Origin of the sequence: Nostoc sp. DedQUE12b (assembly GCF_034530835.1) — a bacterium.
Classification (GTDB): domain Bacteria; phylum Cyanobacteriota; class Cyanobacteriia; order Cyanobacteriales; family Nostocaceae; genus Nostoc.
The window spans coordinates 87,168-144,207 of sequence record NZ_JAVRCI010000003.1 but is presented as its reverse complement, the minus strand read 5'-3'; the positions used below and the strand labels follow the sequence as shown (position 1 = coordinate 144,207).

The window sequence follows — 57,040 nt, the reverse complement described above, 5'->3', positions numbered from 1 at the left end:
GGAGAATCTTTAGCCCACGGGCCTTTAGTTGGATTTGCTCAAGGACTAGCCGAAGTAGAGACAGAATGGGTGCTGTTGCTAGCTTGCGATTTGCCGAGGTTGCGGGTTGAGGTGTTGCAAGATTGGATAACTCAACTCGATCGCGTGGGGGATAATGCGATCGCAGCTTTAGCTTATCATCCCAAAGGTTGGGAACCCCTGTGTGGTTTCTATCGCCGTCGCTGTCTGCCACAACTCCTAGAGTTTATCAACCAAGGCGGGCGATCGTTTCAGCAGTGGCTTCGGCAATATCCGGTAGAAGTTTTGCCCTTAGCAGAACCCGAAATGCTATTTAACTGTAATACACCAGAGGACTTGGCTTTAAATTGAGTTAGAGAGTGGGGATTTAATCGTGAACTTAACCTGCGGAAACTTTGGTAATAAAGTCATTTTTCGGATGATCGAACACAATTCTTGCCTATTCAAAGTTTTAGCCCTAACGTGGAACTGCTAACTATATGTATAAAGGATGCGAGGAGGAATCATGGGGCAGACACAGGAGCTAGGACAGATTATCATCCTGAATGGTGTCCCGCGATCGGGGAAGTCGAGCATTGTCGCAGTGATTCAGGAGACATTTGATGGTCTGTGGATGAACTTGGGTGTTGATAGATTTATGCAAATGACTCCCGCACGATACTTGCCTGGGATCGGTTTACGACCAGGGGGAGAACGGCAGGATATCGAACCCCTTGTTCCTATTCTGTACAGCGCCATGTATGAGTCTATCGCTGCCCACAGCCGTTTGGGTTTGAATGTCGTGGTTGATGTCGGACACCATGACGCCTACGCAATGAAGCGGGGCATTCTGGCTGATAGTGCCCGACGTTTGAAGGGATTGCCGGTTTTGTTCGTAGGTGTTCACTGCCCCATCGAGATCGTTATGGAACGACGACAAAACACGGGGTGGAATGTGGGAAGTACAGCTGACTTCCCAATACCACATCCGGTTCAGTTATGGCAACGTGAAGTTCATATCCCTGGCATCTATGACCTTGAAGTGGATACCTCTTTGTTAAGCCCAGGTGCATGTGCTGAGATTATACGCCAGTACCTCGCAGATAGTCCAGCACCATCGGCATTCCAACGACTCGCTGCACACTATACTTAAGCTGAGTTATGACTGTGTTAACTATATTTGGTATGAATTTGTAAAGTGTGTGATTCTATAAGTTGAAAGGGAAATTCAATCCCTTTCCACTAATTCTGCAAGAAGTCTACTTAATTCGACAGAATTTGCGATCGCTATCATTCTGAGGATATTGCCAAGAATAGGCAAAGTGGCTAACTCCCTTCAGTTGGGGGGCAAATTGGCGGAGTGCCTGCATTTGCACCTCTAGAGATGGACGATTACTAACAGATTTTCCCCACTGACCGGCTAAAGCTGGGATTATCTGCGTACCCGGTTTTGCCATACTCAAAACCCGTTGCACTTGCGACACGATACAACTGGCATTACCGCAATTTCCATAAGCCATAGGATGCCACTCTAATGTATTGGGGAACCGATCCCAAGGTTGCAAACGGGAATCATATCCTTGTCCAACAGTTTGGTTGCCATCAGGAAAAAACACCACTCCTGTAGAAACACCTTGCTGCTTTGCTGGGTAACTAGCGATGGTGACAAAATCTAGAATTCCTTGCATAGCGTGGGCAACGGCAAGCTGCCACAAGTCCCATTGTAAAACTCTTTGTCTATCGGTTGCAGGCAGGATTGACTTTTGCGCTAGTGGGATGCGTCCTTGCCAAAGAGGTTCACCTTCTTGAGGATAAAGTTTATCAACTTCAGCTACATCTCCCCCAGTGACGAATCCCTTGCTTAAAAAGCGGCGAATTAAGTCCAGCGCTTTGTAATTCTGTGCCCGTTTAAATAAAGCTTCTTGGGTTGCGGGACTAAATAGCCATAAATCTGAAACTTTAGTGGCGATAGAATCACTTCCAGCTTGACGGGGATAACGCACGTAATCCAATAGCAAGCCATCTGGACGACGGCGCAAAACTTCTTGTACCAATTTGTAGTAGTCTCGTTTTGCTTGTGGGTTGTAGGGGTCGATAAATAGTTGAGAGCCATTATCTACCACATATAAACTTGTTTGACCTTTGCCATTACGAGCGATCGCACTTTCGCGATCTGGGCGCTGGGCGTAAGTATAGCCGAAATTTGTGGTAAACATCCAGGCATAGACCTTCAAACCACGTTGCCGACCTTTTTTAATTGCCGTAGCGAGTATATCAATATTTTCTGCCCCTGGAGTGCGAATCACAGCAGGCCAAACCGTCGGGTTAGCTCTTGCTGGTAAAAGTACCTGCCCATCGTAAAATACTTCTATATAAACTTGGTTATAGCCACGATTAACAATGCGATCCATAATCTGATCGATTATTCCTGGCTGAACGTCACAGGGATACAAGCGTAACCAAAGGGCTTGGGTTTGCGGCCAAGTTCGAGAGCGACATTGCTTTAATTTCTGTGCCTGTTCTTGTATTATGCTTTGGTAGCGCGTTTGAGCATCTTGTTTGCCTTTAAGCGCTGACAAACGTAAGTTTTCTTTTTGTTGCGCCGCCGCTGATGATAACTGACAATACTCAGTTACTTGCGCCCTTGCTGGTTCGCTTCCCAAGTTGGGTAGCAAAAAACTACTAGTAAAAACAACAGCAAATAAGCGCCGCCAAAATAATATCGATCTTGCAAAGTTCAAGGGACGGTTAGACATATCTAGCAGTAGATGGACACAATAATCATCGGCCCCAACTTAGATAATTGTGGGCAATGTGTATCAAAATTTATAGTTCAGTAACAAAGATTTTGAAACCTACTTTTTCAAGACTCCTAAACACGTATTTCTGTTGCCATATTTTTTATAAGCTGTTCCACATTGAAATTACATTAAGGAACTGACAAAAAATAAATTATCCAAAATTATTGTTACATTTCTAGGGGTTCTAGACATTGTACTCCTACGTTCGCAAAGCATCCCGCAGGGATGGGATGTTTTTTAAACTGGAAGTTGCTAACTGAGCTGGCTTTCCAGCCCACTACAAAAGTTTGAGAAAATTTAGATATGTAAAATAATAAACTCTCTGACTCAGTAACTAACTTGGATGCACCTTCAGCTTCAGCTATAACTTTAATCGATTGCCATTGACTAGGCAGAACAGTTGGCTCTGTGGCGATTGGTATAGCACCAATGCATTCACTACTAAGCTCACTGTTGATTAACCCTACCACAAACAGCGGTCTGTTATCGGGATGAATGGCTCTAGGGAGCGTGGGTTTCGCCACTTGGGGAACTCCAAATTGTGCAATCAACGCTACTTCTTCCTTCCTTGTCTTTCGGAGGCTTACGCAAAATAGCTCTCAAACTCTATATTCCCCTAGCTCCATCAAAGTTCTGAGTGAAGGAAGCTGCCACTCAGACTTCTCTGTACCTTGGAGAAGTTATTTCTCAAAAATAAGATGCAGCCGAAAGTTAACATTCAATCTCCACTCACATCAATCAATACAGTTCAGAATGAGCAAGAAAACCCAGATGTAGAGACGCAATAAATCGCGTCTTGAAAGACCAATTATCTACACCAATAACCCTTAAGCCAAGCATATTGTACTATCAATACTGCTTAGGCTAAAGCATTTTTAACTTGGAATTGAGTTTAGGTTAAAACTTTTTTATTTTTCCTTTCACTTTTTCTCAAAACCTACGCAGTTTTGAACCGCTATGTTTAGAAGTCTTAAGTATTTTGTTAAATAGAATAAACTCTGGACACAATAAATACATAATTATTTTTTTCTGATTTAATGAAATATGACATACTGTCATACTTAATACCAATGTATATTCCCCATTTAAAAACTCTGATAAATTAGTAGTTTTTTGTTGTGAAAGGAATATTAGCATTTTGCCTAAGTAGCAGCTGGAATAAAATACTTATTTTTTCTAGCTGAATCAACCAAAAAATATTTAAAAATGCGGAATATCTTAGATTATATCCGTATACTGCTGTGCTACTCAAACTCTCAATAAAATTATGAAGAAATTATTGATCGCTTTGATTTTAGCAATATTTACTACTGTCACCATCCTGCTAGGGCCAAGTAAAGCCTATGCCCAATCTTTCCAGCCAAATATCCAAGGTGTGCAGATCAAGCAGATAAAATATACTCGCAGTAGTGTTTTCTCTGAAAAAGGTAAAAAAGATTTAAACTCATTGGCAAATGCCTTGGCACAAATGCGAGCTTTGGCTTGTCAAGATTCTAAAAGTTGGTATTACCAAGGTGCAATTCATTGGACTCCAGGTTTGAGTAATTTTCCCCAGAGTAACTCACTCTGTAACAAATATACTGAAGCTGCATTCAACGATCCACAGCAGCAACAAGAGGTACAAAAACTGTTAGAGGCTTGGCAACATTGCACTCATGGAAGACGCGATCAAAATTTAAACTTACCCATCGCTCAAATTGCTGGCAAAAACTTTTTACCTTGGCATCGACTTTACCTAGTTTACTTTGAGAAAATTGTTCGTAAACTTTCTAAAGATCCTCAATTTGCAATTCCATACTGGGACTACACTAGGGCAGACAAAAGAACCATGCCACCGGAATTTATCACATCTAGCTCTCTATATACAGACTTGAGAAATAGTGTCCTCAATTTTGTCGGTGGAGCGGTTGAACAAATCGAACAACAACAGATTAAAAAGGATAAAAACAAAGCATACAAAACTAATATTTTTAATCAACCGCCTCTCAATTTTAGTAATCAAATTGAGAACTCACCTCATGGTGAAATGCATGGTTACATAGGTGGTGATGTTGGTGATGCAGCCAATCCTATCTGGAATAATCAGCCTGCTCCCGCTCAAATCGGGCTAATGGGAGATGTTGGTACTGCTGGATTCGATACTATCTTTTGGATACATCATTCTAGCATCGATCGCTATTGGGAGTCTTGGCAAAAAGCACCAACAAACCCAGAACAAAAAGAAGCTAGACAAGCGAAACCGGAGGATTTGCCCCTACCATCGAATTTAGCCCCAATCTATACCTTTGCTGATGAAGATGGTAATCTAGTGAGTCACAACACTCCCCAATCAGTCATTGATGCAGTTTATAGTGTGGACTATAAATACGATCGGCTAGATCCAGATGCAAAAGTAGCACTTGTTAAAAGCGTTGTCATAAAACCAACAGAATTGAGGGCTAGACTAGCCTCACCCGTTTCTGTTCTGGCTGATGGGCAACAACTTCATCAGAGCTTAAATAAATTGACAGATGTGACTGTGCCATTATCTACTCCTCTGCAAAAAATTCCAGTATTATTAGATGCTCAGACTGCAAACGAATCCGTGGGACAGGAACTATATTTGCTGGAAGTTAAATTGTCTTTCACAGAAAAACCAATCGGCAACTATAACGTCTATGTCAATTTGCCCCGTACCAAGTCGATCTCTAGCATAATCAGCGATATAGATCGCTACTATGTTGGTTCTGTTAACTTCTTTGATGTGCATGGCGAAGATGCAAACAGTAAAACCTTTGTTTTTGATGTCACTAAAGAAGTTAATGCACAATTATCTGAATTGAAAGAGCCTCAGACAGAAAATATAGAGGTAAAGTTTGTCTCAGATAGTACTGCTCGTTCGCAGGAAATTTACATTGAGAATATTACGCTACGCAAATTAGCGTAACTAAAATCTGACTTAATATAAGCAGTTTGAAAGACTTTGAGTGAATTCAATGCGATCGCGTTTATCTCGCTTCAATTATATGAGGTATGCGATCCCTTTCATCAATTTGTCACTAAGCTACTGAATTTGCCAACAACACCATTCTGTTATCTTTGCAGTAAAATTTAATAAACAGCAAGTAAATATTGACAAAAAACTTACATTATGCATAGGTAAATTATGACCAAGCTGATTTTTACTCTGTTTTTAATCATATTTACTATTTTGAATATACTTAATTTAAATAATACACACGTACAGGTATCTCAAAATAATATTCGCCAAATTAATTGGAAAGATGAGGTTTTAGTGAATACCCAATCATCCTTTAATCTTGCAACTCAAGAGCAGCGGCAAGCAAAGTTTATTTCCTCTCAAGAGGTTAAAACAAAGTTGACAGATAATCCATTAATACCAACGCAAGTAACTTTTCCCTTATCTACCCCTCTGGAAATTGATACGGCTAGGTCTGAGGAAGTTTATCTGCTGGAAATTCAAGTCGCTTATCAGGGTGAGCCAATAGGAAGCTACAGCGTTTATCTTAATTTACCAAGCCTCAAAGCGATCGCTGATATCGATACTTACTATATCGGTTCAGCTAATTTCTTTGATGTACCAAGTCCAAACCAAGGTATAAAAAAGTTTAATTTTTATATTACACCTGAGTTAATTAAGCAGGTGCAAAAGCGCGTAAAACCGTCAAAAATTCCAAATTTAACATTGACTTTCATTCGCGACCAAGGTCATTCAAGCACAGAGCTTGTTATTGATCGGGTTGGACTATCAAAATTATGAGTCGCTTGAGCCTGTGTGCAGCTGTGGCTACATAAACAAAATTGAAAATTTTCAACTTTGACTCAGATCAACTTAACAAAGTGGTAAAACTAATTCGTAATTCATATTTATAATCAGTGTTGGCTCTGTAGCCATTTGAATCACGAATTACGAATTACGAATTAGTAATTAAATAGTTAACCGCCACGCTTTAGCGCTGTCTCTACCTGCTGCAACTCTTTTTCTAGACGATTTTTGAGTTTTTCGGGTACAGGACGATTTGGGTAAGAACTGTAATGTCCAGCCAGAGAATTGAGGGCTGTTCGTATGGTTGTAAACGAGCCAAGACCAGAAACAGAGTTAACCCGCTGGTAGCGAGCTGAAAAGTCATTAATTTTTTGACGCGCTTCTGCTTGAATTGCTGCCTTATCTGGTGAATCTTGTGAAAGATCCAGAGCTTGTCTCATAATATTGACCACAGCTAAGGTGTCTTGACGATAATCCCCAGTCAAACTATCTGGACTGCCAGAACAACCCATTAAGCCGATAGCTACAACCAAAACCAGCGCAAGCAAACGCGACCAATAGCGCTTCATATGCATAAGTAAAACAATACGTAAATCAACGTCCATCCTATCTTGGATTGGTAACTTGGGGATCAATTGAGTGAATGGGGAATGGTGAGTGGAGCAGGGGGGCAGGGGAGCAGGGGGGTAGAGAGAAGTTGCAGTAAGTTGTTTCCCTCTGCCCCTCTACCCCTCCGCACCTCTGCCTTTTGTGTCCAATGCCCAATGCCTAACGAATAACTTTTTGATAAAGAGTATCCCGTTGTTGGTAAGGTCGTCCTAAAGAAGCGATCGCAGTTTGCAAGGTTTCCACTTCCATACATGTACCACCCAAAGCACCTGCCATTGTGGTAATATGTTCCTCCATCAATGTGCCGCCGATATCGTTGCAACCCCAAGCTAAGGATTCTGTCGCGCCTGCAAGCCCTAGTTTTACCCAACTCTGCTGATGGTTGGGAATCCAATTACCTAAGTAAATCCGCGCTACAGCCCCTAATAGCAGTGCATCACTCAAAACTGGTTGATCGCGTCCAACACGGCGACGTAAGGATTTGGGCGCTTCTTGACCTACGAAGGGTAATAAAATAAACTCTGTGATCCTGGCTGGATATCCCCGATTGATAGCGGTTTTTTGGAGCGATCGCAATTTTTCTAAATGCTCGATTTGCTGTTCGTGGGTTTCAATATGCCCAGATAACATGGTGCTAGTGGTATGCAAGCCTAATTTGTGAGCTGTGCTGACAATTTCTAGCCAAGTGGCTGTGTCAATCTTCTCTGGACACAATATCCGCCTTACTTCATCGTCCAACACTTCCGCTGCTGTTCCTGGCATTGAGCCAACACCAGCATCGCGCAAAGCAGCAATCACCTCAGCATATTCCAGTCCATCAAGTCTGGCCATAAATTGCACTTCTTGGGGAGAGAAAGCGTGTAAATGTATGTGGGGAAATTCCTGTTTAATGGTTTCTACGACTTTGAGGTAGTAGGGCAAAGATTTACCATTTATCAGTGCTTGTGGATTTAATCCCCCCTGCATACAGATTTCTGTCGCACCCCGTTTTACTGCATCTGTGGCTTTTTCCAAAATTTGCGCCGAATCTAACCAGTATGCATCGGCGTCACCATCATCTCGACGGAATGCACAAAAACTACAGTGCTGCTCACAAATATTAGTAAAGTTAATATTACGGTTAATTATGTAGGTGACAGTATCGCCTGCTTGAGTGTGGCGAAGTGTATCGGATGTACTACGTATTGCTGCGATCGCCTCTGGTTCAGTTTGTTGTAACAATACCACTCCCTCTTCGGGAGATAAGTCGTATCCCATCAAAGCACGTTCCAAAATTGTTTCAAACGCAATTTTTGTCAGCATTACTTTCTTAATTTCTCAGTAAATCTTAATTTTATGAGCTTGTAAATAATAAAATTCTACTTAATAAATAGACCAATTTAGCGACAATCCCACGCTTGAACATCAGTTTTATCTTGAAAGCTATTAAAAGAGCTTATATTGTCTCATAACACTACCTTTTATACTTTATACAACCCATTAACAACAAAATAGTTGTGGTTGAAGCACAACTATTTTAATTGATTAATCTATATCTTTGTATTAGCAGGAATCTTTAGTAAAAATATGATATTCCTAATTTGTCCTTGCTTGTGGTTTTCGTCGATGTTGTATTAGCAATCCAATCGCCATACCAATGCCGACAAAGGCTGTAAAGTAAAATAAACCAATTAATCGGATGTAGATTGGTGGTGCGATCGCTTCAACTTCAACTTCCTGTGCTACCTTTACTGGTGTAAATTGACGGCTAGATTCTGGTAGGGGAGTGGCTTCCACCTCAATTTTGTGGGGTGAACCATCAAAAAATTGTTCAAGCCATGTTAACTTCCCTTGTTCGTCGGGAATACCTTTGTAGTCAAAGACTGTTAAATTGTGTTCTGTTGCGATCGCTCTCACTTGTAATGCTACATCTGTTATGGGTTGTCCGGTTGCGGTATCTTTCACCTGTAACGCTAAATTCGCAAGTTTTCCGACAGTTGCGTTTTTATCTCCCTCAAGGTTAATTTCTAATCCCTGAGATTTTTGAGATGATGGTGCGATCGTTTCAGTACTATTTGAGTTATGTCCACTGCCATGCGCTTCCGGTACTGCTGAATAAATCAGCCTATCAGGAATAGGTATGAACCAGTTAGTTTTATCTAAATATTATTTATACATAACTAAGCGTATAAATACAGTTAAAAGCAAGAAAATATTACGAGATTTTTTAGAGTTTGATCTAAATTTAACAACTTAACTGGCAATTTATAAGCACTGAAAAATTATTGACAATAATTATTAATTCCTCTAATATTTAAAAGCAATTGCAAAATATTTGCAATTATTTTTTGGTGCTAACTGTAACTAAATGTCATGCCCAACAACTTCGCTCTAGGTAACGGAAAACCTTGGAGCCGCCGTCAATTATTGAAGCTGGGCCTAGCAGGTGCTGGAGTAACTGGTGCAGCTGGACTTTGGCAGATGCTAAATCTACAAAGTAAGCCAATCGTTAAAGTGCCACCATTCGATAGGTCAGCACCAGACGACGTTACTAACCCAATGAAGATGTTAAGAGATTTTGATTATGGGACGGTGAAGCAAGAAAATGGGCGGACTATCCGGGAATTTCAGTTAACTGCTGGTACTTCCATAATAAAACTCAATAGTGCTGTCTCTTACAACATCTGGGATTTAAACGGTCGCATACCAGGGCCAACGCTACGGGCAAAACAGGGCGATCGCATCCGGGTACTATTTCTCAACAACGCTGGACATTCTCACTCTTTACATTTTCATGGCGTTCATCCAGCAGAAATGGATGGTGTTCGTCCAATCAGCAACGGTAGCGCCACAATTTACGAATTTGATGCTGAACCCTATGGCGTTCATTTATACCATTGCCATATTGAACCAGTCACCCGGCACATTGCCAAGGGGCTGTACGGAATGTTTATTATCGATCCACCGACTCCCCGTCCCCCAGCTGATGAGATTGTATTAGTGATGGGTGGGTATGACGTGAATGATGATAGCCATAACGATTATTACGCCTTCAATGGTTTGCCCCACTATTACATGCATCATCCCATTGGCATTTACAAAGATCAGTTGATTCGGCTGTATGTCCTCAACATCATTGAATACGATCCAGCAGTGACGTTTCATCTCCACGCCAACTTTTTTGATGTCTATCGCTCTGGCATGACTATGACTCCTAGCGAGAAAACAGATGTGATTACGATGGGTGTAGCAGAAAGGCACATCTTAGAATTTGCTTTTCGCTATCCAGGTAAGTATATGTTCCATCCCCATCAGGATGCGATCGCAGAAAACGGTTGCATGGGTCAATTTGAAGTACTTGCTGAGAGCAACTCTCAAAATCCTGTTAAGAGTTCCTGACGATATTATTAGTAATTTGTAATTGATTTATTAAAGTTTCGGTAAGTAGTTGATAAAAAATCTTATTATATGCAAAAGTAAAATTTCTGACAATGTGTCAAACAAACTATTTTCTAGTAATAGTAATAGTTTGAAATGTTTCAATTAATACCTTTTTTAGTTATGCGAGGAGCAAAGATGATAAAAATTCGTTATATCTGTTTAACAGCAGCAGCAGCCTTAATAGTTACCTTGAGTTCCTGTAGCGGTACACCAACCGCAGAAAATCCATCAGCACCAGTTCCTAACACTCCCGCTACAGAGGCAGTAAGTAGTAACAATCATAGTGGTCACGGTAGCAAAGAAAAAATTAACATTAACAGCGCTATATTGTCAGAATTGGATAAGTTTGAAGCCAAGCTAGGTATTCCGGCTTTATCAAACAAAATCCAGGCAAATCGTCCCTACGGTAGCCCAGAAGATTTAGTTACTAAAAAAGTAATTACTCAAGAACAGTTCGACCAAATTAAAGACCAGGTTGGTGTTCAAGAAGTGGTACTCACAGGTGAGGCAAAAGATGTTGACTATATGTCTAAATTAGGCTTAATGAAAGGGCATCTTTTGGTAGCACAAGAACTGCTGGATCAGAATCAGCCAAAACAGGCAGAACCTCATATTGGACATCCAGTTGAAGAAATATATGTTGATGTAGAAGAACAATTAAATGAGCGCAAAGTCAAAGAATTTAAGACAACATTGGTAAGTTTGCAAGATTTAGTGAAATCTAGTCCCAAGGATAGCAAAGTTAAAACTAATTTTACTTCTTCAGTGCAAGCAGTGGATGGAGCGATCGCAGCTTTGCCAGCAGATCAACGCTCAAAACCAGGATTTACGCTACAGGTAATTAACGAACTATTAGATGCAGCTAACTCCGAATATGGTGCGGCGATCGCAGATGGTAAAGTAACCGCACCAATTGAGTATCAAGACTCCCGTGGTTTTGTAGTTTACGCCAATGAATTATACAAAGGAATTTCTAGTCAAGTAGCTCAAGCAGATCCCGAAGCACACAAAGCGATTGATACTAGTTTCGCTGAACTCATAAAAGTTTGGCCCGCTGCCATCCCACCGGCAAAAGCAGTCAAAACACCTAATGATGTTACCAAGCTGGTCAAAACCATTGAGGAAAACTCTCAAAAAGTGGTTAACAAATCCAATACCCAAGCACAGCGATAACACTTTAATTGTAAGAATTCAGCACCCAGGAGTCAGCAGCCAGAATTTATCAGGAATCTAGAATGATTGGTATATTTATTCATCAAATGTTCTCCTGATTGTTTAACTATTCTGAATTCTGAATTCTGACTCCTGAATTCTTACCTTTAATTTAATGGGAAGTATAGGTTAAGGAGTTTAAAATAGTTAGGAGTTAGGAGTTAGGAGTTATGAATTATGAGTTATGAATCCCAAAATACTAACTCTTAACTTCCCACTCCTCACTCCTAACTAATTACACTCCCTTCGTTACTTTAACTAACAACTGATGCAAGAACTTGACCATAAAAAGACTATTGACCTGCTGAACGCCATCATGGAATTTGAACTAGCAGGAGTAGTGCGCTACACACATTACTCTTTAATGGTGACTGGCCCTAACCGTATTCCAATTGTGGCTTTTTTCAAAGCACAGGCAAGTGAATCTTTACTTCATGCCGAACAAGTGGGAGAAATTCTCACCGGTTTAGATGGGCATCCCTCCCTGAAAATCGCCCCAATGGAAGAAACCTATCAGCATAAAGTCAAGGATATTTTGGAAGAAAGTTTATCTCATGAAAAAAAGGCATTGGATCTGTATAAAAAACTGCTCGAAACTGTCACCAATGCCAGCATTTACCTTGAAGAATTCGCTCGCGGTATGATTGGACAAGAAGAGATGCATAATCTCGAACTGAAAAAGATGCTACGCGATTTTGGTTAATAGTCATTAGTCATTAGTCCTTAGTCATTAGTCACTTGTACTGAGTTTCAACTGCGCGGTAATCGAGCGACTTGTACTGAGCGTAGTCGAAGTAAGTCGAGATTCAACTACCGTGTAGCCGTTGGCGTGGTAACAGAGCGTAGTTGTACCCCTCCGGGGAAGCAAGCTACGCGCACCGTCTCGTAGAGAAGTATTGCTCATTAGTCAAAAAGAAATTCAAAGCACAAAGGACAGATGACAAAGGACAAAGGACTAATGACAAAGGACAAAAGATAAAGGACAAAAGATGAATTTTAGTACTGCTCTACCTACTTTTGTAATCACACTTCGAGAAGGAGTGGAAGCTGCCCTTGTTGTTGGTATTGTGCTAGCTTTGCTAAAAAAAGCTAAACAATCTCGACTCAACTCTTGGGTATATGCTGGTGTCGGCGTTGGCATTGTCGTCAGTGCCTTAATCGGTGTGCTATTCAGTTGGATAATTCAAGTACTGGGAGCCGCGAATCCTCAATACACTACTGTAGTTGAGCCAGCGCTAGAAGGTGTGTTTAGTGTATTAGCGATCGCAATGCTTAGTTGGATGCTAATCTGGATGACTAAACAAGCCAGATTCATGAAAGCTACAGTTGAGGGAGCAGTAACAGAAGCGCTGACACAAAACTCAAATGCTGGCTGGGGTGTTTTTACTTTAATTTTAATTGCCGTTGTCCGCGAAGGCTTTGAAACTGTTCTGTTCGTTGCAGCAAATTTTCAACAGGGATTAATGCCAGCATTGGGTGCTATTGCTGGCTTGGTAACGGCATCTGCCATTGGAGTGCTGCTATTTAAATGGGGTGTAAAAATTAACATCCGCCAGTTTTTCCAGGTAATGGGCGTTTTATTGGTGTTGATTGTCGCTGGATTGGTAGTTTCAGCTTTAAAACATTTTGACGAAGCTGTGGCTAATCTTGCCCTTAGCAGTCGTGCTACAGAAAGCCTTTGTTTCTATTACGAACGTTTTACAAAAGTCCACTCCTGTATTTTGGGGCCAATGGTTTCCAATACTTCCACAATCTTGCCTGACGAACAGTTTCCTGGGATTATTCTCAAATCTTTATTTGGCTATAGAGACAATCTCTATCTTGTGCAAGCAGTGGGATATGTGGGATTTTTACTCACCATTGGAGGACTGTATTTCCGCAGTCTTGGAGGTGCTTCTCCTCAAGGTAAAAAAAATATCGCTTTTGATCAAAAACCGATTAGTTCTGCAAAAGATTAAGACGCGTAGTGTTTGAGTTACATATTGGAACTCAAACACTAAATTTATCAAACTGTTTGTGTAGCACAGAGATGTGCCAGAAAAGGAAAAATAAAAATTTGTTTTAAAGTAATTTAAATGCTATCGGGTACACGTATTTATAAGACGGTTTTGAAAACTAAGTTCTCTAGTATTAACTTGACACTTTTTTTCTCCAACTTCCTTGATGTTTTTGATAACTCCTATAAAAATTCTATCTTGTTGTAACTCAAATCGGCAAATAGCGTCATCAGAAGTGAGAAAACTTGGTTCAAAGTTCTCATAAACACTAAAAATTTTACCATTTGGACATTCTACTCGCTCAACAAGGTTAATATGATTACCTAGAGCTAATTGTACGAGAAACACAAAAAGAATGAAACAGCCAAAAAATCCTGCTACTAGAATACTAAAAAATTTTAGCAAGTTTTCTTTGAATAAAAAACTATTAATAAATAGCAATAAGGGTGTAATATAAAAATATATCCTGAAAATTTTGTTTAATATATCAAACTCAAAAATAATTTTACTTGACCAATTTAAATCCCAATTCAAAATGAGTGGTATTAGACTAATTATAATAACAACTAAGTTATCTGAAGGTCTATCAAGTCTACTAATTAAGAACAAACGAAACCATCGCCAAAATTTTTTGAGAAGTTTAGCAATCTGCATTTTTCAATACTGGTATCTATAAGTAAAGAATACTCCTTAATATAGGATTTCGGTTTGATTTTTGAAAAGATTCTGAGACTGAAAACCTAGTTTTATCAGGGTTTTATCTAAAATCACCTCCGATAAATGCATCCTTGATTGACTGCGGCGTTCTTCCATTATTAATCTAAGTGCCCTGTGGTGTAAACAACGCTTGTTTAAGCTGCTGACAAGCCTTTTCAATTGCATCTATACTACCTGGATTCACCAGACCATAATAATCAAACACATAGACTCGATTATTTTTAGTTGCTTGCAGTTGTTGCCAAAAAGCTTCCTTTTTCAAGGAATCTAAAAGCCCCGCTTCCGAATTTCCTTGTGGAGGATTAACTAAAATTATCACCTCTGGATTTGCTTCTAAAACTTTCTCAGCCGAAAGCGTCACATAGCCACCAACTGGACTTTTTCCTTGTAAATCTGCTGCTATATTTTTCGCCTGGAATTTTGCCAGCAAATCCCCTGCCCAACTGTTTTTATTTGGCGCTAAAATTGGTTGACGACTAACTAACGCCAAAGTAGAAGGACTTTGAGTTGGCTTATCTGGCAAGAAAGTTTTGTAACGGTTTAACAAAGGCTGAGGATTAGCATCTATTGACTGAGCCAGTGTTTTAGTAAGTTTCTCTAAAGATTCCCAGCTATTCACCTTAGTGAGCAGAGTTGAAATTCCTAGCTGCTGAAGTTTTTGAATTGGGATATTAGAAAAACCTTCAGCACCAATAACCAAATCTGGTTTAAGTGCTACTACTTTCTCTAAATTTGGCGGACTCTGCCCTTCGCTAACGCGGGGAATATCCTTGAATTTTGAGTCATTCTTAAATAATTTACTACCAGTGATTCCAACAATTTTTGTTTGATCGAGTCGAGAGATAATATCAGCAGAAAGAGAAGAAAGAGCAACCACTCTTTTTGCCGATCCTTTTGGTAATTGCTGAGAGTTCGCGTTAGTCGCCTCAGTGGTATTTTCCACTTGGGTTTGTGGTTGCTGAGTATTTGCAGTGGTACAAGCAACTAAAACTATACTCAACAAAATTGCTAAACCAGATAAGAGCCAACGACGATGCATATTAAAATTCCTTTCTATGAATAAGAATGGTATAACATTAGCATTCGTAATTCGTAATTACTAATGACGCTATCAGTTTAATTACGAATCACGAATTATTAATTTAATTTTTCTAATTCCCAGTTAAACTTACTTCGTCTCCATCCAATTGTCACCGACACGTGCATCTACCAGCAACGGCACACTCAACTGCACTGCATTTTCCATCACCGACTTAATTTGCACTTGTAATTCTTCCCACTCATTAGGGGGGATTTCAAACACTAATTCATCGTGAACTTGCAACAATAAACGCGCCTGATAGTTCTTCAAAACCTCATGCAATCTCACCATTGCAATTTTGATAATATCAGCGTTAGAACCTTGAATTGGTGCATTAGCCGCAGAGCGTAACAAACCCGCATCAAAAGCACCCAAATTCTTCAACTTACTCAGATCAATATCTTCTGGGTTACTGCCTTTTAATTTGCGTAAACTGTTATTAGTAAAGTCAAAATAACGACGGCGACCGAAAATAGTTTCTACATAACCAAGAGCGATCGCTTCTTTTTTCACTCGCTCCAAATATGCAAAAACTTTCGGATATCGTTCATTAAACCGCTTAATGAACTCGTTGGCAATGGTCTTATCTATCCCAGTTGAGCGCGAAAACCTGAGAGAACCCATTCCATAAATCACGCCAAAATTGATAGTTTTTGCGATCCCTCGTTCTTCTGATGTGATATTTTCTTTTTCAAAGACTAACCGCGCCGTCACAGTATGAACATCTTCATTTTGCTGATATGCTTGCACTAATATCGGCTCTTGACTTAAATGAGCCAAAATCCGTAATTCAATTTGTGAGTAATCAGCAGCCACCATTAACCAACCAGCTTCTGGCAAAAACGCCTTCCGAATTTGGCGACTAAAGGCCGTACGAATGGGGATATTTTGTAAATTCGGATTAGAAGAAGATAACCTACCAGTTGATGTTGCTGCTTGGTTAAAATCAGTATGCACTCGCTGGGTATCTGGACGCACCAATGCAGGTAATGCATCAACATAAGTAGACTTTAATTTAGATAGCGTGCGATACTCAACGATCGCTTCAACAAATCCAGTTTTATCATCTTCTTGAAGTCTTTCTAGTGTTGCTGCATCTGTAGAGAAGCCCGTTTGAATTTTACGAGAATGTTTGGTGCTTAACCCTAACTTTTCAAACAAAATTTGGCTCAACTGTTTAGGAGAACCCAAGTTAAAATTTTCCCCAGCTATTTCGGTTGCTTCTTCTTTTAACCTCGCTAACTCAGTTTCTAAATGCTGCGAAAGTTCTTGTAAATAAGCTGAATTAATCCGAACACCTGTATATTCCATTTCAGCTAAAACAGCTTCTAGTGGCTGTTCGACTTCCACAAATAGCTTAGACAAAGCTGGAAATTGCTTCAGTTCCTCGCCCAATTTTGCCACTAAACCAAAGGTAGAATAAGCATCCATCCCGCAGTAATCTGCGACGGCGGGAATATCTATATCAGCGATGTTTTTGCCTTTAGGGACTAAATCTAAGTAACTTTTAGCTATCAATCCCAAATATCGCTGCGACAAATCCATCAAGTTATTACTTGAATCGGGATTTAGAATGTAACTTGCCAACATGGGATCAAACACAACTCCTGCCAAATTAATTCCTTGACATCTGAGAACTAGGCGGTCAAATTTGGCATTTTGTAAAGCTTTGGGATAATCAGCACTTTCAAGAATTGGGCGTAATGCTTCTAACACCAAATCTTTATTTAAATTTTCTCCAGTTTTGTGCCCCACAGGAATATAGGCTACTTCATCTGGTTCCGTTCCCCAACAGCAACCAATTCCTACTAATTCAGCATCTCTTGGTTCTAAATCGGTAGTTTCAGTGTCCCAAGCAACTAGTATTTCTGGATTAGTAAATTTTTGTAAAAGTTTCACTAACTCAGTGAGTTTGGCTTCGGTATTAATGATGCGTGGTGTAATTGGAGAAGTAGATTGTTGTGGAACTACTGCTGTATCACTAGCACTAAAAAACCACAAATCATTATCTTCATCAGCGCTGAATTCTGAGTTAGTAAAATTGGTATTACTTGCCTCTGTTTTGGCTTCTTGCTTTTCTTCGGTTTTGCCCCCAAAACGTTGCTGGAGGTCGTTTATCCTGCCTAAAAAAGACTTGAATTCTAATTTCTCTAAAATTGGTGATAAGACGCTTGTATCAAAACCTTTTAATTTGCAATCTTCTAAATTAAATTCTATAGGAACATCTAAAACTATGGTTGCCAAATAGCGAGACTTTTCGGCATCTTCTTTACCTGCTGCCAGTTTTTTCTGAGTTGCGCCTTTAATTTCATCTAACGCAGCATAAACATTCTCAAGTGAACTGTATGTATTCAGCAGCTGCACTGCTGTTTTTTCGCCAATTCCCTTGACACCAGGAATATTATCTGATTTATCACCACACAGAGCTTTGAAATCAATAATTTGTGAAGGCAAAACGCCCATTTTCTCTTTGACTTGTTCTGCTTCAAATTCCGTGATGCTATTTGTAGAGCGCTTTAGGGCATCTGGACTAAAATTCAGAACAGTGATTTCTTTGTCAGAATCTATCAGTTGAAATAAATCGCGATCGCCAGTCAGAATCTTCACTCTATACCCAGCAGCAGTTACTCGTTGTGCTAAGGTTCCCAAAACATCATCTGCCTCGAAACCAGGGGCAGTAAAAATGGGTAGATTGAAGCCGTTCAGCAACTCATGCAGGTTTTCTAAGTCGGGAATGAAGTCTTCCGGCGTTTTCGGGCGATCAGCTTTATAAGTCTCGTCAGCTTCGTGACGAAAAGTTGCCTCAGCCAAATCAAAAGCGATCGCCATTGCTTGGGGCTGTTGTGTTGCCATTACCTCTAGCAGGCACTTCACAAAACCAAAACATATACTGGTGGGAATCCCTGTTTTGGTACGCAGTCCTCCATCTCGCCCTTTGGCGAAGGCAAAGTATGAACGATAAGCTAGCGAGTGTCCATCTACGAGGATGAACGTGGGGCGTGTTGCAGTTACAGAAGTGATTTCAGACATAGCCCTATTTTAGCCAGAAGCTTTGTCACATAGTTAGCAATTTCAGATGCTTGTTCTGCTTGGCTTTGCTAAAAATAGTCCAGTTTTTGCGTACGAAATAACTTTTTGTATAATCTTAGACGAATTTTTATCTACGCATTTGCAGTTTTAGTACGGAAGGCAAGTAAAACCAACTTTTGGCAGAGATATCAGCCCAATTAAGTACGTGAGTATAAGCATAGTAACCAGATAGTAACTAGATCCCCAAATTATCACCAGAAGTTGGGGATCTATACTCCTAAGCCTTTTATGTTTAATTAGGTTGACCCAGCTTACTTCTCAGGAACCAACAAAAACTAGCTTAATATTTCGACATAATATTACCATGAACAAAACCTCTTGCCTTAATAAAACTTTATATATACCAATCAAAAAGTCTATTTATCGAAGAAATTTGAACATAATAACTTTACATAAAGTTACGTGTATTTATCAAGACTACAAGCAAAGTTTCAGAGTTACAAATAGGTTAGTAATCCCGTAATGATTCGTTTCAGAAAAGCATCTTTTATCCATGACAACAAAACTATTCAACACTCTAGCTGCTGCTACAACTTTGGCAGGAATTGTTGCAACTTCTGGAGCAGCTAATGCAGCTTCTCTATCTTACACTAGTTCCACTAATTACGATTTCACAAATATCATTGATGCACCTTTAAGCGTCCAAAAATTTGACTCATCTCTGGGTACACTCAAGGGTGTAACGGTAAGTTTTACTGGCGACATCCTTGGAAATGCAGGTTTTGAGAACAGGAGTCCAACCGCGACTCAGGTAACAGTAAATCTTTCTAGTCAACTCAGTTTAAAACTAAATAATCAGTCTCTGTTTGCGCTCAATCCACAAGATATATCGAGTTATCAAGCTGCTAAGTATGACGGTATCACTGATTATAGTGGCACTTCTGGAAAGACTATTTCTAACTTAACTGCCACACAATCTGCTACTCAGTCTTTCACCAATACTCAATTCTTACAGTCTTTCATTGGTAATGGCAACATAGACTTTTTGTTCTCAGCTTTAGCCAATTCAGTAGTTACGGGTTCGGGCAACATGAGATCCTATATTGATACTTATGCTAAGGCAGGTATCAAAGTAACTTATGACTACGATGAGGTGAAATCAGTACCTGAATCCTCTGCCACACTTGGAATTGGTTTAATTGCTGGGCTTTGTCTATTGTCACAACGCAAAAAAAGCTGGATCAAGGTCTCCAATTCATAGACTTTCTTGAATAGGTAGGTTTTCCCATCCTATCTATCGATCAGGCTATCTAATTTAAATAAAAAAACCCGATTCTCAGAAAAATCGGGTTTTTTATTGCGCCTATTAGCCATAATTTTTAAGACTTTTTAAATAAATCCAAAATCCTCAAAGCGAGTGTATTGCTCCCTGGGGTAAATCTAAAATCTAAAATTGTGTAAGTTAACATCCTCATGGTAAGGAAATTGGATTAACTAGAGATGCCAATTTTTTCTACTACTCCCCACTGGTCGCTGGAGCCTGTTAACCTCTTACTGGAACTTAAAATCTAGGAAATTATGCAGAAAGCATCTACTGACAATCAGGCTGCTGCAAAAGACATTAAGCTACTAGTTTTGGATATAGATGGCACGATCGCTGGGCACTCTAACACTATCAGCGAACCTGTAAAGCAAGCAATCTTTGCGGCGCAAGCACGAGGAATTCAAGTGGCGATCGCCACAGGTAGAATGTATCGTTCAGCCTTGCGCTTCCACCAAGATATCGGCTCTACGCTACCATTAATGGCCTATCAAGGAGCCTGGATTCAAGACCCAATCACCCAAAAAATTCATCGCCATTGGGTTGTTTCCAGAGAAATCGCCCACCAGTTACTCGACTATTTTGAAAAGCCTGAGTTGCGATCGCTTCTATCTGTTCACTTTTACATCAACGATCAACTATACGTTCGTGAGTTAACCAGAGAAACCAAAATTTATGCAGAACGTTCTGGTATTATTGCGATTCCTGTGGGTGATTTGCGTCAAGCCTTAACGAATGAACCGACAAAAATTCTTGCTTTATCTGATGACACTGACGTAATCGATAAGTTATTAGGAAATTTGCGCCGCCAATACACACCCGCTGAACTTTATCTGACAACCTCCGTTGCTACCTTTTTTGAAGCAACTAACGCCTCTGTAAACAAGGGGACTGCTATACGTTACCTAGCCGAAGAATTCCTGGGATTACAGTTAGCCAACGTTATGGCGATTGGCGATAACTTTAATGATGTGGAAATGCTGGAGTATGCCGGACTTGGTGTAGCTATGGGCAACGCACCAGCAGGAGTGCAGGCGATCGCTAAGTGGGTAGCTCCTAGCGTAGAAGAAGATGGGGCAGCAGTAGCTATTGAAAAGTTTTTGCTGTAGTCAGGGCACTTTTTAAAATCTAACCCATATAAATCAGAAAGGACACCGACGACTGGCCGTGTTTCGTCTCGGTGCCCCTGCTGGTTCGCTCCTCACACACCTGCTAATGTATCCGAGGTGGTGCATCGAGTCAATAGCTATATAAAAAGTTTTTATTTTTGCCTAAGCGACATTACCGATTTATAACTCCAAAGGCGCAAAAACCCCCAGATTTTCCTCTAAGACAAATTTTAATACTGACTGAGTAGCCATGAGCAATCCGAGTCTAGCTTGGGCTAGCTCTGGTGATGTAATTTTCACCTCACCCCAAATCCGGCAATTAGACCAAAACTTTTCAAAAGCTTGGCTCAAATTCAGCGCTACTTTTTCCCATTTCACAGAACCGCTAACATCAGGGCACTCTATGTTGTCTACCACTTGTATTAATTCGCCAATTAAACGACGCTCATCTGGGTGATTGAGTTGTAGTGTTCCGTCGCAATTAAGCCAAGGTAGTGGGTTAGGAGAGATAACATCCCAAAAACCTGGACTAGTATTTGGAACTGGTTCTTTAAGTTTAATCAATCCCTCTCGATGAGCCAGAAGCACTAGCGAACAGCAACGTGCATGAGCATATTCAACAGCAAACAATGAATTGGGCACTGGGGATTGGGCACCAATTGTCTCCTCTGCTCCTTTGCTCCCCCGGTTACTGAGCGTAGTCGTTGGCGCAGCCTCTGGTAGAGAAGTATGCTCCCCTGCTTTCCCTGAACTACCGACTACGAGACTTTGTAACCAAGCCGCTAAGGTTGAGTGAGTTAATTCAAAATTTATCCAACCTGGGGGAACTATTTGAATGCTAAAAACGTCCTCACAAATCCCTGATAAATCTGAAGCGATCGCACTAGCAAGCTCCATCGCTTTTCGATTCTGAGATTTTGATAGTCGCAGAGACACACTTGAGGTATAGAGAACTCTATTGTCATCTCTACCTTTATATAGAGGAATTTTTTCCCTTTTTATGCATATATTTTTTGCATTATAAGTATCAATGCTTAGTGATTTTATTAAATAACTATATAATAGCTGTTTGATTGACGTATATTTGCTAACTGGTATTTTAGAATGCACGTAATATTATTTAAATAGTCATGTAAGATATATTTGTTACATTTCTGTCATCTGCCTTGCGGTATAAATTTAATTTAGATGAAGAAAAATGAGAAGAGGATAAAATTTGATGAATAATCGATGAATAGTAAGTAAACTTTACTACCACCATTGTACAGTAGGAAGTATAACAAAAGAGTAGAGAGTAATTTGCTTTCTATTCTTTGGATTGGCTGGCGCTGTTAGGCGTTAAGCCTGCCTCGTCAACACAAAGACACTCCTTGCACCCTTTTATTTACGTCTTTGTCTTCAGCCGAACGCTCTTTGTTACCTATGCAATCTCCATCCTCCTTTTCTGAGGCATCACGGCCTTTTTTGACTTGGCAACGCATTCTTGACTGGGCTCAAGAACACTATCGCTGCCGCACCTTTAGCAAAGATGAGCGCATTCCAGCCCGGCCTGGATTGCTGTATTTGGTGCAAAGGGGTGCGATCCGTATGGTAGGAACCGCCCAAGTTAGTGCGACTGCCAGTCAGCTAACGTCTCGACGAATCAACAGAACTCCAGAAGAAGCGTTCTTGGGTTTTGTGGGAGCGGGACAGCCATTTGAAATTGTTGCTCAGTCACCATTCACACTCCAGGCTTACGCCCATGTCGATCAAACTGCGGTGCTGTGGATGTACTGGCATGATTTAGACAATTGGCCTCACTTCCGTCGCGAAGTTATGGATGCCTTTAGGTATCAGCACCAGCGTAAGCTGCTGTGGCTGAGTGCCTTGGGACAACGCCGCACAATTGACCGACTCTTAGGATTTCTCACATTGTTAATTGAGGAATATGGAGAGCCAGCAATGAGCGACACTGATCCTGATGTGATTCGCGGTTATTGTCTGCCTTTTCCCCTCACTCATGCCCAAATAGGTAGCGCGATTGGTTCCACTCGTGTCACCGTCACCCGCTTGATGGGTAAGCTGCGTCAACGTGGTTTAATCCTGACTCAAGGGGATAATCTCATTTGCTTGCCAGCAGAGTCGATTAATAGAGCTGGTTAAGGTACAGTTCAGAGCGGCGATTTCCGCCACTCTGTCTTGAGTGCGATTCGCTCTTGTCAGCGAATTTTGACAAATCCCGCTTGGGTAATCAGTTGCTGTCCCTGCTCAGTCAGCAGTAAGTTGGCGTAAGCGACACCTGCTTGCTGCTCAGTCTGACCATTCTGTTTGACCACCACAAACAGATTGCGGGTAATCGGGTATTTTCCTGATTGGAATGCCTCAATGTTCAACTTGTTCCGTTTACCAGGACATTCAGACGGGAGGACAGAAGGTTCTTGGTATGGAGCAATGTATTGCCCTTGCGTGCGCCCCAACGGCAAGGACTTAATTGAGCATTGAGGAATCACCTCTGGGGCAGAAGCGTAGTAGATGCTACCAGGACTATCAGCCAATTTTTGCAAGGCTTGGGTGGTTGTGGAGATAAATTCTACATTGGAGCTGAAAGCTTGACCACCCAAGATGTCTTGGACAAAAAGTTCGACAGTACCGCCATCAGTAACGCGGCGAGAATAGGGCTTGATCGGGATATTGGGGCCGCCCACCTGGCTCCAATTATTGATTTTGCCTGTGTAAATTGACTTTAACTGTTCTACTGTTAGTCCTGGAATATTCAGGTTGGGGTTAACTGCAACTGCTAAACCATCAATTGCCACAGGAATTTGTTTCAAACTGAACCCACGCTGCTGGGCACGGCTTAATTCTTGATCTAGAACTGGTCGGGAGGACTGGGCAAAAGCTAGTTGATCGTCTATCAAGGACTGAATTCCAGTACCAGAACCAGGCGATGCATTGCTGGGTTCTACATAGCGCAGCCGTAACTCTGGCCGCGCGGCTTGAATTGCTGGATCAACTCCTAGTCGAATCGGTGCCCAAGATGTACTACCTCCGTAATTGAATAATCCTGTAGGAACATCCTTTACTGAAGTGAAAGTATTGCCACTAGGCTGTTCTGAGCCTGTTTGGGGCGTTTTGGTACTACCAGAATTAATTGTATTTAGCTCGACACCAGATTTTCTAGTAAACCACCAAAAACCGCCAGCTATTAGCCCGACGGTGATTAGGATGGATAATACAAGAATAGTTGTTTCATTTTTTTGGGACATAGTATAATTACCCGCGCATCCATTCAATATAAGTGCTTGACTTGACAAGTGCTTGCTACTTGAGATTGTATTTGGAGGACGGGTGTTTTACTAAAAATGCAGATAAATCCTCACTTCTGACTACTTTATAAATCAAGGTATAATAAATTTCCCCTGGATTATTCGTCTTTTTTCTCAAGACTTGGGTGTTAGTGAGGATAAGTTATTAGTTGATACTAAGATTTTTCCCCATAAAGCTCAATTTCTCATCTTGAGGGTTTTACCAGGTTAACAATTGGTTAATTTTTAATTTTTAATTGCTGATTAACGCACTGGTTCAAAGTCATAACCAGTGCGAGAGCGAGAACCAGGAACAATTTTTACAAGTTGCACTGAGGCATTGCGATCGCCTGATCCTAAAAAGCGAATTGTACCAGAAGCCCCAGTGGCAGAAAAGTCAGATGACAAGAGTGCTTGCTGAACTCCAGCTCGCGTAGGATTACGTTCTAATGCCGCAATTAGAGCTACAGTGGCATCATAGCTGAGGGCACTTCGCCAACTCACATCACCGCCCCATAACTGCCGCGATTTCTGGGGAAAATCTGACTTAGGATCGCTATCAATATGCCAGGGAACTGCCACTACCATCCCCACAGCTTGTTCTCTGCCAATTTCCAAAGTTTTAGCGGTGTAAACATCATCTCCCCCCAACAGAGTTAACCGTTTCTGGTTAATCTGAACTACTTGCAGTGCTTTATCGAGAGTTTCAGTGTTAGCAGCTAACATCAATACTTCTGCACCTTGTTTAGTTGCTTGTTCTAGACTTTTAGCCGCACTAAAATCCGCCTTAGATAAGTCAAATTCGCTGGCTACCTGTCCACCCTCTAGGGAAACAGATGAAACAAACTCCGACTTTAAAGACTGGCTATAGTTACTCTGAGAATTAAAGAAAACCACTGCATTTTTTTTCTGCAAGGTTTTCACCATATAGTTAGCTAAAGTTCTCGCAGCCATAAAATCACTGGGAACTGTCCGAAAAATGTAGCGGCTAAAGTTAGAGATTTTGACAGATGTACTAGTAGGAGATATAGCTACAAGTTGTCCTGAAGTATAAATAGTACCTGCGGCTAAGGTAGAATCGCTAGTATTCGGCCCAACTACACCTAATACTTCTGAATTGCTGACTAGGCTGGAAGCGATTTGCTTGGCTATTTCTGGATTGTCATCGTCATTAGCTATCCCTACCCTTAACGGTACTCCCTTGACTCCTCCTGAGGTATTGACTTGATTTTGAGCTTGGGCTATCCCACGTAAAATTTCTAAAGCAGCATTGGGGTCAGTGCCGAATGGTACAGAAGCCACGATGGTATAGCTCTTGGAAGAACCGATGCGGGCATTGTTAAGAAAAATTAATGCTTCTGGATCGTTTCGGTTGAGTTTTAGAGCAGATGTGAAATTGGCGATCGCTTTATCATAGCTTTTAGCAGCGATCGCCTGTATTCCTTCTTTTTTTACTGAAGAAATATCACCTGGAGTAAAAGATTTTTCTCCAAAACTAATACGGTCTTGTAAGGATGGATTGTTGGCTAGTTGTTGATTTGGAATAATGTTATTACCAATTTTGGCCCCATTGTTACTAAACCACCAAAACCCACCGCCAACTATGCCAACTGTTAGCAGCAGAGCCAAAGCTAAAATTGTGGTTTCATTTTTTTGTGACATGAAAAAATTTAAAGTATCAGAGATAATAATTTATAAATAAGTCTAAATATAGCTGTCAGTGAAATAGCTACTAAGGCTGATGCAATTGATAAAATTACTACGTCCACGATACCAAGACTACCCTGTAGAAAGGGGAGAAAAAAAATAATCGCAAAAGTAATTGCCGGAATAATTAATAAATCGAACTTCTCAATCCACCGCCTCGTTTGGGCAAATATCAGTATTCCTAAAATCACACACGCAACACTTAAAGTAAGTATTGGTTCTTTTACAAGACTGAAGAGAGCGATCGCGATCAATGCACCCTCAAATCCACTAAATGCCGCCCCACCCAATAATTCCAATGTCGAAAACGCTGGCTGAGTTGGTGGACGACGGGGAACGACGGGATTAGAACCTTTTGCCGGTTGTGGCGGAAGTGTTACAGAGGGTGAATTAATTTGTGTAGGGGCTTGAACCGCCTGTGAGTTAAGTGCATCTATAACCTCTTGGGCTGACTGGAAGCGCTGATTAGCAGCAGGTAGCAGCATTTTGTCTAATATGTCAGCAAGGCGAGGGCTGACAGTCACTTGGGTTCGCCATTTCCACTGGTTGCTATAAGCATCAAATAGTTTAACTGCTTCCTGATTTGTCAACAAGGTAATAAGAGTTACAGCTAAGGCGTATAAATCTGTAGATGGAAATACTTGACCCCCAGCCATCTGCTCAGGCGGTGCAAATCCCATCGAATAAATTCCTGTGGAAGAAGCAGCAGAACCTAGTGCAACATTTGTTACTTGTTTAACTGCGCCAAAATCTAGTAAAAAAAGTCTACCATCGCGACGGCGCATGATGTTAGAGGGTTTAATATCTCTGTGGATAATGCCTCTATGATGGACAAACTTTAGTACTTTCAGAATTTCTTGCAGCACCTCCAACACTTGCTGTTCAGAAAATTTTCCTTGTTGAACTAATTCTTCTTCTAAGTTTTGCCCATCAATATATTCTTGTACTAAGTAAAAAAATTGGTCTTGCTGTCCTGGTTGCAAACTATTAACTATCATTGGAAAGAAGGCAAATAAGTCAGGTATTTGCTCGTGATCGTTACCAAGTTGTGCTAAAACTTCTGCCTCTCTCTCAAACATCAACTGTGCTTGTTGCAGTTGATTTAAAGTTAAATTTCCCGATGGTTGAAACTGCTTCACTACGCATTGACGCATTCCCGGTATTCGGCGATCGCGTGCCAAAAATGCTGCTCCAAACCCGCCCCTTCCCAGCAGTTTCGTTGGCACGTATCGACCATCTAGCATCAGTGGCATACCACAGGTAGTGCAATACTTTTGCTGGGTTGTTTTCAGTGTCGTAATATCATCTAAATCGGCAAAATAGTTTTGTGGGCGTGGACAACGTGGACGAGTGCAGTAAACTTCCATTTTCGTGATTAGTCAAAATAATTCGCAATTGATAATACTCGCCTTCTCTAGGAGACGCTACGCGAATGGCAAGAAGCAAGCTACGTAATTCGTAATTAGTTCAGGTTACAGAGAAACTAAATTTGTTAATCAGGAACACGAAATTTTTTTCCTGATGTCAAACCTTTGGCTTGCCTACAGCACTCTGCACAAACGCAATGGGTTAATAATTACGAATTAAGTTAGCGACAGAGGAGCGTCATTACGAATTATTTGGTCATTTACAAAAACAAAGGACAAATGACAAGGGACTAATAACCTGATTTTAGTCTTCGCCAGATAAGGTGGGTGTTGCTACCTCCAATGTAGTTAACACTAAACTTTTTTGTGTTAATTTTAACACATCTTGATTCCATCCTGGGTTGGCAAACTGGGGCAGAATTTCTTGGCTAAAGGCTTCTGCGGCCTTGGATCTGTAGCGATTGGGATTACAAATCAGCCACAGCGTCCGTTTGACGACAACACCTTCAATGGGAGTACGGTGCAAAACGCCCATTTGTAACTCTTTAGCGATCGCACTAGTTGAAACAAAGGCAGCCCCTAAACCGGATTGCACAGCATTTTTAATCGCTTCAATGGAATTCAATTCCATTTCAACTTTAAAACGTCTGGTATCGATTTCACAGCGTGCTAGCACTTGGTCAATGACTTTGCGGATAGTCGATTGGGAATCTAGGGCAATGAATTGTAATTTATACAGGTCGTCTTTCTGGATTTTTTCAAGTTTGGTGAAAGGATGAAAGACAGGTAAAATCAGCGCTAGCTCGTCCTCAGCGTAAGGAATCACTTCTAAAGATTCTGACAGTTCACCAGGAATTTCACCGCCGATAATTGCCAGATCAACTTGTCCGTTAGCGACACTCCAAGCAGTCCGCCGGGTAGAATGGACGTGTAATTGCACTGCCACATCTGGATATTTTTGTCGGAACATACCGATCATTCTGGGCAAAAGATAAGTGCCGGTGGTTTGAGAAGCACCGACAATCAAAGTACCACCTTGGAGATTTTGTAAATCCTCGATGGCGCGGCAGGTTTCCTGACAGAGGCTGAGGATTTTTTCACCGTAGTTTAAGAGTAGATGCCCGGCTTCGGTTAATTGGGCGCGTCGTCCTCCACGATCGAATAAGGGGACATCGAGTTGCCGTTCGAGATTTTGGACTTGTAAACTAACGGCAGGCTGGGAAACGTAAAGACTATCAGCGGCACGCTTGAAGCTTCCTTCTTGAGCGATCGCTTTCAGGATACGTAACTGATCTAAAGTGAAAGGAAGGTCAGACATAAGGCTCAACCCACAAACTTTTAAAGGAGCAGATGCACGTAATAAATCCGGTTTGGCAACAATTAGCCGGACATGATTTGTTGCATATTAAACTTGAAGACTTGACTCGAAAAAGACAGTAGCACAACATCTTGACTAAAGTCCCCTTTTGAATACTTTGTGGTATTGGTTGTACTGAATTCAGTTTTCTTTAAATTACTTCACCTGTGTATATGCTGCTGATTTCTTGGTTGACACCCAGTCATTTTGTCATACTGGGGTTACAAATAGTTTTTGCGATCGCTCACAGTGGAGGCGCTGCTTTACGCCCTTGGGCAGAAAAATACATTGGCCCAAGGTTTTATCGCATTCTTTTTGCGTTAGTCAGCCTACCGTTGGCTGTGATATTAATTATTTACTTTTTTGGGCACCGCTATGATGGTTTGCAAATTTGGCAGGTACAAGGAGTGCCAGGAGTGCGAGAATTTGTTTGGCTGCTGTCAGCAATCTCGTTTTTGTTTTTATATCCTGCTACCTTCAATCTACTAGAAATTGCTGCTATTCAAAAGCCCCAAGTTCATCTCTACGAAACAGGAATTATTCGGATTACCCGTCATCCCCAGATGGTAGGACAAATAATTTGGTGTGTTGCCCATACTCTCTGGCTGGGTACTACCTTTACCCTTGTGACTTCCATTGGCTTGATATTGCATCACTTGTTTGGGGTTTGGCATGGGGATCGCCGTTTGAGCGATCGTTATGGAGAAGCTTTTGAAATTGCCAAACAGCGGACTTCAATTATTCCCTTTAAAGCAATTATTGACGGGCGTCAATCTCTCAAATGGCAGGAATTTCTCCGACCTGCCTATTTGGGAGTTGCCATTTTTATAGCTTTGCTTTGGTGGTCGCACCCTCTGTTACTGGAAGCAACTAGTAGTATAGGATGGTAACTTTAGACGATCCCCAGTGTCAGGAGAAAATCCGAAATAGATGGAAATTTAAGCTTATCAATTGCCCCAAATCAATGTAGGATAAATTCAAACATCTATTCAGTGGAGGGTGCGTTCAGTCAGCTTGAGATTTTATATTGGTAGTCGTTGGTCAGCTGCCTTTCCTTGAAAGAAAGTGGCAGATTCAGTCAAATCCCCAGGCAGCCACGGCAATCAGGAGTTTAACATCCAAAAAAAAGCCAACGCGACTTCTAAGGTAGCTTTTCTGTCAGAGACACATTAACTCGCTCAATTTTTGCCAATAATTCTGTGTTCTAAATATTTGTGTCTTGAATACATCTATCGGCAGTTACTGACTTGCCAATCCTCCACTGAAGCAGTAGCTGAGTTCTGAGTCCTGAGTAAAAGCAAGCAACTTAGTATTCATTAGCTTGGCAATTAGTCCCAATCCCCGCTTTACTCTAAAAGAAAAATAAACGAGTTCCTCATTCAATCCGCTAACTTTAGTTATGGACTTCTACTCAGCAAACAGAACTCAGAACTCAGCACTACTAAATTCGGTACTGATAGCTAGTTTGATATAAAAACCTTATAATCCAAGAGGCGTCATGGTGTTGTCGGTTAGTGAGCGGACATTTACTCAAGAAGTTTTAGAATCTCCTATTCCTGTTTTAGTTAACTTTGAAGCACCTTGGTGTGGCTTGTGTAGAGTTATCCACCCACTGTTATTGCAATTTCAGTCCCAGTGCGGGGATGAAATTAAATTAGTCGGGGTTAACGCCGATCAAAATTTTAAATTGTCTACTACCTATAGGCTAAAATCACTACCCACTTTACTATTGATTGAAAATGGCACTATTCGCCATCGCTTGGAATGCTTTCGCGGCAGAGAAGATTTACGTCTAGCTTTAGAAGAGATTAAAGCCAGCTACAGCAATTACCCCAAAATCTACAAAAGTTCAAAAACAGTCGACTTAGAATGCCGATCGGCCTGATGGATATTGGGTATGGGACATGGGGCATTGGGGAGGCAGTGCGGTCTTCTCCCAAAGGGAGAGGCTAGCGCCAAGGGGTCTTCCCAAGTGGAGCAACTGCTGTCATCGGGCATTGGGCATTGGACTAATGACCAATGAATAATGACCAATGACTAATGACCAAATCTAAAACCATGCTTAATACCCCACCCAATCAGTCTTGGGTGGGTTATTTTATCCTAAAGGGTGTAGTCACAATTATTAACAGTTTCGACACGCTAATCATGAATTCTAAAAGTAGGCGTCAGTGATGGAAGTAATCTATCAGTATGCCTGGCTGATTCCGGTGTTCCCTCTTCTTGGGGCAATGCTGGTCGGTCTAGGGTTAATCTCGTTGAATCAGGTGACAAACCGCCTGCGGCAGTTGAACGCTGTGGTGATTATCTCCATGATGGCAGCAGCTATGGCACTGTCGTTTGCCTTGTTGTGGAGTCAAATTCAAGGACACGCGCCTTCTCTCCGCACCTTTGAGTGGGCAGCTGCTGGTAATTTTCACCTGAGCATGGGCTACACTATTGACCACCTGACAGCCCTAATGCTAGTGATTGTCACAACGGTAGCCTGCTTAGTCATGGTTTACACCGATGGCTACATGGCTCACGATCCCAGTTACGTGCGGTTTTACGCCTATCTCAGTTTGTTTGGCTCTTCAATGTTAGGTCTGGTGGTCAGCCCCAACCTAGTACAGATTTATATATTCTGGGAACTCGTCGGGATGTGTTCCTACTTGCTGGTCGGTTTTTGGTACGATCGCAAGTCAGCAGCCGATGCTGCTCAAAAAGCGTTTGTAACCAACCGGGTGGGCGACTTTGGTCTATTACTCGGCATTTTAGGGCTGTTCTGGGCAACAGGAAGCTTTGATTTTAATATCATGGGCGATCGCCTCGCCCAACTCGTAGAATCAGGTTCTATCAGCAATTTTCTCGCTGTCCTGTTTGCGATTTTAGTTTTCTTAGGGCCAGTAGCAAAATCAGCGCAATTTCCCCTCCACGTCTGGCTACCAGATGCGATGGAAGGCCCCACCCCCATTTCTGCCTTGATTCACGCGGCAACAATGGTGGCGGCTGGTGTTTTCCTGATTGCCCGGATGTACCCAGTATTTGAAGACGTTCCAGCCGCAATGAATGTCATTGCCTTTACTGGGGCGTTTACGGCGTTTTTGGGAGCAACCATTGCCATTACCCAAAACGACATCAAAAAGGGCTTGGCTTATTCCACCATTTCCCAACTTGGTTACATGGTAATGGCAATGGGAATAGGTTCCTACAGTGCTGGACTATTCCACCTGATGACCCACGCCTATTTTAAAGCGATGCTGTTCTTGGGTTCAGGTTCAGTAATTCACGGTATGGAAGGTGTCGTTGGACACGACCCCGCCTTAGCGCAAGATATGCGCTTGATGGGTGGACTGCGGAAGTATATGCCGATCACAGCAACTACCTTTTTGATTGGTTGCTTGGCAATTTCTGGTATCCCGCCCTTTGCTGGTTTCTGGTCAAAAGATGAAATTTTAGGAAAGGCTTTTGAAGCTAATCCACTCCTCTGGTTTATCGGCTGGCTAACTGCCGGGATTACGGCTTTCTATATGTTTAGAATGTATTTCTCGACATTTGAAGGCAAATTCCGGGGTACTGACGAGAAAATTAAGGAAAAACTCAAGAAAGCTGCGGCGACAATTGTCCTGGAATTAGAGTCAGAAGAACCAGTCCCGAATTTTGGGCCTGGGGCGATGAAGAAAGGAGAATTGGCGGCAACTAGTCAGCATCATGACTCGCATGACTCGCACGGGCATCACAGCGACTCCCCCCACGAATCGCCGTGGACAATGACGCTGCCGTTGGCACTGTTGGCTGTGCCTTCGATTTTGATTGGTTTGGTGGGAACTCCCTACGCCAATTATTTTGAAGAGTTTATCTTTCCTCCTAGCGAAACTCTCTCCGAAGTTATAGAAAAGGCTTCCGAGTTCAATCCGACGGAATTCTACATCATGGCGGGTGCCTCAGTCGGAATTTCTTTGATTGCGATTACCCTGGCTTCGCTGATGTATTTGCGCCGTAAAATTGACCCGGCTGCGATCGCTGCTAAAATCCAACCACTTTACGAGTTATCCCTCAACAAGTGGTACTTTGATGACATTTACCACCGTGTTTTTGTCCTCGGCTTGCGTCGCGTAGCTAGACAAGTTATGGAAGTTGACTTCCGCGTTGTTGATGGTGCTGTTAACCTCACAGGCTTTTTCACCCTTGTCAGTGGTGAAGGTCTGAAGTACCTAGAAAACGGTCGCGCTCAATTCTATGCCTTGATTGTGTTTGGGGCGGTTTTGGGCTTAGTGATTGTTTTTGGTGTTACCTGATTTTAATCGGGGTGGGCAAATGTCCGCCCCTACATTAATTTATTGAATAATGAAGTTAATCTTATTAAGATTCATCCCAAAAAATAGGTTGCAGACTTTATAACTTCCCATAATCCGATAGAACAGAAGAAAAAAATATATAGAATAATCTTTTTGCGCCGTAACCCACTATTAATTATCAATACTTATGGTGGGCTACGCTATCGCTAACCCACCCTACAAATTAATATAAACTCAAGATTTAGCAAAATAATAAATTTCTCACTAATTACAATTTTAAAAAAATAATTAATGGATTGTCAAAATCTAGTTTTCTCCCGTCATGCTATCCAACAAATGTTTTATCGTCGCGTCAGTCAAAAAGATGTAAAAACTGCGATTTTTTATGGAGAAGTGATAGAAGAAAATCCTGATGATACACCCTACCCCAGTTATCTAATATTGGATTTTATAGAAGGTAAGCCGATTCATGTTGTATTTTCCTACGATGAAGCTACAGATACAGGATATGTAGTAGCAGCTTATATTCCTGATACTAATATTTGGTTAGATGGTTTTACAACTAGGAGACAAAGATGATGAAATGCATAATTTGTAAGCATGGAGAAACTAAACCTGGTTTAATAACTGTGATATTAGAAAGAGATGAATGTATTATTGTCTTAAAAAAAGTTCCAGCAGAAATTTGTGATAAGTGCGGTGAATATTATTTAAGTGATACAGTTACCGAACAGGTTTTAGGAAAAGCAGAGTCAGCTATTAATAATGGAGCAGAATTGGAGATTATTAAATATGCAGCTTAGTGTTATTGTTATGCTTTTTTTGCATCAAATCGCTTTTTTCTACAACCACTAAACAAGAACGTGTATTTTTAGTGATAGCTGCGATCGCCATTTGCAAAGTGTCTTCCAAAGAAGACACCGCTTTTGAGTTAGCATAGACATAAAACAAAGTAATTGTCTATTTTAAATTATGCTATTTCAACCAATTTCAACAGTTTTACCCCAAATACGCGAAAATTTAAAACAACTCTATGGAGAACAATTAGACAAACTAATTTTATTTGGTTCACAAGCTAGAGGAACAGCACAACCAGACTCAGATATTGATATTTTAATTGTATTGAAAGATGTCTTTAACTATTCTCAAGAAAGTGAAAAAATAAGTCAAATTATTGCTGATTTATCTTTAGAATATAATGTTTTAATTAGTTGTGCTTTTGCTACTAGTGAACAACTAGAAAATTATAATAGTGGTTTCTTTCGTAATGTCAGACAAGATGGGTTATTAATATGACCCCTGAACAACAAAAACTCCTAGAAAAAGCGGAGAGAAGTTTGCAAGCCGCAGAAGAACTCAACCAAAAAGGTTTTGCTGAATTTGCAGCATCTCGTGGCTATTACACGATGTTCTATATTGCTACTGCTTTTTTAGAAGGGGAAGGACTTGCTTACTCTAAACATTCAGCCGTAATTACTGCTTTTGGAGAAAGATTTGCACGTCCACAACGAGTTCCTCGTGAATTTCATCGTTATTTAATTGATGCAGAAAGAACTCGTTTACGCGCTGACTATAATACCGATCCTAATATTACCCAAGCTGATGCCGATCAGATTACTCAAAGAACTCTCGAAATTCTTAATTATGCCAAAGCAAATATTGACTCTTTATCCTCTTGATCAAGCACAAAAAGAGCTTTATCATTGCGATCGCACCCCTAAACTATAATTTTACCAACTTTTTTAGGGTAAATTTTTGACTTGACTGGGAGTATCACAACGCACATCCCGCGCCTGCAACTGTCAAAAAAGACTCCCAAGAGAAAAAATAGGGGATTGCCAATTTAATTAAATCAACCTAACGAGGAAGACGAAATCCTCAAAAAGCTGTTACTTAATAACTAGTGACTTTTTGCCAAACATGATTTTGATAGCAGACGAATTGTGATGAATACAGCTAATTTTCCGTGGCTGACGACGATTATTCTGTTGCCGATAGCCGCTTCACTACTGATTCCCATCATCCCGGATAAAGAAGGCAAAACAGTACGCTGGTACTCCCTCATCGTAGGGCTGATAGATTTTGCACTAATTGTTTATGCTTTTTATACTGGGTATGATTTCTCCAATCCAGATTTGCAGTTGGTCGAGAGTTACCCCTGGGTACCCCAACTAGATTTGAATTGGTCAGTAGGGGCAGATGGCTTATCCATGCCCCTAATTATTTTGACTGGATTCATTACCACGCTGGCGATTTTAGCAGCTTGGCCTGTCACCTTCAAGCCGAAGCTATTTTACTTCTTGATTTTGGCGATGTATGGCGGTCAAATTGCCGTGTTCGCTGTCCAGGATATGCTGTTGTTTTTCCTGGTGTGGGAACTGGAACTAGTACCGATATACTTTCTGCTGTCGATTTGGGGAGGCAAAAGACGGCAGTATGCAGCGACTAAATTTATTTTATACACCGCAGGCGGTTCGCTGTTTATTTTGCTGTCTGCCCTGACAATGGGATTTTACGGCGATACGGTGACGTTTGACATGCGATCGCTCGCCTTAAAAGACTTCGCCCTCAATTTCCAACTTGCCGTCTATGCTGGCTTCCTGATTGCCTACGCCGTCAAGTTGCCGATTATTCCCTTGCACACCTGGCTACCTGATGCCCACGGTGAAGCAACAGCGCCTGTACACATGTTATTGGCAGGTATTCTTTTGAAAATGGGCGGTTATGCCTTAATTCGGATGAATGCCCAAATGCTCCCCGATGCCCACGCTCTTTTTGCACCAGTGTTGGTGGTTTTGGGGGTAGTTAACATCATCTACGCTGCCTTAACATCCTTTGCCCAGCGAAACCTGAAGCGAAAAATTGCCTACTCCTCAATTTCTCACATGGGCTTTGTGATGATTGGTATTGCCTCCTTCACCGATTTGGGATTAAGTGGGGCAGTGTTGCAAATGGTTTCCCACGGGTTAATTGGGGCGAGTTTGTTCTTCCTGGTTGGCGCAACTTACGATCGCACCCACACCCTGATGTTGGATGAAATGGGTGGTGTCGGTAAGAGAATGCCGAAGATTTTCGCCATGTTCACCACCTGTTCGATGGCTTCTTTGGCATTGCCAGGGATGAGCGGTTTCGTGGCAGAAATAATGGTGTTTGTCGGCTTTGCTACTAGTGATGCTTATAGCTCTACTTTCAAAGTCATTGTAGTGTTCTTGATGGCAGTGGGAATAATTTTAACTCCGATTTATCTGCTGTCGATGTTGCGAGAAATTTTCTACGGAGAAGAGAACAAAGAATTAGTTTCTCACCAAGCTTTGATAGATGCCGAACCCCGTGAAGTATTTATCATTGCCTGTTTGTTAATTCCAATTATTGGTATTGGTTTGTATCCGAAATTGCTGACTCAGATGTATGACGCTACAACTGTACAATTGACGGCAAGATTGCGTGATTCAGTGCCGACATTAGCACAGCAAAAAGACGATGCACTAAAGGTTTCTTTGACTGCGCCCCAAATTGGTAATTAAGTAGCGATCGCTAGTTTAGTTTAAATATTGATTACTTTCAGGGCGGGTTTTGTACCTGCCCTTTTTTGCTATTGTCAGTTAGAGATTCTAGTAATCAATATCAAAAAACCATGAATTTAATGTAAAATTTTGCAATCACAAGTCTGTGAATACTGAGAAAGATTCACAGGCGATGTTTAGGACGGGCTACGTTTACACTAAAAATAGTTCTTTATTCTTGCCCTGCGATCGAACATCAATAGATTACCTACAATCTATCTAGAATCAAATTTGGCAAAACCGCTCATGTTAAACTACAATCCACTGCATTGTTTGCCATCTTCCGAAGAACTACCCGACTCAGATGATACTGCTGTGGATAATGAACTCCAAAATTTAATTCCCGGCTTGCTGAAAACGACACTGGCTTTAGTATGGTGCGATCGCTGGGATTGGTTCTTTGGTGTTGACATGGGTATTTATTATCACCCAGACAAACCAGCCATCGTCCCTGATGGGTTTCTCAGCTTAGGAGTTAAACGCTTCATTGATGAGGATTTACGCCTAAGTTATGTGCTGTGGGAAGAAAATAAACTGCCAATTTTAGCGCTAGAAGTTGTTTCCCAAATATATCGAGAAGAATATAGCACCAAGAAAGAATTCTATGCCAAAGAATTAGGAATTTTATACTACGTTGTATATAGTCCGCTTCGGCGTAGAAAGACACCTTTGGAGGTGTATTGCCTAGTTGATGGGGAATATATCTTAATGTCAGGAAATCCCGTTTGGCTGCCAGAAATTGGTTTAGGAATTGGGCGAGAACGGGGAATTTATCAAGGTATAGTGCGGGAGTGGCTGTACTGGTATGACGAGGAAGGGCAAAAATTGCTGACACCAGAAGAACGCATTAGAGAAGCCGAAGAACGCACAGCTTTTGAAGAACAACGGCGGGTGGAAGCGGAACAAAAGGTGAAAATGTTAATTGAAAGGTTGAATGCGCTTGGTGTCGATCCAGAAACTTTGTTATAGATTCACCAAATTTTGTATTTTTTGCTGCCTTAATGTTAATTAGCTTCCTGGCTAGGGAATTATATCTATAAAGTAACTCATTGCTTGACGGTACAAATCGTAAAAGCTGATTGCTCAATAAATATATTTACCAAAAGCTTCATCAAAAATATGGAAGTTAAATTAGGATTTGGAGCAGTCCCAAAACCTCAATATGTCTTTGTCAGCAAAGAACCCGATCACTGTTGGTATATGCTTGCTGAAGATGAAAGACGTATACCAATTTATGAAAAAGCGTTGACTGGGGTAATTACAGGGATAGAAGTTAATAAAAAGGTTGAAAATACATTCGGAGAAGTTATCAGAACAGATTTAAATGTTTTGGCAGACAAACCCTATATTATCCGTTCAGGAAGTGATACCTATTTTTGTAAAGGTTTATTGCTGTCTTTAGATATTCTTACTTTTGAACAACTGCGTCATCCACTTACTATTGCCGTTAGTCCTGGAGATAAAAAAGTAGTATTCTGTAATATTTACGATCCAGTAACTTATCGCTCTATAGGTGTTAATTGGGATGGACATAAGGAATTAGATTGGCAAGCTTTAGGACAAAGAGTAAGTTTAAAAATTAATAATATTCATAATTTTAATCAAGATAAAAATCAATCTCAATCAGAAGCAATTGACAATATAAAAACGCCTGAACCGCGTGATGTTTTTATAGCTAAAACTGACACATATTTAGCTCAATTAAATTGGACTCCAGAGCAGGGAAGGGAATATTTACAGCAAAAATATGGCAAGCGATCGCGTCTACAACTCACTGATACAGAAATTCTGGATTTCATTGATTATCTGAAGCTACAACTAACCCAAAATTGCTAACTTAAGTGCTGTTATATGAACTTGGGATAATTGCGATCGCTTTTAGTCCAAATCTTGTTCGGTAAATCCAGCATCTTTCATAATGCTTTTCAAAGTTCCAATCGGTAAATCTCGATTACTATGAACCGGAACGGAGAGGATTACATCAACACCTTCTTTTACGTAAATATGATGACTGCCAGTAATCCGTTTCAATTCCCAACCCTGCTGTTCCAAAATTTTACACAGTGCTTTACCTGAAACCGCTTTCATAGCGATATTTCAACCAACTGTTTCTCCGGGTCAAGTTCTTCTCGTTCGCTAGCAACTTCCAACCAACCTTGAATTGCATCTTGCAGCATCTCTAACAAATGTTCATAGCTGTCTCCCCAAGTGTGGCATCCTGGTAGGGCAGGTACAGAAGCACACCACACACCGTCTTCTTTCCAGATAACTGCTTTAATTTTCATTACCAATCATCTCCACAAGATTGCGACTAATAAGCGCTGCACTGAGGTTATTGTTAAAAACATCCAATTTAGTATTGTATTAGGTTGACTTCGCCTCAGACACTGGATAAGCTTTGTGTGCTTCTGCGTAAATCTTTAATGCTACAGCCATCTGCTGTTCGGCAGTCTCTCCCTGCTCTTTGAACCAAGCAAAAGTATCAGGATCTACCTTAACTGTTATTGTTACAGGTGACTTGGGCATTCGCAATTGTGCTTTAGCAAAAAATTCTTCTGACAAAGGTGGAATATCTGAGGTGTCGATGTCTTCGTCACTCATTGCATCGACTCTAACCCAATCGGTTCTTGAGGTATTGTTCATAGCGTTTTCGTTCGTGAGACAGTGCCTTTCTTAGTGAGATGATCCGAACCATTTCTTCACCTGGCTCGGTGTAAATAACTACTACGATTCGTCCATCAAGTAGTCCAATACCGAGATACCGCTCCTCTCCATAGTCCTCTCGTTCATCTAGGTAGACAAGCATGGGTAGATTAAAGATGCGGAAAGCATCAGCAAAGTCTAAACCATGCTTTGTAATGTTGCTTTGGTTTTTATGCTCATCCCACTCAAACTTCATGGACTCAATATACCAGTGATACCCGGAAAATCAACTGCTTTAAGTTTCATCGCCAATCATTTCTACAAGATTGCGACTGATTATTTTAGCGTCAAGTGGAGTGCGTAGGCGTAGCCCGTCGTAGACATCGCTTGTACATTGTATTGAGATTTTAGCCCCTGTGCGATCGCACTCAACACGAAAAGGATCAACAACTGCATTTATCGCAGTCTCAAATTTATAACAGTGCGATCGCTCTCCCAAAACTTTCTAAAAAGCCTGCCAATGTAGGCTTTTTTTATGTAGTATGAGGCTTACAGGCGCTCTGAGATAATAGCTATCGCCACTATAATGAGGTTGCATTGCAATATCTTGCAATATAATATATTGCAAGACAACTTTCACAAGACGATGAGCAAAGAAAATATTACGTTTCGGATAGATAGCGATCAGAAGGCTGCACTTGATGCGATCGCAGCAGGAATGAATCGCGATCGCAGCTACGTACTTAATGAGGCAGTAGCCACTTATCTAGAGATGTATCGCTGGCAAATCGAAGAGATTGAAAAGGGGATTGCTGAAGCGGATGCTGGAGATTTTGCCAGTGCTGAAGAAGTAAAAGCGACTTTTGCAAGGCTCACCAATGCAGATTAAGTGGCTGCGTCGTGCGCTTCGTAATTTGGAACAAGCAAATAGCTACATCCTGAAAGAAAATCCACAAGCAGCGCAGGAAGTGATATTGAAGATTCAACTTGCTGCCAGTCAACTTGAGAATTATCCTTTTATGGGGCGAACTGGACGTATAGAAGGTACAAGGGAACTAGTAGTTTCTAGCACGCCATATATTGTTATTTATCGAGTCAAAGAAGAGTCGGTAGAAATTCTTCGGGTTTTCCATACGTCAAAGCGTTATCCAGATTAGCACCACTATCCACAGAGTCACAAATAAAGTTATCAAATATCGCTTGCTTCCGGTAGCCAGTCTTCATCCAACACTAACTCTACAGAATATGGGCACTCTTCTGGAAACACGGATAAAAGTATCCCTGTTTGCTTGGCTGCTTGGCGACGTGCCCTTTGATAGCTTTCCTCTAGCTGCTCTGTAGGATAGCTCTTAAGACTAGGACTATCTTCTATTGCTAACTCAATTTGAGTACGAGAATCGGTGATGGAATCGAGCCAACTATCAGAGCGACGCTGGGGTTGATATTGCCACTTAAGCAGATGCAATAGTAAGCGAGTTAGTTGACTGGCAATACCCCGTCGTTCACTTTTGCCCAAGCCTTCAACCTCTTCAATCAGATGTTCTACATCAACTTCCTGCCAGCGATGCGATCGCAATAGTTGGGCTGTCTGCTCAATCCACAAATTAAAATCTGCTTTATAAGTTGCGCTCATAGCCTTTATCGATCAGATGTACAGCTTAGGCAAGCCAAAATATCCTCTTGTGTCAAATAAGGAAAGTCATCAAGCACTTCCTCGTAGGTCATCCCAGAGGCAAGATAAGATAAAACATCGTATACAGTAATTCGCATTCCTCGAATACAAGGCTTACCACCTCGTTTTCCTGGTTCGATTGTAATAATGTTTTGATACTGCACTAAGCTTCAAACCTCAAAAATCTTCATCGTCAACAAAAAATTCCGCATCGTCTTCTAATCGAGAATTACTCTGCCTAATACCAGCAAGTCCCCAGAGAGGTTGTAGCAGTGCCATGCCAATTAACCCGACAACGGCACTAAAAGCTAGTACTAAACCCATTGGTATCTGAATCGATTGGAATGTTAAGAATTTTAACGATACGGGTGTGGCATTTTGGACTGAAATAATTGCGATCGCGATTATCCAAACTGCTACAACTAGAGATGTCAAAAAAGGAGCGATTTTCATACTTTGATCGAAATGAGGAGTTAGGAGTTATATTTTGCTCAAAATTAGAAATGAGGAGTTAAGAATTGTTAATTTACAACTCTTAACTCCTAATTCATAACTCTTAACTTTTAATTCCTAACTCAGACAAATTAAACTGCTACTGCCTCTAGTTTAGCAATGGCACTCTCTAACTCTTGGGCGATTTGGGTGAGTTTTTCGGGAGTGTTGGTTTCGAGGTAAACGCGCACCAGTGGTTCTGTACCGGAAGGACGCAGTAAAACCCAGCTACCTTCTTCTAAATACAGCTTAATACCGTCTTTACGCCCCACTTCCTTGACTTTAATCCCTGCTACTTCTGTAGGTGGATTTTTGGTAAAGGAGTCGATGACGGCGGTTTTGTGGGCTTCTGTGAGGTGCAAGTCTAGGCGGTTGTTGTAAAGTGGGCCATCGGCTTCAGCGATCGCTTCTTTAACAAGTTGACTTAGCGGTTTGCCTTCATAGGCGATCGCTTCTGCCACCAGCATATCGGCTAATACCCCGTCTTTTTCGGGAATATGCCCAATAATACTCAAACCACCTGATTCTTCTCCACCAATTAAAACGGCAGTTTCCCGCATTTTTTCGCCGATGTATTTAAAACCAACTGCTGTTTCGTAAATTTGCAGCCCATTTTTAGCAGCGAAATTATCCAGCAGGTGGGTTGTAGCCACAGTACGGACTATAGCGCCGGTTTTACCTTTGTTTTTGATTAAATGACGTGCTAGGAGTAGGAGCACAGTATTAGGAGTGAGGACGTTTCCTTGTTCATCAACGATACCAAAGCGATCGCTATCTCCATCCGTCGCCAAGCCCAAATCAGCTTGATCTTGAACTACTGCTTCCACTAACTCAACTAACTGTTCTCCTTTGGGTTCAGGCATTCCACCGCCAAATAAAACATCTCTCCAATCGTGGAAACTTTCTAATTGAACGCCACTATGTTGCAAAACTTCATCTAAATAGCCGCGAGAGGTAGAATACAAAGCATCGTACTTTACCTTTAAATTAGCGCTTTTGATCTTTTCTACATCAAGTAGAGTGTAGATAAATTGCAGGTAATCTGGTTTCGGATCGAAAATTGAAATTGAACCTGATGGGTTGCTCCCAGGCAACTCATCCGATGCACCTTCTATATTTGCCACAATAGTATCAGTAATCTCTGGAGTGGCAGGCCCAGCATAATCGGGTATATATTTAATTCCACAGTAGGGTGCTGGATTATGGCTAGCAGTAAACATTAACGCCCCAGCGGAATTTAGGTGACGGGCATTGTAGGCAATTACTGGTGTGGGACAATCCCGGTCGGTAATTTTTACAGTCCAACCCAAGTCTGCTAATACTTGGGCCGCTGTTTGGGCAAACTGGTCAGCTAAAAAGCGAGTATCGTAGGCAATAAGTACTGGTCTATCTTTTGTGTAGGCTGTTTCTAAGTAAGTGGCGATTGCCCTTGTTACTTTCCGCACATTGGGGAAAGTAAAGTCATCGGCAATAATCCCTCGCCATCCATCGGTACCAAATTTTATCTTGCTAGACATTTTTGCCACTTGCTCCGGTACATTATCAGTACTATAAAAGCTTCCCGCAAAGCGTGTGTAGCAGCAAGTATCCTCCGAAGTTCTTTTCTAAGCAAGCCTTAGCTTAAACTTCTCCCCACCGTATTTTTTCTCACTGTTTCTGAGCAATGTCAACCCCCGATCGACCTTTTGCCAGTTATCACCTTTGGTCTCTAGTTGCCCCAGCGACTGGGCAAGAACGCTGGCATTGCCAGATGAGACGGGGGTTTATCAAAGCACGGCAACACGAACCACAAGTCAAGGCACTTTTAACGCAAGCCACTGCGCCCCAGCGAATTGGCATACTTGCCCAAAAAGGCGTTTATGAGTTTCATCATCACAGGCATCTGTTGAAGCAAGCAGATGGTGTAGAAAGAGTTGCCCAGCTACTAAAATTAGGCAACTCAAGCCTTCAAGTCCAGCAACGTGTGCTGCAAATTTTGCAAAAATATCACGATTCGCCGTTGCTTTTGGATAAAGATATTATCCAATTAACTCCAGGTGATGAAGGCTTTCCTAAACCGATAGTAGTTGAACAAGAAGATTATTGCTTTCGCTTATACGCGGCTATGGACTGCGTTTTTATTGAGTCTGATAGCACTTTACATATTTTGGATTTCAAAACTGGTAAATCAGCTTTTGACAAACGACAGGCATTAGTTTACTTATTAGCTGCTCGTTATCTTTACCCTGGGCGAGAAGCTGTTGCATCATTTTATAATTTAGAAATATGTAAAAAGTCAGAGTTAATTAGTATTAATAGTAGTGAATTAGAATCCTTAAAATTTGAGTTGGCGAATATTGCTCATAAACACCAGCACGATTTGCAAAAATATCAGGAAGAAACTACTAATTTCAGTAAAATCTTCCCTCCTAATCCTGGCTCTCACTGCCGCTTTTGTCCATTCAATTCCATCTGCGAGTTTGCTGATTTTAAGCAGCATCAATCATATCCACTGCCCAGTTTAAGAAGTTTAAGAGTTAATAGCTAAGGGACTCCCAAATAAAAAAATATACAACTATTATATTGTGGGGTGGGCATCTTGCCCGCCTTTGACTTTGACTGTGGGCGGGCGAGACGCCCACCCCACAAGATGGGATAATTTATTTCTTGGAAGTCCCTAATTAATTTATTTATTTACCTTAGTTCAATTTTCAAAACAATCTACTAAATACTCGTATTTTTACTGACCTTCTTTTCTTCTCCTATCAGACAACCTATATGTCAGATACACTGATTTTTATTTTTGGTTGTAAGGAGTTAAGACTAGTGCGATTAACCGCAAAGAAATCTGTATTTAGATTAGTAGGAATTTGGACGTTTCTTTTTCTTCTCATTTTTAAAGGGATTTTACCTCAACCTGTTTATGCATTGCTGTTATCTCCAGACGCTTGTGCTGTTCAACCTGAATGTACTGCTGCTGGCTCAAAATTAACTCCTACTGTGAAGGCTGCAATTAGCACAATTAAAGCTCAAAATCAAGCTAAGGAGGAATATTGTTCTTTTTATCCACTGAATTTGGTTTGTGGGCCACAAGGTCAACCTTTAGTTCTTTATAATTACAAATTTCACCAGACAGTACATTACAGAAGGTCTGGTTCTCCTGACAAATTTGTAACTCATCATTTTCGAAGTTGGCGACCTGCGCCAGGGGCAATTAGAAGTTTAGCTCAACCTCCAGGCATTGAATTTGGTGGTGGTTATCCTCCATCTGGTGATTATGTAACCTGGATTCGTTTAAATGATGGAGATGGTAATAATCAAACTCGTGGAGTCGTTTATGAATACTCAACTGGCGACACCATGACATGGGATGATTATGCAAATTATTCTAACAATAATATTGAGGGAGAATGGATTAGCGATGTGGTTCGTGCTGATACACTGCCAGATAATTCATCCCCTCGTGATACAAAAGATTGACCTTAATAAAAGCACGATGTAGTTGTTCAATTACTAAATCTTCACCAAATTAGAGATTGCTAGCATGAAAGAGCTTTTTACGCTTCTCCAAAAGATTAAAGAAAATCCAGTTATGTACATAGACAAACCATCAATTACTTGTCTTCGTTCATTCTTAACTGGGTATATAGATAGTCTAATTACACTCGGATTTACTGACATAAACTCTTGTGGAATTGAAGGGTTTCAAGAGTGGGTACAAGAAAGAGCAAAAACTAATGTAACTCAATCTTGGGATGGGATAATTCTCTTTTGCTCTGGAAGTGAACGAGCTGCTTTTAATAGGTTTTTTGAAGAATTTGAGCAGTTCTTAAAGCAGAAAAATGATTCAAAAATTAAAAAAAGTGAAGACGTTTCAAGGCTTAGTGAGGAGATGAGTTTTCCTCGGTTTGATATTTACAACGAGATTCCAAGTAATATAAAGAAAAGACCAGGAATGTTTTTAGGAGCTAGTTCAATTACTAGACTAGATATGCTTTTGCGAGGATATAGTTTTGCTAGAAGAGAAGTTGGTGTACCTCCAACAGAGCCAGAAAGGGAATTTGAAGGTTTTCAATCATGGGTTGAAGAAAAATATGGAATTAACTCAGGTCAGTCATGGTCTAAAATAATTCTTTTCTATTCTGTAGACGAGCATGAGGCACTACAGAAATTTTTTGAATTATTTGAAGAATACTTGAATAGGAATAAGAGCTTAGAAGTAGACGAAAATAATGGTTAAGCAGATAGTATTAAGGTGCGTTAGCCTACGGCATAACACACCCTACTTACTTTCTCATAATCTTTCCCCAATTCCCAATGCCCTAATTTAAAAAGGCGGTAATTCTTTAAGAATTGTGAACCGAATATGATTAATCGCTAAATCACCGATGGGGATATCTTCTTTGGTTAGCCGTTCACCTTTGCTTGTTACCGTTTCAAAGGTGATACCTTTGCCAATTTCAATGTGATACCAGCATAAGCCCATAAAAAATCGCGTTGGATAAGGGCCACCTTCACCGATATCATCAGGATTTGATTCCATTGGCAACCAACCAAAATTGGGGACGTAGAATTCTAGCCAAACATGATTAAAGTCGGGTTGTAGCGGTACTCCTACGAAGTCACTATGGGGAGGACATTTGTACCTGCCTACGGTACGGCAGGGGATGCCATTTAAACGAGATAGGGCAAGTAAAACGCCGACATATTCACCACAGGAACCAACGCCCCGTTCTAAAACTGTATCTGGTGTATCAATGTAAGGTTTAATACCGTAGGATAACTCATCATAAACGTAATTGCGGATGCTGTGCATTTTGCGTAGCACATTGGTTTCAGAACCAATCGCTTCTCTGGCGGCACGGCGAACAATGGTAGTATCCATTGCTAAATCGTCGTCATCCACTAGGTAGCGTGTTTGTAATTCTGGGGACAGTTCGGGTATATTTTCCACATCTCTGGGTGTGATGCGATACTTAATACCGCGAACTTCCAAAAGTGCTTTCCAGCCAAATATATGCCGTTCGCCTGGGGCAAGAGAATCAAATTTAAAGACTGCTACACGTTGCCCCTGTACCACTTCTTCGGTGAAGGGTATACCAATGGGTTCAACGTGTTTGACCTTTTGACGCTCAGTTTCGGATGGTAAGGCGATGCGCCATTCGACATCAGGTAAATAAACCTCGTCTAAGGGTGCAATTTCCTCAGCATAAGACATTTCAATCAGATAACCGTTAGAGAGGGCGTAACGCTTATCTGGATCGTAATGATAATACAGAGGATGAATAAAAGTGCGATCGCGGAATGTTAATTCATGACTCGGATCGGCATTGGGGTTATCCCGGATATAAGGCTCCTCTGAGGCGTAGGCAACGTAGATACTTTCTTTGCCTGTTTCGTCATTTTTATGGAGCGCTATGCCTGTAGGACATTCAAAGGGTGTCAGAACGCTAAATTGCAGTTCTCCCGTAGCCCTATCCATCGCGTAAACTGATTGTTCGGTGCGATCGCAAATCCATAGCATTTCTTGGTTGACTGCCAAATTCTCTATGCCAACTCCAGGGGCATAAAATCTGGTAATTTCTTTTCGTGTTTCGCAGTCAAAAACCAGAATGTAGCCCAGCCTTTGGCAACTGACATAAACTGTTGTTTCCCAAACAGCAACGCCATCAGCGGCATAAGGCAATGTTACAAAATGTTCCAGACCTAAAGCATTCAGCTTGCACGAGTAAACACTATTTTCTCGGCTCACCCACAGGGTATCATCCCACGCCGCTAAACCGATGACATCGGTAAATTCTTCAACTTGATGGGAATTGAGAATTTTGCTGTTGTCAGAAGTGGGATCGATCTCCAATAGATGCCCTTTAATACTGTCAATAGCAATCAGTCTATCTTTAATGAAAGTAATGCCACACAGGGCAGCGGCAGTAAGCGGTCGAATTGTTTTTTGCCCAAACATCTGGCTAACGGTCAAAGTGGGGAGTGCAAAACTCATAAAACCTTGTGGTAAGTGTAAAAAACCCTCACCTTTAGGTAGGGGAGGAAACATGACCGAAGAGGGGAAAGGGGGAAGGGGGAAGGGGGAAAGGGTGCAAGCCCCTAAACTTTACTTATGGAGGGGAAAAAGATTCAATTCCAGACTATTGCGCGAGAATTGAGGCATTTTACTTCAAGCCCCTAACTTTAGTTATGGGGTTCTCTTTCCCCTTTCCCCTTTAACCTTTTCCCTGCCCGAAGGGCATTGACTCAAGCGGTTTTACCGCCGTCACACCAATTGCTTGAGATGGAAAATCCTAGTCGAGCAATGGCTCCCCTGATTGGGGTAGATGAAGAGTGGTGAGTTAAAAGACCGCCCACAATGGGCGTTGCTCTTACCAAGTACATCTAGTGGTTCTCGACCGCCACGTTTACGGCGAGGTACTAAATAATTATCGGTACAATGTGTTCCGATAAACTCTTTCGTGAGAAATAATACTATGTCAAAACAGGAGGAATTTACAAATGTTAAGAATTACATATACACTCATACAACTGGGCGATCGCCTTAATGTAACTTTAGAAGATGCAATTCCTGCCATCACTAAATTATGATCAAATTTTGTAACCATTTGCTGTGACCTACACGATGTCTGCTAATTCTCTGCCTGAAGGTGCCGCCGTTTGGCATAGTTTAGAAGTTGATAAAGCGCTAGACCTGCTTGATAGTAATGCAGACAGTGGCTTAACACCCCAAGAAACTCAACAGAGATTGCAAAAATACGGCCCCAATGAACTTGAAGAAACTGCTGGCCGTAGTGCTTGGGAAATTCTGCTGGATCAGTTCAAGAACATTATGTTGTTGATGCTGATTGGCGTAGCTCTAATTTCTGGGTTTTTAGACCTGATGGCTTTGCGATCGGGCAGCTTGAAGCCCGGTGAAGTGCCATTTAAAGATACGATCGCTATCTTAGCAATTGTCATTCTCAATGGCATACTCGGTTACGTCCAAGAAAGCCGTGCTGAAAAAGCCTTGGCAGCACTGAAAAAAATGACCTCTCCCTTAGTGCGAGTCATTCGCGAGGGTAGACTGGTGGAGATAGCAGCCAAGGATTTAGTGCCAGGGGATGTAATGCTGCTGGAAGCTGGGATGCAGATAGCCGCAGATGGACGCTTGATCGAGCAGTCGAATTTACAAGTGCGTGAGTCGGCATTGACTGGTGAAGCTGAAGCGGTGAATAAACAGGCATCACTAAAATTGCCGGAGGACACATCATTAGGCGATCGCCTAAATGTCGTGTTTCAAGGAACTGAAGTAGTTCAAGGACGCGGCAAGGTTCTGGTGACGAACACCGGCATGACTACAGAACTCGGCAAAATTGCCACCATGTTGCAGGCGGTGGAAAGTGAACCTACGCCGTTACAGCAACGAATGACTCAACTGGGTAACGTCCTAGTTACGGGTTCTTTGATTCTCGTGGCGATCGTTGTCGTCGGCGGTGTGATCCAGGCAAGAGGCTTTAGTAACATCCAAGAACTCTTGGAAGTTTCCTTGAGTATGGCGGTTGCTGTAGTGCCAGAAGGTTTACCTGCTGTAATTACCGTCACCTTGGCGCTGGGAACCCAGCGAATGGTGCGCCAAAATGCTTTGATTCGCAAACTGCCCGCAGTGGAAACTTTGGGTTCTGTAACCACAATTTGTTCTGATAAAACCGGCACGCTGACGCAAAATAAAATGGTCGTGCAATCGGTTTTCACCAATAACAAAACTTTTCGCGTTACCGGCCAAGGTTATACTCCCACAGGGGACTTTCAGTTAGATGACCGAAAAATTTCCCTAGAGGAATCTCCAGAAATCTCAGCGTTGTCTGTTGCCTGTGCTGTTTGTAATGATTCAGTGTTGCAAAAAGAACAAGGTGAATGGGCAATTTTGGGAGATCCAACAGAGGGCGCATTAGTCACTCTGGCGGGAAAAGCTGGAATCGAAAAAGACCAGTGGAACAGTAAGTTACCTCGCGTTGCCGAGTTTCCCTTTTCCTCGGAACGCAAGCGGATGAGCGTGATTTCTCAGGTGGAGGGAGTCGCCACAGGTGAAGCATCTTCGAGAGATGTTGACCCGGCGATCGCTGGCTTGATCCAATCTGAACCTTACTTAATGTTTACCAAAGGTTCTCCAGAGTTAATCTTGGCACGTTCGACTCAGATTCATTTGGGCAATCACTCAGCCCCCTTGACCGAAGCACAACGCCAAAACATTTTGACAGAAAATGACCAAATGGCGAGTAAAGGTTTGCGGGTGTTAGGTTTTGCCTACAAACCCCTGGCAGAAATTCCACCGTCAGGTTCGGATGAAGCATCTGAGCAAGGCTTAGTATGGCTGGGATTGGTGGGAATGTTAGATGCGCCACGACCAGAAGTAAGGGCAGCTGTGCAAGAATGCCGAGAAGCCGGAATTCGCCCAGTGATGATTACTGGCGACCACCAATTAACGGCACGAGCGATCGCTACCGATTTGGGAATTGCCCAAGAAGGCGATCGTGTCCTCACAGGTCAAGAATTGCAACGGATGACTGACCAGGAATTAGAGCAAAACGTTGATCTGGTAAGCATCTATGCCAGGGTTTCCCCAGAACACAAACTGCGAATTGTCCAAGCACTGCAACGCCGGGGCCGATTTGTGGCGATGACAGGCGATGGTGTGAACGATGCCCCAGCCCTCAAACAAGCCGACATCGGTATTGCAATGGGCATTACTGGCACTGATGTAAGTAAAGAAGCCAGTGACATGGTGTTACTTGATGACAACTTTGCTACCATTGTCAGCGCCACTAAGGAAGGTAGAGTTGTTTACACCAATATTCGCCGCTTTATTAAATACATTCTGGGCAGTAACATTGGCGAAGTTATCACCATTGCAGCTGCACCCCTAATTGGTTTAGGAGGCGTTCCCCTTACCCCCTTGCAAATTCTCTGGATGAATTTGGTGACAGACGGTTTACCAGCTTTGGCATTAGCTGTGGAACCTCCAGAACCAGATGTAATGAAACGTCCGCCTTTTAGCCCCCGCGAAAGTATTTTCGCTAGGGGATTGGGTTCTTACATGATTCGCATTGGGATCATCTTTGCCATTATCAGCATTGCCTTGATGTGGTGGGCTTATCAACATACCCATGCCCCTGAGTATCAGGGCAATCGGGATGCTTGGAAGACAATGGTATTCACTACCTTGTGTCTCGCCCAAATGGGTCATGCGATCGCTATTCGCTCTAACAACCGACTGGCCATCGAGATGAATCCCTTCTCCAATATATTTGTACTAGCGGCTGTTATCGTCACCACGATTTTGCAGCTGATGCTAGTTTACGTCCCACCCCTGCGAGATTTCTTTGGTACTCACTACCTGAATATGCAAGAATTGGGGGTTTGTATTGGTTTCAGTGCCTTAATGTTTGTGTGGATTGAAGCGGAGAAGATATTTTTGCGGATTATGGGCAAGAAGGCCGTTTGAAAAAGTGAGGAGTTGGGAGTTAGGAGTTAGGAGTTAGGAGTTAGGAGTTATGAGTTGAAGAACATTTTGCATTCACAACTCAAAACTTAAAATTCCTCACTCCTTACTCATAATTTCTAACTCTTAATTCCTCACTCCTAACTTTTCGTTATGTACCTAAAAACTCTAAACCTCCGACAATTTCGCAATTATCAAGACCAAAATGTTGAGTTTACTGCTGCCAAAACAATTTTGGTAGGTAATAATGCTCAAGGAAAATCGAATTTGTTAGAGGCGGTGGAGTTGCTGGCAACATTGCGATCGCACCGAATGACCCGCGATCGCGATTTAGTTCAAGAAGGGGAAGCCATAGCCCAAATTGATGCCACCCTTGAACGACAAACAGGTGTTAGTGACCTGACCTTAACTTTGCGCCGCAATGGTCGCCGTAGTGTTGCTCTCAATGGCGAATCTATCCGCCGTCAAATGGATTTTCTCGGCGTTCTCAATGCAGTCCAATTTTCCAGCTTGGATTTAGAACTAGTACGTGGCGGCCCGGAAGGTCGCCGCAACTGGTTAGATACACTATTAATTCAACTGGAACCAGTTTATGCTCACATTTTGCAGCAGTATAATCATGTGTTACGCCAGCGCAATGCCTTTTTAAAAAAAACTCAAGACTCAGCACTGGATACAGAGTACTCAGAACTAGCGGTGTGGGATGCACAGTTAGCGACCACAGGAACTAGAGTAATTAGACGACGCGATCGCGCTATCCAAAGATTAGCTCCCATTGCGACCACCTGGCACGGCAGTATTAGCGGCAGTACAGAAGTTCTACAAATTAAGTACGTGCCGAATATTCCATTAGAGGATAACCATCCAGAAGAAGTACAGCAAGCTTTTTTAGCAAAAATTCAGCAGCGAGCCGTTGCTGAAATGCACCAAGGCACGACTCTTGTCGGCCCGCATCGAGACGAAATAGAATTAACTATTAACCAGACACCCGCTCGCCAATATGGTTCTCAAGGTCAACAACGAACGCTGGTTCTAGCTTTAAAATTAGCCGAATTACAATTAATTGAAGAAGTCGTCAAAGAGCCACCATTACTATTACTGGATGATGTTCTTGCCGAACTAGATTTATCCCGCCAAAATCAATTGCTTGATGCCATTCAAGACCGCTTTCAAACCCTGATTACTACCACTCACTTAGGTTCTTTTGATTCCCAATGGTTGAAGTCCTCCCAAATTCTTTTGGTGAAAGCAGGGGAATTAACAATTAAAAATTAATTTAAAGACATTTCATCCGGGGATTTATAGCGTCCATCTGTATACCTCTACTCTGATTTTTTGTGATGTTTTTCTAACCTTTTAAAAACATTGAGAACCAAAAAAGTCAGGATAGCACTGATTAATCCTAACTGCCATAAACCACAGCCAGCAGCAATTCCCAATGCAGACGAAACCCAAATAGCCGCTGCTGAGGTGAGTCCGTGAATTTCAAATTGCTGTGATTCTTGGGAAGATTGACGCACAATTTCTCCAGCACCGAGAAATCCTACACCAGCCGCAATCCCTTGAATCACACGGCTAAGTGCATCAGGGCTATTTTGTAGTCCCTCTGTTTGCATGATTATCAAGGTAAATAAGGCTGAACCTAAACTCACCAGCATGTGAGTTCTTAAACCCGCTGGTTTGCGCCTAATTTGACGTTCTAAGCCGATGATTGCTCCAACCAGCAATGCAATACATAGCCGGAAGCTGATATTCAGCCAATCATTAGTTGCAAGGTAGTAAGTGTTTGACAATGTTTAGTCTGATATGGAGAATTCTATATACTGGGTTAAATCGTAATATTTTATAAAAATAGTACAAAACTATTCTAATGTTTTATTAATGGAGTTTAATCCAATGGGTGTAGTGCAATAGCCTATCTCGTATTTTGATTTTATCAATTTAGGAATGGTTTTGAAACGGAGAATTAATATTTTCTATTATTAGGATTATTTTTCAATAAGATATTATTCTGGTCAATAAATGGAGATTTGCATTGATTTGCATTATGAAATTGTGGCAACGATCGCCCCGTGATCGATTGCATAAATTTTAAGTTTACTAAATACTTTTTTGGCTATTTAAAATGACTGAGAAACAAAATTATACCTTAAGTTGTTTAACCCATACACTCAATAATTAAATATGATACCACCATGTACAACTCGAGCAAATTAGCTATATAGCGTATTTCCAGTTACTTAAGTACACAACGATTCGTCTCAAAGCCAGATGTAAAGCCTGTTTTACTTCTAACTCCTGAATTATGAATTCTCCTGTATCCTGCTTCAAAACCCGTAACTTTGTAATTCATGCAAAAGAAAACTGCTGTCAGCCCTGAGTACTTTTTATTCAGAAGTCAGTGGATTAACCTGATAACATACCAAAAAGAAATGGCTGTGCCTACAAATAGACAACTAACAAATTGAGTGAATAAACTCTACTGGCTAGATCAAATTAAACTACAAGACCGTGCCAAAGTAGGTGACAAAGCCTTTTACTTGAGCAAAATTATCCAGCGTGGCTATCCGGTAATGCCTGGTTTTGTAGTTTCGACAGAAATTTTACGGCAATTTCTCGAAAATCTCAATAGTTCAGAATCATTAGTAGCTGACTTACCCCATTCTTCGCTACACCTGGATGTCACTAATTGGCGTCAACTTCAGCAGGTGGCTAGTCGCTTGCGCCAAGAAATTCTGACTGCGACTGTAACCCAGGAGTGGGTGAGTCCAATTTTCCAAGCCGCTAGAGAATGGCAAACTAGCTGTTTGATTCTTCGACCTTCCTTGGCAGTATCAACTGCTACGCCAGGTATAAACAACAATATATCGGGTTTACTAGAGTCGGTATTTTGCCGATGCGAACCGGAAGCGATCGCACTGGCTCTAAAGCGTACCTGGAGTCAAATATTTCGGGCCCGGAGTCTATTATATTGGCAGCACTTAGGAATTAATCTGCAACAAATTAATCTCGCAGTTTTAGTGCAACCTGTTGAAAATGCGATCGCCAGTGGTTCGCTCACAACCAATGCCTCTGGCTGGGAAATTGAAGCTACTTTGGGATTAGGAATTGCGATCGCTCTTGGCGAAGTACAGCCAGATGTTTACTATATTCAACCGGGAAGTGGGGTTGTGCTTGAGCAACAACTGGGCAATAAAATGCTGGCTTATGGCGTTGATGATGCAGCCTCTGGAGTTTTTTTGCAACCCGTGCCGAACTCAGCGTTAACACCAGATCATACCTGTCTGATTACCTATATGCTTCCAGAAGCACAACAAAAACAGTACTCTTTACAAGAAGAATACTTACAACAAATAATTGCTCTGGGAACTCAACTGATAAGCGAACTAGGTAAAACCTTTACCATTAAATGGACTATCACTCAACAAACGACATCTGGCAAGCTCTACATAACACAAGTGAGTCCTTCAAAATTAACTTCCCACACACACTTCATGAAGGGACTAGGAGCAGCAGGGGGACGTGTTGTAGCTACCGCATTGGTAATTATTAATCCGCAACAGAAACCCGAACAACTAGCTAAAGGAGTAATTTTAGTAGTACCAACGATCACACCTGATTGGTTGCCATTATTGCAACAAGTTGGTGGTATTATCACAGAACAAGGGGGATTAACCAGTCACGCGGCAATTCTAGCTAGAGAATTAGGTATTACAGCAGTAGTAAATGCGACCTCTGCTACAACTTTAATCCAAACTGGCGAACGATTGCTGCTTGATGGCGACAGAGGAGAAGTTTATCGCATCAAAGGAGACTCAAAGGAGGAGATGGAGAAAGGAAAAGAAGAAAATCTTCTTTCTTCCCATCACCCCAACCCGAAAGCGCCTCATCCTGCTGTTACGTCTCATCTACCTATGATTGCTACCCAACTGCTGGTTAACTTGAGTCAATCCACTTTAATTGAACAAGTGCAAAACATGCCTGTGGATGGAGTGGGATTGTTGCGTTCCGAATTGATGGTACTAAATATATTGAATGGGCAACATCCTAATAGTTGGATTTTAAGCGAGCGTCAGGCAGAATTGTTAGAGCTATGGTCTGAGCAGATTATGCAATTTGCTCGTGCTTTTGCACCAAGACCAGTTTTTTATCGTTCTTTAGATTGGCGATCGCAAGATTTACCATCATTGCGTGATAGTTTAGAATCTTCGCCACAATCGATGTTAGGTGAACGCGGCACCTTTAGCTATTTACGAAATCCCGCAGTATTTGAGTTGGAACTGCAAGCTTTGGCAAGTGTTCAGCAAGCTGGCTACAACAATGTCAATCTACTGTTGCCTTTTGTGCGAACTGTGGAAGAATTTGTCTTTTGCCGTCGCAAAGTTGAGCAAGCTCTTTTAACTGAGGTGTCACAGTTTCAATTGTGGATGATGGCAGAAGTGCCAAGCGTCTTGTTTTTACTACCAGAATATGTCAAAGCAGGCGCAGCCGGAATTTCTATTGGTACAAATGACCTGACCCAATTATTGCTAGGAGTGGATAGAGAACAAGGACAGCTAGCAAAAGTATTTAATGAGCGTCATCCGGCAGTTATGAGTGCGATCGCTCAACTGATCCAAATGGCTAAAAGTGCCGGTATACCTTGTTCAATCTGCGGTCAAGCACCAGCCCTCTATCCAGAAATCATCGATAAGTTAGTAGAATGGGGTATTACTTCCATTTCTGTTGAACCGGAAGCAGTCGAACGAACATATCAAGCGATCGCTCGTGCTGAACAGCGCTTAATTTTAGCAGCTGCACGACGCAAACTTCATTAGTTAGGAGTCATTCAATGATTCTAGCCGTAACAGCCATGTGTTGAAGTGGGGACACCTGCTCCGAATTACTTCTAGTCCAATTCGTTCAGCCAACTGTGGTGCAAAAGCAGGCTTCGCTTTTTCATAATCAGGAAACCGAGCGATGATGCGTTTACTGGGAGCTGTCTGCTGTCCGTCGTTGATCAACTCAGGTGTCTCATATTGATTAGCGATCGCCTGGAGAGCCTCAATCTCCCTTGTACGAAGAGCATCCAGATATTTAAAGCACGTTGGATCAGCAAAAAGGTATGCCTCGTATTCATGTAACTGAATGTACGGGAGAAATCGGTAATCACCGATATCCTCTGCAAAGCGTTGCTCTAGAAATTTGACCCGTTGTACAGGATTTTGGCGCAGACTCTCAGCTTCAGCGAATCCAGGAAAATCAGGAGCAATAGCATACAAATCAATCATCGTAGTAAAGAACACCTTAGAGCCTTTCTCTTGATTGAGAAAGCGCACGATGTCATCCTTCATAGGTTTGTACTTTCGACGACCACCGCGATGCACATGACCTTTCTTTCTGGCATGAGCAATCAGCATAATCTTGTCCATAAAAACACTATGTTGAGCAAGATATAGTTTTAGGATGTTATCGGCGAATGTTTGCTCAGTTTGTCCTTCAGCAAATAGGTAGAGGCGCACCATTAATGCGGCCCTTTGCCAATGATATTTTTCTCCCAGACTTCTCCTAGACTGTACTCGTCGAGCCAAGCTTCTAATTCTGTGGGATTAAGCCGCTTGAATTGCGACTCCTTACCTTCTCAACCGTCCAGCCATCATCTCATTAAGCATCTTGAAGAAGGAGATGAGATTGCTTTTGCCTGCTCCGTTCGCTCCAATCAAGATATTTAAAGGATGCAACTCAAGATCCATCGCCTTAATAGACTTGAATCCATTAATGGTTAATCGTTGCAGCCTGTTCAAAAGTCGGTCTCCTAAATCCGTAAGAGTGTATTTGCTTCCTCTTGTATAACACCCACAGACTTTTAGTAGAGCATTATTTTGATTTTGTGATTTTGCAAATAGAAAATCTAGAAAACCTTATGAGCAGATATTTTTTTAAATCTTGCACTATAAAGGAGCGAATAGTAATCATCGATGGTGTTGTATATAGCAGATTCAACTTTATACAACACCATCAAAATGTCAATATCGGTAAATTGCCGCAACGGCTGTGCTATATGGAATCTCTTCAAAAGGAACAGCGTAAACCGTGCCACCGTTTAATAAAGTATGAGCAGCAACAAAATCCAACAAATCCTCATCACCAGCTTCTTTTTCTGGGTGCAAATAAAC

Annotated in this window: 55 protein-coding genes and 2 pseudogenes (2 of these 57 only partly in view); 29 read left to right on the top strand and 28 right to left on the bottom strand. The window is 41.6% G+C overall.

The window, feature by feature from the left end; genetic code table 11:
* Positions 1-369 carry the 3' portion of a molybdenum cofactor guanylyltransferase gene (locus RMY16_RS02660; protein WP_416211643.1) on the top strand. Its footprint begins 228 nt before the window's first position, so only the last 369 of its 597 coding nucleotides appear in the window; the start codon falls outside the window, past its left edge; it ends in the stop codon at positions 367-369.
* Between the two features lie 154 nt (positions 370-523).
* Complete coding sequence (locus RMY16_RS02655; protein WP_322735072.1) at positions 524-1,150, top strand: chloramphenicol phosphotransferase CPT family protein; 627 nt, start codon at positions 524-526, stop codon at positions 1,148-1,150.
* A gap of 106 nt (positions 1,151-1,256) precedes the next feature.
* Here RMY16_RS02655 and RMY16_RS02650 read toward each other — a convergent pair whose 3' ends face one another.
* Together RMY16_RS02650 and RMY16_RS02645 are read right to left on the bottom strand one after the other, a co-directional pair.
* On the bottom strand, positions 1,257-2,753 hold the full coding sequence (locus tag RMY16_RS02650) for a family 10 glycosylhydrolase (protein WP_322735071.1): 1,497 nt from the start codon (positions 2,751-2,753) through the stop codon (positions 1,257-1,259).
* Between the two features lie 212 nt (positions 2,754-2,965).
* Complete coding sequence (locus RMY16_RS02645) at positions 2,966-3,349, bottom strand: hypothetical protein (RefSeq protein ID WP_322735070.1); 384 nt, start codon at positions 3,347-3,349, stop codon at positions 2,966-2,968.
* A 716-nt stretch (positions 3,350-4,065) separates the two neighbouring features.
* On the opposite strand from RMY16_RS02645, the gene RMY16_RS02640 reads away from it, so the two are divergent.
* Positions 4,066-5,724, top strand: coding sequence for a tyrosinase family protein (locus tag RMY16_RS02640; protein ID WP_322735069.1), 1,659 nt, complete (start codon positions 4,066-4,068; stop codon positions 5,722-5,724).
* A 219-nt stretch (positions 5,725-5,943) separates the two neighbouring features.
* A complete protein-coding gene (locus RMY16_RS02635) occupies positions 5,944-6,558 on the top strand; it encodes a hypothetical protein (protein WP_322735068.1) in 615 nt (204 codons plus the stop codon).
* 176 nt (positions 6,559-6,734) lie between these two features.
* Here RMY16_RS02635 and psb27 read toward each other — a convergent pair whose 3' ends face one another.
* The 3 genes and pseudogenes from psb27 to RMY16_RS02620 form a co-directional block, all read right to left on the bottom strand.
* Positions 6,735-7,139, bottom strand: a complete 405-nt coding sequence (gene psb27 / locus RMY16_RS02630; RefSeq protein WP_190240755.1) for a photosystem II protein Psb27 — start codon at positions 7,137-7,139, stop codon at positions 6,735-6,737.
* A 193-nt stretch (positions 7,140-7,332) separates the two neighbouring features.
* The gene (gene cofH, locus RMY16_RS02625) at positions 7,333-8,475 is read right to left on the bottom strand and encodes a 7,8-didemethyl-8-hydroxy-5-deazariboflavin synthase subunit CofH (RefSeq protein WP_322735067.1); all 1,143 of its coding nucleotides are present in this window, start codon (positions 8,473-8,475) and stop codon (positions 7,333-7,335) included.
* A 273-nt stretch (positions 8,476-8,748) separates the two neighbouring features.
* A pseudogene (locus RMY16_RS02620) lies at positions 8,749-9,273 on the bottom strand (hypothetical protein); the annotation flags it as partial.
* A gap of 252 nt (positions 9,274-9,525) precedes the next feature.
* Here RMY16_RS02620 and RMY16_RS02615 point away from each other — a divergent pair.
* The 3 genes from RMY16_RS02615 to RMY16_RS02605 all read left to right on the top strand — a co-directional run bounded on the left by RMY16_RS02615 (position 9,526) and on the right by RMY16_RS02605 (position 12,508).
* The gene (locus RMY16_RS02615; protein WP_322735066.1) at positions 9,526-10,551 is read left to right on the top strand and encodes a multicopper oxidase domain-containing protein; all 1,026 of its coding nucleotides are present in this window, start codon (positions 9,526-9,528) and stop codon (positions 10,549-10,551) included.
* A 177-nt stretch (positions 10,552-10,728) separates the two neighbouring features.
* Entirely contained in the window at positions 10,729-11,766 is a 1,038-nt protein-coding gene (locus RMY16_RS02610) for a ComEA family DNA-binding protein (RefSeq protein ID WP_322735065.1), read from the top strand.
* A gap of 307 nt (positions 11,767-12,073) precedes the next feature.
* Positions 12,074-12,508, top strand: a complete 435-nt coding sequence (locus tag RMY16_RS02605; RefSeq protein WP_322663110.1) for a ferritin-like domain-containing protein — start codon at positions 12,074-12,076, stop codon at positions 12,506-12,508.
* A gap of 27 nt (positions 12,509-12,535) precedes the next feature.
* Here the strand turns inward: RMY16_RS02605 and RMY16_RS02600 are convergent, their stop codons facing one another.
* Entirely contained in the window at positions 12,536-12,709 is a 174-nt protein-coding gene (locus RMY16_RS02600) for a hypothetical protein (RefSeq protein WP_322735064.1), read from the bottom strand.
* Between the two features lie 85 nt (positions 12,710-12,794).
* Between RMY16_RS02600 and RMY16_RS02595 the strand changes: the two genes are divergently transcribed.
* Positions 12,795-13,763, top strand: a complete 969-nt coding sequence (locus RMY16_RS02595) for an FTR1 family protein (RefSeq protein ID WP_322735063.1) — start codon at positions 12,795-12,797, stop codon at positions 13,761-13,763.
* Positions 13,764-13,883: 120 nt separating this feature from the next.
* Here the strand turns inward: RMY16_RS02595 and RMY16_RS02590 are convergent, their stop codons facing one another.
* The 3 genes from RMY16_RS02590 to polA all read right to left on the bottom strand — a co-directional run bounded on the left by RMY16_RS02590 (position 13,884) and on the right by polA (position 18,630).
* On the bottom strand, positions 13,884-14,456 hold the full coding sequence (locus tag RMY16_RS02590) for a hypothetical protein (protein WP_322735062.1): 573 nt from the start codon (positions 14,454-14,456) through the stop codon (positions 13,884-13,886).
* Positions 14,457-14,622: 166 nt separating this feature from the next.
* Positions 14,623-15,558, bottom strand: coding sequence for an ABC transporter substrate-binding protein (locus RMY16_RS02585; RefSeq protein WP_322735061.1), 936 nt, complete (start codon positions 15,556-15,558; stop codon positions 14,623-14,625).
* 129 nt (positions 15,559-15,687) lie between these two features.
* Entirely contained in the window at positions 15,688-18,630 is a 2,943-nt protein-coding gene (gene polA, locus RMY16_RS02580) for a DNA polymerase I (RefSeq protein ID WP_322735060.1), read from the bottom strand.
* Positions 18,631-19,183: 553 nt separating this feature from the next.
* Here polA and RMY16_RS02575 point away from each other — a divergent pair.
* On the top strand, positions 19,184-19,891 hold the full coding sequence (locus RMY16_RS02575) for a choice-of-anchor E domain-containing protein (protein WP_322735059.1): 708 nt from the start codon (positions 19,184-19,186) through the stop codon (positions 19,889-19,891).
* A 317-nt stretch (positions 19,892-20,208) separates the two neighbouring features.
* Positions 20,209-21,060 carry a Cof-type HAD-IIB family hydrolase gene (locus RMY16_RS02570; RefSeq protein WP_322735058.1) on the top strand — a complete coding sequence of 284 codons (852 nt, stop codon included), beginning with the start codon at positions 20,209-20,211 and terminating at the stop codon, positions 21,058-21,060.
* A gap of 180 nt (positions 21,061-21,240) precedes the next feature.
* Here the strand turns inward: RMY16_RS02570 and RMY16_RS02565 are convergent, their stop codons facing one another.
* Positions 21,241-21,957 carry a DALR anticodon-binding domain-containing protein gene (locus tag RMY16_RS02565; protein ID WP_416211642.1) on the bottom strand — a complete coding sequence of 239 codons (717 nt, stop codon included), beginning with the start codon at positions 21,955-21,957 and terminating at the stop codon, positions 21,241-21,243.
* A gap of 525 nt (positions 21,958-22,482) precedes the next feature.
* Here RMY16_RS02565 and RMY16_RS02560 point away from each other — a divergent pair.
* Entirely contained in the window at positions 22,483-23,202 is a 720-nt protein-coding gene (locus tag RMY16_RS02560) for a Crp/Fnr family transcriptional regulator (protein WP_012412419.1), read from the top strand.
* A gap of 56 nt (positions 23,203-23,258) precedes the next feature.
* Here the strand turns inward: RMY16_RS02560 and RMY16_RS02555 are convergent, their stop codons facing one another.
* From RMY16_RS02555 to RMY16_RS02540, 4 genes are all read right to left on the bottom strand, one after another.
* The gene (locus RMY16_RS02555; protein WP_322735056.1) at positions 23,259-24,305 is read right to left on the bottom strand and encodes a PstS family phosphate ABC transporter substrate-binding protein; all 1,047 of its coding nucleotides are present in this window, start codon (positions 24,303-24,305) and stop codon (positions 23,259-23,261) included.
* 303 nt (positions 24,306-24,608) lie between these two features.
* Positions 24,609-26,006, bottom strand: a complete 1,398-nt coding sequence (locus RMY16_RS02550; protein ID WP_322735055.1) for an ABC transporter substrate-binding protein — start codon at positions 26,004-26,006, stop codon at positions 24,609-24,611.
* An 8-nt stretch (positions 26,007-26,014) separates the two neighbouring features.
* Positions 26,015-27,418 (bottom strand): serine/threonine-protein kinase, encoded by a 1,404-nt coding sequence (locus tag RMY16_RS02545; RefSeq protein ID WP_322735054.1) that lies wholly within the window; start codon positions 27,416-27,418, stop codon positions 26,015-26,017.
* A gap of 304 nt (positions 27,419-27,722) precedes the next feature.
* Entirely contained in the window at positions 27,723-28,736 is a 1,014-nt protein-coding gene (locus RMY16_RS02540; RefSeq protein WP_322663090.1) for a LysR family transcriptional regulator, read from the bottom strand.
* A gap of 212 nt (positions 28,737-28,948) precedes the next feature.
* On the opposite strand from RMY16_RS02540, the gene RMY16_RS02535 reads away from it, so the two are divergent.
* The 5 genes from RMY16_RS02535 (at position 28,949) to RMY16_RS02515 (ending at position 33,855) form a co-directional block, all read left to right on the top strand.
* Positions 28,949-29,665, top strand: coding sequence for an NnrU family protein (locus RMY16_RS02535; protein WP_322663088.1), 717 nt, complete (start codon positions 28,949-28,951; stop codon positions 29,663-29,665).
* A gap of 608 nt (positions 29,666-30,273) precedes the next feature.
* Positions 30,274-30,660 (top strand): thioredoxin family protein, encoded by a 387-nt coding sequence (locus RMY16_RS02530; protein WP_194043509.1) that lies wholly within the window; start codon positions 30,274-30,276, stop codon positions 30,658-30,660.
* A 289-nt stretch (positions 30,661-30,949) separates the two neighbouring features.
* The gene (locus RMY16_RS02525) at positions 30,950-33,052 is read left to right on the top strand and encodes an NAD(P)H-quinone oxidoreductase subunit 5 (protein WP_322735053.1); all 2,103 of its coding nucleotides are present in this window, start codon (positions 30,950-30,952) and stop codon (positions 33,050-33,052) included.
* A 291-nt stretch (positions 33,053-33,343) separates the two neighbouring features.
* Complete coding sequence (locus RMY16_RS02520; RefSeq protein ID WP_322735052.1) at positions 33,344-33,631, top strand: DUF4258 domain-containing protein; 288 nt, start codon at positions 33,344-33,346, stop codon at positions 33,629-33,631.
* Positions 33,628-33,855 (top strand): type II toxin-antitoxin system MqsA family antitoxin, encoded by a 228-nt coding sequence (locus tag RMY16_RS02515; protein WP_322735051.1) that lies wholly within the window; start codon positions 33,628-33,630, stop codon positions 33,853-33,855. Before RMY16_RS02520 ends, RMY16_RS02515 begins: the two co-directional genes overlap by 4 nt.
* Here the strand turns inward: RMY16_RS02515 and RMY16_RS02510 are convergent.
* Positions 33,839-33,973: a hypothetical protein gene (locus RMY16_RS02510; RefSeq protein ID WP_322735050.1), complete on the bottom strand. Its 135-nt coding sequence runs from the start codon at positions 33,971-33,973 to the stop codon at positions 33,839-33,841. The two genes, RMY16_RS02515 and RMY16_RS02510, sit on opposite strands and share 17 nt — an antisense overlap.
* Positions 33,974-34,024: 51 nt before the next feature.
* On the opposite strand from RMY16_RS02510, the gene RMY16_RS02505 reads away from it, so the two are divergent.
* From RMY16_RS02505 to RMY16_RS02485, 5 genes are all read left to right on the top strand, one after another.
* Positions 34,025-34,348 carry a nucleotidyltransferase domain-containing protein gene (locus RMY16_RS02505; protein ID WP_322735049.1) on the top strand — a complete coding sequence of 108 codons (324 nt, stop codon included), beginning with the start codon at positions 34,025-34,027 and terminating at the stop codon, positions 34,346-34,348.
* A complete protein-coding gene (locus RMY16_RS02500; RefSeq protein WP_322735048.1) occupies positions 34,345-34,731 on the top strand; it encodes a HEPN domain-containing protein in 387 nt (128 codons plus the stop codon). Before RMY16_RS02505 ends, RMY16_RS02500 begins: the two co-directional genes overlap by 4 nt.
* A 267-nt stretch (positions 34,732-34,998) precedes the next feature.
* Positions 34,999-36,576: an NAD(P)H-quinone oxidoreductase subunit 4 gene (locus RMY16_RS02495; RefSeq protein WP_322735047.1), complete on the top strand. Its 1,578-nt coding sequence runs from the start codon at positions 34,999-35,001 to the stop codon at positions 36,574-36,576.
* A gap of 285 nt (positions 36,577-36,861) precedes the next feature.
* The gene (locus RMY16_RS02490; RefSeq protein WP_322735046.1) at positions 36,862-37,584 is read left to right on the top strand and encodes a Uma2 family endonuclease; all 723 of its coding nucleotides are present in this window, start codon (positions 36,862-36,864) and stop codon (positions 37,582-37,584) included.
* Between the two features lie 150 nt (positions 37,585-37,734).
* On the top strand, positions 37,735-38,451 hold the full coding sequence (locus RMY16_RS02485; protein WP_322735045.1) for a hypothetical protein: 717 nt from the start codon (positions 37,735-37,737) through the stop codon (positions 38,449-38,451).
* Between the two features lie 42 nt (positions 38,452-38,493).
* Here the strand turns inward: RMY16_RS02485 and RMY16_RS02480 are convergent, their stop codons facing one another.
* The 4 genes from RMY16_RS02480 to RMY16_RS02465 form a co-directional block, all read right to left on the bottom strand.
* Positions 38,494-38,703, bottom strand: coding sequence for a type II toxin-antitoxin system HicA family toxin (locus RMY16_RS02480; protein WP_322735044.1), 210 nt, complete (start codon positions 38,701-38,703; stop codon positions 38,494-38,496).
* The gene (locus RMY16_RS02475; protein ID WP_322735043.1) at positions 38,700-38,900 is read right to left on the bottom strand and encodes a type II toxin-antitoxin system HicB family antitoxin; all 201 of its coding nucleotides are present in this window, start codon (positions 38,898-38,900) and stop codon (positions 38,700-38,702) included. Before RMY16_RS02475 ends, RMY16_RS02480 begins: the two co-directional genes overlap by 4 nt.
* Positions 38,901-38,979: 79 nt before the next feature.
* Positions 38,980-39,216 (bottom strand): hypothetical protein, encoded by a 237-nt coding sequence (locus tag RMY16_RS02470; protein WP_322735042.1) that lies wholly within the window; start codon positions 39,214-39,216, stop codon positions 38,980-38,982.
* A 10-nt stretch (positions 39,217-39,226) separates the two neighbouring features.
* Positions 39,227-39,514 carry a BrnT family toxin gene (locus RMY16_RS02465; protein WP_322735041.1) on the bottom strand — a complete coding sequence of 96 codons (288 nt, stop codon included), beginning with the start codon at positions 39,512-39,514 and terminating at the stop codon, positions 39,227-39,229.
* Positions 39,515-39,904: 390 nt separating this feature from the next.
* Between RMY16_RS02465 and RMY16_RS02460 the strand changes: the two genes are divergently transcribed.
* Positions 39,905-40,147, top strand: coding sequence for a CopG family ribbon-helix-helix protein (locus RMY16_RS02460; protein WP_322735040.1), 243 nt, complete (start codon positions 39,905-39,907; stop codon positions 40,145-40,147).
* Positions 40,137-40,415, top strand: a complete 279-nt coding sequence (locus RMY16_RS02455) for a type II toxin-antitoxin system RelE/ParE family toxin (protein ID WP_322735039.1) — start codon at positions 40,137-40,139, stop codon at positions 40,413-40,415. Before RMY16_RS02460 ends, RMY16_RS02455 begins: the two co-directional genes overlap by 11 nt.
* Positions 40,416-40,447: 32 nt before the next feature.
* Here RMY16_RS02455 and RMY16_RS02450 read toward each other — a convergent pair whose 3' ends face one another.
* The 4 genes from RMY16_RS02450 to RMY16_RS02435 all read right to left on the bottom strand — a co-directional run bounded on the left by RMY16_RS02450 (position 40,448) and on the right by RMY16_RS02435 (position 42,939).
* Complete coding sequence (locus tag RMY16_RS02450; RefSeq protein WP_322735038.1) at positions 40,448-40,891, bottom strand: DUF29 domain-containing protein; 444 nt, start codon at positions 40,889-40,891, stop codon at positions 40,448-40,450.
* Positions 40,892-40,896: 5 nt separating this feature from the next.
* A complete protein-coding gene (locus RMY16_RS02445; protein WP_322735037.1) occupies positions 40,897-41,094 on the bottom strand; it encodes a DUF433 domain-containing protein in 198 nt (65 codons plus the stop codon).
* A gap of 13 nt (positions 41,095-41,107) precedes the next feature.
* Positions 41,108-41,383, bottom strand: coding sequence for a LapA family protein (locus RMY16_RS02440; RefSeq protein WP_322663063.1), 276 nt, complete (start codon positions 41,381-41,383; stop codon positions 41,108-41,110).
* 131 nt (positions 41,384-41,514) lie between these two features.
* Positions 41,515-42,939, bottom strand: coding sequence for a phosphoglucomutase/phosphomannomutase family protein (locus tag RMY16_RS02435; protein WP_322735036.1), 1,425 nt, complete (start codon positions 42,937-42,939; stop codon positions 41,515-41,517).
* A gap of 146 nt (positions 42,940-43,085) precedes the next feature.
* On the opposite strand from RMY16_RS02435, the gene RMY16_RS02430 reads away from it, so the two are divergent.
* From RMY16_RS02430 to RMY16_RS02420, 3 genes are all read left to right on the top strand, one after another.
* Positions 43,086-43,949: a PD-(D/E)XK nuclease family protein gene (locus RMY16_RS02430; RefSeq protein WP_322735035.1), complete on the top strand. Its 864-nt coding sequence runs from the start codon at positions 43,086-43,088 to the stop codon at positions 43,947-43,949.
* Positions 43,950-44,179: 230 nt separating this feature from the next.
* A complete protein-coding gene (locus RMY16_RS02425; RefSeq protein ID WP_322735034.1) occupies positions 44,180-44,881 on the top strand; it encodes a hypothetical protein in 702 nt (233 codons plus the stop codon).
* A gap of 64 nt (positions 44,882-44,945) precedes the next feature.
* Entirely contained in the window at positions 44,946-45,641 is a 696-nt protein-coding gene (locus RMY16_RS02420) for a hypothetical protein (RefSeq protein WP_322735033.1), read from the top strand.
* Positions 45,642-45,728: 87 nt separating this feature from the next.
* Here RMY16_RS02420 and RMY16_RS02415 read toward each other — a convergent pair whose 3' ends face one another.
* Positions 45,729-47,399, bottom strand: a complete 1,671-nt coding sequence (locus RMY16_RS02415) for a transglutaminase family protein (protein WP_322735032.1) — start codon at positions 47,397-47,399, stop codon at positions 45,729-45,731.
* Positions 47,400-48,029: 630 nt separating this feature from the next.
* Between RMY16_RS02415 and RMY16_RS02410 the strand changes: the two genes are divergently transcribed.
* Positions 48,030-50,888 carry a cation-translocating P-type ATPase gene (locus tag RMY16_RS02410; protein ID WP_322735121.1) on the top strand — a complete coding sequence of 953 codons (2,859 nt, stop codon included), beginning with the start codon at positions 48,030-48,032 and terminating at the stop codon, positions 50,886-50,888.
* 150 nt (positions 50,889-51,038) lie between these two features.
* Positions 51,039-52,160, top strand: coding sequence for a DNA replication/repair protein RecF (gene recF / locus RMY16_RS02405; protein WP_322663049.1), 1,122 nt, complete (start codon positions 51,039-51,041; stop codon positions 52,158-52,160).
* A 47-nt stretch (positions 52,161-52,207) separates the two neighbouring features.
* Here the strand turns inward: recF and RMY16_RS02400 are convergent, their stop codons facing one another.
* Positions 52,208-52,678, bottom strand: a complete 471-nt coding sequence (locus tag RMY16_RS02400) for an MgtC/SapB family protein (protein WP_322735031.1) — start codon at positions 52,676-52,678, stop codon at positions 52,208-52,210.
* A gap of 675 nt (positions 52,679-53,353) precedes the next feature.
* Here RMY16_RS02400 and RMY16_RS02395 point away from each other — a divergent pair.
* The gene (locus tag RMY16_RS02395) at positions 53,354-55,702 is read left to right on the top strand and encodes a putative PEP-binding protein (protein WP_322735030.1); all 2,349 of its coding nucleotides are present in this window, start codon (positions 53,354-53,356) and stop codon (positions 55,700-55,702) included.
* Here the strand turns inward: RMY16_RS02395 and RMY16_RS02390 are convergent, their stop codons facing one another.
* The 3 genes and pseudogenes from RMY16_RS02390 to RMY16_RS02380 all read right to left on the bottom strand — a co-directional run.
* Positions 55,703-56,389, bottom strand: a complete 687-nt coding sequence (locus RMY16_RS02390; RefSeq protein ID WP_322735029.1) for a DUF4276 family protein — start codon at positions 56,387-56,389, stop codon at positions 55,703-55,705. It lies immediately after the preceding gene.
* Positions 56,390-56,500: 111 nt separating this feature from the next.
* Positions 56,501-56,659: pseudogene (locus tag RMY16_RS02385) on the bottom strand (AAA family ATPase); the annotation flags it as partial.
* A 231-nt stretch (positions 56,660-56,890) separates the two neighbouring features.
* Positions 56,891-57,040 carry the 3' end of a hypothetical protein gene (locus RMY16_RS02380; protein WP_322735027.1) on the bottom strand. Its footprint extends 1,023 nt past the window's final position, so 150 of the gene's 1,173 nt are visible here — the last part of the coding sequence; its start codon lies off the right edge, out of view; its stop codon occupies positions 56,891-56,893.

What these genes read in the sequence shown, in the direction of transcription:
- RMY16_RS02655 (WP_322735072.1), top strand. Translation starts at nt 524, where the DNA reads ATGGGGCAGACACAGGAGCTAGGACAGATTATCATCCTGAATGGTGTC.
- RMY16_RS02650 (WP_322735071.1), bottom strand. Translation starts at nt 2,753, where the DNA reads ATGTCTAACCGTCCCTTGAACTTTGCAAGATCGATATTATTTTGGCGG.
- RMY16_RS02640 (WP_322735069.1), top strand. Translation starts at nt 4,066, where the DNA reads ATGAAGAAATTATTGATCGCTTTGATTTTAGCAATATTTACTACTGTC.
- RMY16_RS02635 (WP_322735068.1), top strand. Translation starts at nt 5,944, where the DNA reads ATGACCAAGCTGATTTTTACTCTGTTTTTAATCATATTTACTATTTTG.
- psb27 (WP_190240755.1), bottom strand. Translation starts at nt 7,139, where the DNA reads ATGCATATGAAGCGCTATTGGTCGCGTTTGCTTGCGCTGGTTTTGGTT.
- cofH (WP_322735067.1), bottom strand. Translation starts at nt 8,475, where the DNA reads ATGCTGACAAAAATTGCGTTTGAAACAATTTTGGAACGTGCTTTGATG.
- RMY16_RS02615 (WP_322735066.1), top strand. Translation starts at nt 9,526, where the DNA reads ATGCCCAACAACTTCGCTCTAGGTAACGGAAAACCTTGGAGCCGCCGT.
- RMY16_RS02610 (WP_322735065.1), top strand. Translation starts at nt 10,729, where the DNA reads ATGATAAAAATTCGTTATATCTGTTTAACAGCAGCAGCAGCCTTAATA.
- RMY16_RS02605 (WP_322663110.1), top strand. Translation starts at nt 12,074, where the DNA reads ATGCAAGAACTTGACCATAAAAAGACTATTGACCTGCTGAACGCCATC.
- RMY16_RS02600 (WP_322735064.1), bottom strand. Translation starts at nt 12,709, where the DNA reads ATGAGCAATACTTCTCTACGAGACGGTGCGCGTAGCTTGCTTCCCCGG.
- RMY16_RS02595 (WP_322735063.1), top strand. Translation starts at nt 12,795, where the DNA reads ATGAATTTTAGTACTGCTCTACCTACTTTTGTAATCACACTTCGAGAA.
- RMY16_RS02590 (WP_322735062.1), bottom strand. Translation starts at nt 14,456, where the DNA reads ATGCAGATTGCTAAACTTCTCAAAAAATTTTGGCGATGGTTTCGTTTG.
- RMY16_RS02585 (WP_322735061.1), bottom strand. Translation starts at nt 15,558, where the DNA reads ATGCATCGTCGTTGGCTCTTATCTGGTTTAGCAATTTTGTTGAGTATA.
- polA (WP_322735060.1), bottom strand. Translation starts at nt 18,630, where the DNA reads ATGTCTGAAATCACTTCTGTAACTGCAACACGCCCCACGTTCATCCTC.
- RMY16_RS02575 (WP_322735059.1), top strand. Translation starts at nt 19,184, where the DNA reads ATGACAACAAAACTATTCAACACTCTAGCTGCTGCTACAACTTTGGCA.
- RMY16_RS02570 (WP_322735058.1), top strand. Translation starts at nt 20,209, where the DNA reads ATGCAGAAAGCATCTACTGACAATCAGGCTGCTGCAAAAGACATTAAG.
- RMY16_RS02565 (WP_416211642.1), bottom strand. Translation starts at nt 21,957, where the DNA reads ATGGAGCTTGCTAGTGCGATCGCTTCAGATTTATCAGGGATTTGTGAG.
- RMY16_RS02560 (WP_012412419.1), top strand. Translation starts at nt 22,483, where the DNA reads ATGCAATCTCCATCCTCCTTTTCTGAGGCATCACGGCCTTTTTTGACT.
- RMY16_RS02555 (WP_322735056.1), bottom strand. Translation starts at nt 24,305, where the DNA reads ATGTCCCAAAAAAATGAAACAACTATTCTTGTATTATCCATCCTAATC.
- RMY16_RS02550 (WP_322735055.1), bottom strand. Translation starts at nt 26,006, where the DNA reads ATGTCACAAAAAAATGAAACCACAATTTTAGCTTTGGCTCTGCTGCTA.
- RMY16_RS02545 (WP_322735054.1), bottom strand. Translation starts at nt 27,418, where the DNA reads ATGGAAGTTTACTGCACTCGTCCACGTTGTCCACGCCCACAAAACTAT.
- RMY16_RS02540 (WP_322663090.1), bottom strand. Translation starts at nt 28,736, where the DNA reads ATGTCTGACCTTCCTTTCACTTTAGATCAGTTACGTATCCTGAAAGCG.
- RMY16_RS02535 (WP_322663088.1), top strand. Translation starts at nt 28,949, where the DNA reads ATGCTGCTGATTTCTTGGTTGACACCCAGTCATTTTGTCATACTGGGG.
- RMY16_RS02530 (WP_194043509.1), top strand. Translation starts at nt 30,274, where the DNA reads ATGGTGTTGTCGGTTAGTGAGCGGACATTTACTCAAGAAGTTTTAGAA.
- RMY16_RS02525 (WP_322735053.1), top strand. Translation starts at nt 30,950, where the DNA reads ATGGAAGTAATCTATCAGTATGCCTGGCTGATTCCGGTGTTCCCTCTT.
- RMY16_RS02520 (WP_322735052.1), top strand. Translation starts at nt 33,344, where the DNA reads ATGGATTGTCAAAATCTAGTTTTCTCCCGTCATGCTATCCAACAAATG.
- RMY16_RS02515 (WP_322735051.1), top strand. Translation starts at nt 33,628, where the DNA reads ATGATGAAATGCATAATTTGTAAGCATGGAGAAACTAAACCTGGTTTA.
- RMY16_RS02505 (WP_322735049.1), top strand. Translation starts at nt 34,025, where the DNA reads ATGCTATTTCAACCAATTTCAACAGTTTTACCCCAAATACGCGAAAAT.
- RMY16_RS02500 (WP_322735048.1), top strand. Translation starts at nt 34,345, where the DNA reads ATGACCCCTGAACAACAAAAACTCCTAGAAAAAGCGGAGAGAAGTTTG.
- RMY16_RS02495 (WP_322735047.1), top strand. Translation starts at nt 34,999, where the DNA reads ATGAATACAGCTAATTTTCCGTGGCTGACGACGATTATTCTGTTGCCG.
- RMY16_RS02490 (WP_322735046.1), top strand. Translation starts at nt 36,862, where the DNA reads ATGTTAAACTACAATCCACTGCATTGTTTGCCATCTTCCGAAGAACTA.
- RMY16_RS02485 (WP_322735045.1), top strand. Translation starts at nt 37,735, where the DNA reads ATGGAAGTTAAATTAGGATTTGGAGCAGTCCCAAAACCTCAATATGTC.
- RMY16_RS02480 (WP_322735044.1), bottom strand. Translation starts at nt 38,703, where the DNA reads ATGAAAGCGGTTTCAGGTAAAGCACTGTGTAAAATTTTGGAACAGCAG.
- RMY16_RS02475 (WP_322735043.1), bottom strand. Translation starts at nt 38,900, where the DNA reads ATGAAAATTAAAGCAGTTATCTGGAAAGAAGACGGTGTGTGGTGTGCT.
- RMY16_RS02470 (WP_322735042.1), bottom strand. Translation starts at nt 39,216, where the DNA reads ATGAGTGACGAAGACATCGACACCTCAGATATTCCACCTTTGTCAGAA.
- RMY16_RS02465 (WP_322735041.1), bottom strand. Translation starts at nt 39,514, where the DNA reads ATGAAGTTTGAGTGGGATGAGCATAAAAACCAAAGCAACATTACAAAG.
- RMY16_RS02460 (WP_322735040.1), top strand. Translation starts at nt 39,905, where the DNA reads ATGAGCAAAGAAAATATTACGTTTCGGATAGATAGCGATCAGAAGGCT.
- RMY16_RS02455 (WP_322735039.1), top strand. Translation starts at nt 40,137, where the DNA reads ATGCAGATTAAGTGGCTGCGTCGTGCGCTTCGTAATTTGGAACAAGCA.
- RMY16_RS02450 (WP_322735038.1), bottom strand. Translation starts at nt 40,891, where the DNA reads ATGAGCGCAACTTATAAAGCAGATTTTAATTTGTGGATTGAGCAGACA.
- RMY16_RS02440 (WP_322663063.1), bottom strand. Translation starts at nt 41,383, where the DNA reads ATGAAAATCGCTCCTTTTTTGACATCTCTAGTTGTAGCAGTTTGGATA.
- RMY16_RS02435 (WP_322735036.1), bottom strand. Translation starts at nt 42,939, where the DNA reads ATGTCTAGCAAGATAAAATTTGGTACCGATGGATGGCGAGGGATTATT.
- RMY16_RS02430 (WP_322735035.1), top strand. Translation starts at nt 43,086, where the DNA reads ATGTCAACCCCCGATCGACCTTTTGCCAGTTATCACCTTTGGTCTCTA.
- RMY16_RS02425 (WP_322735034.1), top strand. Translation starts at nt 44,180, where the DNA reads ATGTCAGATACACTGATTTTTATTTTTGGTTGTAAGGAGTTAAGACTA.
- RMY16_RS02420 (WP_322735033.1), top strand. Translation starts at nt 44,946, where the DNA reads ATGAAAGAGCTTTTTACGCTTCTCCAAAAGATTAAAGAAAATCCAGTT.
- RMY16_RS02415 (WP_322735032.1), bottom strand. Translation starts at nt 47,399, where the DNA reads ATGAGTTTTGCACTCCCCACTTTGACCGTTAGCCAGATGTTTGGGCAA.
- RMY16_RS02410 (WP_322735121.1), top strand. Translation starts at nt 48,030, where the DNA reads ATGTCTGCTAATTCTCTGCCTGAAGGTGCCGCCGTTTGGCATAGTTTA.
- recF (WP_322663049.1), top strand. Translation starts at nt 51,039, where the DNA reads ATGTACCTAAAAACTCTAAACCTCCGACAATTTCGCAATTATCAAGAC.
- RMY16_RS02390 (WP_322735029.1), bottom strand. Translation starts at nt 56,389, where the DNA reads ATGGTGCGCCTCTACCTATTTGCTGAAGGACAAACTGAGCAAACATTC.